Annotated in this window: 47 protein-coding genes; 22 read left to right on the top strand and 25 right to left on the bottom strand. The window is 64.5% G+C overall.

The genetic code is table 11. The annotated features are described in order from the left end of the window. Window positions 1-17: 17 nt before the first annotated feature. Window positions 18-209, bottom strand: a complete 192-nt coding sequence (locus tag QOH60_RS15135; RefSeq protein ID WP_526421697.1) for a ferredoxin — start codon at window positions 207-209, stop codon at window positions 18-20. 176 nt (window positions 210-385) lie between these two features. Here QOH60_RS15135 and QOH60_RS15130 point away from each other — a divergent pair, with 176 nt between their 5' ends. The 3 genes from QOH60_RS15130 to fadD17 are packed head-to-tail and all read left to right on the top strand — an operon-like array spanning window position 386 to window position 4217. Next, window positions 386-1567, top strand: a complete 1182-nt coding sequence (locus QOH60_RS15130) for an acyl-CoA dehydrogenase family protein (RefSeq protein WP_526421695.1) — start codon at window positions 386-388, stop codon at window positions 1565-1567. A 9-nt stretch (window positions 1568-1576) separates the two neighbouring features. After that, the gene (locus tag QOH60_RS15125) at window positions 1577-2674 is read left to right on the top strand and encodes an acyl-CoA dehydrogenase family protein (protein WP_526421693.1); all 1098 of its coding nucleotides are present in this window, start codon (window positions 1577-1579) and stop codon (window positions 2672-2674) included. A gap of 22 nt (window positions 2675-2696) precedes the next feature. Next, window positions 2697-4217 (top strand): long-chain-fatty-acid--CoA ligase FadD17, encoded by a 1521-nt coding sequence (gene fadD17 / locus QOH60_RS15120; RefSeq protein ID WP_526421691.1) that lies wholly within the window; start codon window positions 2697-2699, stop codon window positions 4215-4217. 102 nt (window positions 4218-4319) lie between these two features. Here fadD17 and QOH60_RS15115 read toward each other — a convergent pair whose 3' ends face one another. Then, window positions 4320-4547: a hypothetical protein gene (locus QOH60_RS15115; RefSeq protein ID WP_526421689.1), complete on the bottom strand. Its 228-nt coding sequence runs from the start codon at window positions 4545-4547 to the stop codon at window positions 4320-4322. Between the two features lie 384 nt (window positions 4548-4931). Between QOH60_RS15115 and QOH60_RS15110 the strand changes: the two genes are divergently transcribed. Further along, on the top strand, window positions 4932-5204 hold the full coding sequence (locus QOH60_RS15110) for a helix-turn-helix domain-containing protein (protein WP_526421709.1): 273 nt from the start codon (window positions 4932-4934) through the stop codon (window positions 5202-5204). Here QOH60_RS15110 and QOH60_RS15105 read toward each other — a convergent pair. The 4 genes from QOH60_RS15105 to fadD19 all read right to left on the bottom strand — a co-directional run bounded on the left by QOH60_RS15105 (window position 5141) and on the right by fadD19 (window position 9272). After that, window positions 5141-5536: a VOC family protein gene (locus tag QOH60_RS15105; protein ID WP_526421687.1), complete on the bottom strand. Its 396-nt coding sequence runs from the start codon at window positions 5534-5536 to the stop codon at window positions 5141-5143. The two genes, QOH60_RS15110 and QOH60_RS15105, sit on opposite strands and share 64 nt — an antisense overlap. Window positions 5537-5625: 89 nt before the next feature. Next, window positions 5626-6453 carry an amidohydrolase family protein gene (locus QOH60_RS15100; RefSeq protein WP_526421685.1) on the bottom strand — a complete coding sequence of 276 codons (828 nt, stop codon included), beginning with the start codon at window positions 6451-6453 and terminating at the stop codon, window positions 5626-5628. A gap of 25 nt (window positions 6454-6478) precedes the next feature. Beyond that, window positions 6479-7600 carry an NAD(P)H-dependent flavin oxidoreductase gene (locus tag QOH60_RS15095; RefSeq protein WP_526421683.1) on the bottom strand — a complete coding sequence of 374 codons (1122 nt, stop codon included), beginning with the start codon at window positions 7598-7600 and terminating at the stop codon, window positions 6479-6481. A 19-nt stretch (window positions 7601-7619) separates the two neighbouring features. After that, a complete protein-coding gene (gene fadD19, locus QOH60_RS15090) occupies window positions 7620-9272 on the bottom strand; it encodes a medium/long-chain-fatty-acid--CoA/3-oxocholest-4-en-26-oate--CoA ligase (RefSeq protein WP_526421681.1) in 1653 nt (550 codons plus the stop codon). A gap of 76 nt (window positions 9273-9348) precedes the next feature. Here fadD19 and QOH60_RS15085 point away from each other — a divergent pair, with 76 nt between their 5' ends. Together QOH60_RS15085 and QOH60_RS15080 are read left to right on the top strand one after the other, a co-directional pair. After that, a complete protein-coding gene (locus QOH60_RS15085) occupies window positions 9349-10149 on the top strand; it encodes a crotonase/enoyl-CoA hydratase family protein (RefSeq protein WP_526421679.1) in 801 nt (266 codons plus the stop codon). Window positions 10150-10362: 213 nt separating this feature from the next. After that, window positions 10363-11787, top strand: a complete 1425-nt coding sequence (locus QOH60_RS15080) for an MFS transporter (RefSeq protein ID WP_526421677.1) — start codon at window positions 10363-10365, stop codon at window positions 11785-11787. A gap of 10 nt (window positions 11788-11797) precedes the next feature. On the opposite strand, the gene QOH60_RS15075 is transcribed toward QOH60_RS15080, so the two are convergent. The 4 genes from QOH60_RS15075 to QOH60_RS15060 all read right to left on the bottom strand — a co-directional run bounded on the left by QOH60_RS15075 (window position 11798) and on the right by QOH60_RS15060 (window position 17808). Continuing rightward, complete coding sequence (locus QOH60_RS15075; protein ID WP_526421675.1) at window positions 11798-14566, bottom strand: TIR domain-containing protein; 2769 nt, start codon at window positions 14564-14566, stop codon at window positions 11798-11800. A 177-nt stretch (window positions 14567-14743) separates the two neighbouring features. Continuing rightward, window positions 14744-15943: a cytochrome P450 gene (locus QOH60_RS15070; protein ID WP_526421673.1), complete on the bottom strand. Its 1200-nt coding sequence runs from the start codon at window positions 15941-15943 to the stop codon at window positions 14744-14746. Next, a complete protein-coding gene (locus QOH60_RS15065) occupies window positions 15943-16698 on the bottom strand; it encodes an acetoacetate decarboxylase family protein (protein WP_526421671.1) in 756 nt (251 codons plus the stop codon). The genes QOH60_RS15070 and QOH60_RS15065 overlap by 1 nt, the downstream gene beginning before the upstream one ends. Before the next feature lie 78 nt (window positions 16699-16776). Continuing rightward, window positions 16777-17808 carry an LLM class F420-dependent oxidoreductase gene (locus tag QOH60_RS15060; protein WP_526421669.1) on the bottom strand — a complete coding sequence of 344 codons (1032 nt, stop codon included), beginning with the start codon at window positions 17806-17808 and terminating at the stop codon, window positions 16777-16779. Between the two features lie 70 nt (window positions 17809-17878). On the opposite strand from QOH60_RS15060, the gene QOH60_RS15055 reads away from it, so the two are divergent. From QOH60_RS15055 to QOH60_RS15035, 5 genes are read left to right on the top strand one after another with little or no spacing between them, the layout of a single operon-like run. Continuing rightward, window positions 17879-18871 carry a Zn-ribbon domain-containing OB-fold protein gene (locus QOH60_RS15055; RefSeq protein ID WP_526421667.1) on the top strand — a complete coding sequence of 331 codons (993 nt, stop codon included), beginning with the start codon at window positions 17879-17881 and terminating at the stop codon, window positions 18869-18871. Window positions 18872-18885: 14 nt separating this feature from the next. Then, entirely contained in the window at window positions 18886-19941 is a 1056-nt protein-coding gene (locus QOH60_RS15050) for a beta-ketoacyl-[acyl-carrier-protein] synthase family protein (RefSeq protein WP_526421665.1), read from the top strand. A 2-nt stretch (window positions 19942-19943) separates the two neighbouring features. Further along, window positions 19944-21125, top strand: coding sequence for a thiolase family protein (locus QOH60_RS15045; RefSeq protein ID WP_526421663.1), 1182 nt, complete (start codon window positions 19944-19946; stop codon window positions 21123-21125). Between the two features lie 5 nt (window positions 21126-21130). Next, window positions 21131-22009: a TIGR03619 family F420-dependent LLM class oxidoreductase gene (locus QOH60_RS15040; protein ID WP_526421707.1), complete on the top strand. Its 879-nt coding sequence runs from the start codon at window positions 21131-21133 to the stop codon at window positions 22007-22009. Beyond that, window positions 22006-22413 (top strand): nuclear transport factor 2 family protein, encoded by a 408-nt coding sequence (locus QOH60_RS15035; RefSeq protein WP_526421661.1) that lies wholly within the window; start codon window positions 22006-22008, stop codon window positions 22411-22413. Before QOH60_RS15040 ends, QOH60_RS15035 begins: the two co-directional genes overlap by 4 nt. A gap of 19 nt (window positions 22414-22432) precedes the next feature. Here the strand turns inward: QOH60_RS15035 and QOH60_RS15030 are convergent, their stop codons facing one another. Beyond that, window positions 22433-22960: a gamma carbonic anhydrase family protein gene (locus QOH60_RS15030; RefSeq protein ID WP_526421659.1), complete on the bottom strand. Its 528-nt coding sequence runs from the start codon at window positions 22958-22960 to the stop codon at window positions 22433-22435. Between the two features lie 99 nt (window positions 22961-23059). On the opposite strand from QOH60_RS15030, the gene QOH60_RS15025 reads away from it, so the two are divergent. Further along, entirely contained in the window at window positions 23060-24211 is a 1152-nt protein-coding gene (locus QOH60_RS15025) for a 3-ketosteroid-9-alpha-hydroxylase subunit A (RefSeq protein ID WP_526421705.1), read from the top strand. Window positions 24212-24248: 37 nt separating this feature from the next. Continuing rightward, window positions 24249-24701, top strand: coding sequence for a hypothetical protein (locus QOH60_RS15020; RefSeq protein ID WP_526421657.1), 453 nt, complete (start codon window positions 24249-24251; stop codon window positions 24699-24701). On the opposite strand, the gene QOH60_RS15015 is transcribed toward QOH60_RS15020, so the two are convergent. Genes QOH60_RS15015 through QOH60_RS15005 form a run of 3 tightly spaced genes read right to left on the bottom strand, consistent with a single transcriptional unit; the run spans window position 24698 to window position 27758 of the window. Next, the gene (locus QOH60_RS15015; RefSeq protein WP_526421655.1) at window positions 24698-25846 is read right to left on the bottom strand and encodes a sulfotransferase; all 1149 of its coding nucleotides are present in this window, start codon (window positions 25844-25846) and stop codon (window positions 24698-24700) included. The two genes, QOH60_RS15020 and QOH60_RS15015, sit on opposite strands and share 4 nt — an antisense overlap. After that, the gene (locus QOH60_RS15010) at window positions 25846-26628 is read right to left on the bottom strand and encodes an SDR family NAD(P)-dependent oxidoreductase (protein WP_526421703.1); all 783 of its coding nucleotides are present in this window, start codon (window positions 26626-26628) and stop codon (window positions 25846-25848) included. The genes QOH60_RS15015 and QOH60_RS15010 overlap by 1 nt, the downstream gene beginning before the upstream one ends. Window positions 26629-26630: 2 nt before the next feature. Further along, complete coding sequence (locus tag QOH60_RS15005; RefSeq protein ID WP_526421653.1) at window positions 26631-27758, bottom strand: hypothetical protein; 1128 nt, start codon at window positions 27756-27758, stop codon at window positions 26631-26633. A gap of 86 nt (window positions 27759-27844) precedes the next feature. On the opposite strand from QOH60_RS15005, the gene QOH60_RS15000 reads away from it, so the two are divergent. Both QOH60_RS15000 and QOH60_RS14995 read left to right on the top strand, forming a co-directional pair. Next, window positions 27845-28846 (top strand): IclR family transcriptional regulator, encoded by a 1002-nt coding sequence (locus QOH60_RS15000; protein ID WP_526421651.1) that lies wholly within the window; start codon window positions 27845-27847, stop codon window positions 28844-28846. A gap of 10 nt (window positions 28847-28856) precedes the next feature. Further along, window positions 28857-29591 (top strand): FkbM family methyltransferase, encoded by a 735-nt coding sequence (locus QOH60_RS14995; RefSeq protein ID WP_526421649.1) that lies wholly within the window; start codon window positions 28857-28859, stop codon window positions 29589-29591. Window positions 29592-29595: 4 nt separating this feature from the next. Here QOH60_RS14995 and QOH60_RS14990 read toward each other — a convergent pair whose 3' ends face one another. Continuing rightward, window positions 29596-29988 (bottom strand): hemophore-related protein, encoded by a 393-nt coding sequence (locus QOH60_RS14990; protein ID WP_526421647.1) that lies wholly within the window; start codon window positions 29986-29988, stop codon window positions 29596-29598. An 86-nt stretch (window positions 29989-30074) separates the two neighbouring features. Here QOH60_RS14990 and QOH60_RS14985 point away from each other — a divergent pair, with 86 nt between their 5' ends. Next, on the top strand, window positions 30075-30611 hold the full coding sequence (locus QOH60_RS14985; protein WP_526421645.1) for a hypothetical protein: 537 nt from the start codon (window positions 30075-30077) through the stop codon (window positions 30609-30611). On the opposite strand, the gene dmpG is transcribed toward QOH60_RS14985, so the two are convergent. From dmpG to QOH60_RS14970, 3 genes are read right to left on the bottom strand one after another with little or no spacing between them, the layout of a single operon-like run. Continuing rightward, entirely contained in the window at window positions 30608-31657 is a 1050-nt protein-coding gene (gene dmpG, locus QOH60_RS14980) for a 4-hydroxy-2-oxovalerate aldolase (RefSeq protein ID WP_526421643.1), read from the bottom strand. The two genes, QOH60_RS14985 and dmpG, sit on opposite strands and share 4 nt — an antisense overlap. Continuing rightward, window positions 31654-32574: an acetaldehyde dehydrogenase (acetylating) gene (locus QOH60_RS14975; protein WP_526421641.1), complete on the bottom strand. Its 921-nt coding sequence runs from the start codon at window positions 32572-32574 to the stop codon at window positions 31654-31656. The genes dmpG and QOH60_RS14975 overlap by 4 nt, the downstream gene beginning before the upstream one ends. A gap of 10 nt (window positions 32575-32584) precedes the next feature. After that, window positions 32585-33370, bottom strand: a complete 786-nt coding sequence (locus tag QOH60_RS14970; protein ID WP_526421639.1) for a 2-keto-4-pentenoate hydratase — start codon at window positions 33368-33370, stop codon at window positions 32585-32587. 74 nt (window positions 33371-33444) lie between these two features. Between QOH60_RS14970 and kstD the strand changes: the two genes are divergently transcribed. From kstD to QOH60_RS14955, 3 genes are read left to right on the top strand one after another with little or no spacing between them, the layout of a single operon-like run. Beyond that, window positions 33445-35142, top strand: coding sequence for a 3-oxosteroid 1-dehydrogenase (kstD, locus tag QOH60_RS14965; RefSeq protein WP_526421637.1), 1698 nt, complete (start codon window positions 33445-33447; stop codon window positions 35140-35142). A gap of 1 nt (window position 35143) precedes the next feature. Beyond that, the gene (chsH3, locus tag QOH60_RS14960; RefSeq protein ID WP_526421635.1) at window positions 35144-36004 is read left to right on the top strand and encodes an enoyl-CoA hydratase ChsH3; all 861 of its coding nucleotides are present in this window, start codon (window positions 35144-35146) and stop codon (window positions 36002-36004) included. 43 nt (window positions 36005-36047) lie between these two features. After that, window positions 36048-37712 (top strand): GMC oxidoreductase, encoded by a 1665-nt coding sequence (locus QOH60_RS14955; protein ID WP_526421633.1) that lies wholly within the window; start codon window positions 36048-36050, stop codon window positions 37710-37712. A gap of 61 nt (window positions 37713-37773) precedes the next feature. On the opposite strand, the gene QOH60_RS14950 is transcribed toward QOH60_RS14955, so the two are convergent. The 7 genes from QOH60_RS14950 to QOH60_RS14920 all read right to left on the bottom strand — a co-directional run bounded on the left by QOH60_RS14950 (window position 37774) and on the right by QOH60_RS14920 (window position 45676). Next, entirely contained in the window at window positions 37774-39198 is a 1425-nt protein-coding gene (locus QOH60_RS14950; RefSeq protein WP_526421631.1) for a lipopolysaccharide biosynthesis protein, read from the bottom strand. A 480-nt stretch (window positions 39199-39678) separates the two neighbouring features. Continuing rightward, window positions 39679-40845 (bottom strand): 17-hydroxy-3-oxo-4-pregnene-20-carboxyl-CoA lyase, encoded by a 1167-nt coding sequence (gene ltp2 / locus QOH60_RS14945; protein WP_526421629.1) that lies wholly within the window; start codon window positions 40843-40845, stop codon window positions 39679-39681. Continuing rightward, entirely contained in the window at window positions 40845-41279 is a 435-nt protein-coding gene (locus QOH60_RS14940; RefSeq protein ID WP_526421627.1) for a MaoC family dehydratase, read from the bottom strand. The genes ltp2 and QOH60_RS14940 overlap by 1 nt, the downstream gene beginning before the upstream one ends. Further along, a complete protein-coding gene (locus QOH60_RS14935; protein WP_526421625.1) occupies window positions 41276-42232 on the bottom strand; it encodes an OB-fold domain-containing protein in 957 nt (318 codons plus the stop codon). Before QOH60_RS14935 ends, QOH60_RS14940 begins: the two co-directional genes overlap by 4 nt. After that, entirely contained in the window at window positions 42229-43392 is a 1164-nt protein-coding gene (gene fadE29, locus QOH60_RS14930) for an acyl-CoA dehydrogenase FadE29 (RefSeq protein WP_526421622.1), read from the bottom strand. The genes QOH60_RS14935 and fadE29 overlap by 4 nt, the downstream gene beginning before the upstream one ends. Next, window positions 43377-44390: an acyl-CoA dehydrogenase family protein gene (locus tag QOH60_RS14925; protein ID WP_526421701.1), complete on the bottom strand. Its 1014-nt coding sequence runs from the start codon at window positions 44388-44390 to the stop codon at window positions 43377-43379. The genes fadE29 and QOH60_RS14925 overlap by 16 nt, the downstream gene beginning before the upstream one ends. Window positions 44391-44422: 32 nt before the next feature. After that, window positions 44423-45676, bottom strand: coding sequence for a cytochrome P450 (locus QOH60_RS14920; protein ID WP_526421620.1), 1254 nt, complete (start codon window positions 45674-45676; stop codon window positions 44423-44425). A gap of 118 nt (window positions 45677-45794) precedes the next feature. Between QOH60_RS14920 and QOH60_RS14915 the strand changes: the two genes are divergently transcribed. The 3 genes from QOH60_RS14915 to QOH60_RS14905 form a co-directional block, all read left to right on the top strand. Then, the gene (locus QOH60_RS14915; protein WP_526421618.1) at window positions 45795-46955 is read left to right on the top strand and encodes a steroid 3-ketoacyl-CoA thiolase; all 1161 of its coding nucleotides are present in this window, start codon (window positions 45795-45797) and stop codon (window positions 46953-46955) included. Beyond that, entirely contained in the window at window positions 46955-47341 is a 387-nt protein-coding gene (locus tag QOH60_RS14910) for a DUF8021 domain-containing protein (RefSeq protein WP_526421616.1), read from the top strand. Before QOH60_RS14915 ends, QOH60_RS14910 begins: the two co-directional genes overlap by 1 nt. A gap of 9 nt (window positions 47342-47350) precedes the next feature. After that, the coding region (locus QOH60_RS14905; protein WP_526421699.1) for a nitroreductase/quinone reductase family protein at window positions 47351-47527 on the top strand (177 nt) is incomplete at its 3' end.

Raw genomic sequence — 47527 nt, 5'->3', positions numbered from 1 at the left:
TCAACTTATGAATACCTCTAGTCCTTGCGAAGCAGCGCGGCGCGGGGGCATTCGGCTATCGACTGCTCGGCCAGATCCTCCTGGTCGGCAGGCACCGGATCCTCCTTCACCACCGCGTAGTCCTCGTCGTCGAGATCGAATAGGTCAGGCGCGATTCCCACGCACACGGCGTTACCTTCACACCGATCGCGGTCAACTTCAACTCGCACGACAACCTCCTAGCAGTTACCTCAGTTGGGCTGTTTCCTGAGCAGTCCCCACAATACGACCACGTCGATGGCCCGCTCGCGGTAACCGTCGCTGGATTCCAAGACTAGAACGTGTTACAACCAGGAAAGGCAGACGGGTCTGCCGTCGGGTCGATGACACACCTAAGGACGACGCAATGCGGATCGGCTATACCCCCGAGCAAGAGGAATTGCGCCGCGAGCTGCGGTCGTATTTCACCAAACTCATGACCCCTGAGCGCGCCGAGGCGCTGGCGTCCAACGACGGGGAGATGGGGCGGGGCAACGTTTACCGCGACACCGTCGCGCAGATGGGCAAGGACGGCTGGCTGACGCTGTCGTGGCCCAAGGAGTTCGGCGGCCAGGCGCGCTCACCGATGGACGGCCTGATCTTCAACGACGAGGCCGCGATCGCGAACGTTCCGGTGCCGTTCCTGACCATCAACAGCGTGGCGCCGACGATCATGGCGTTCGGCACCGACGAGCAGAAGAAATTCTTTCTGCCCAAGATCGCGTCGGGTGACCTACATTTCTCCATCGGCTATTCCGAGCCCGGCGCCGGAACGGACCTCGCGTCGCTGCGCACCACAGCCGTGCGCGACGGCGATGACTACGTCATCAACGGCCAGAAGATGTGGACCAGCCTGATCGCCTACGCGGACTACGTCTGGCTGGCCGTGCGGACCAATCAGGAAGCCAAGAAACACCGCGGCATCTCGATGCTGATTGTGCCGACGACGGCTGAGGGCTTCTCCTGGACGCCGGTGCACACGATGGCAGGCATCGACACCAGCGCCACGTACTACCAGGACGTGCGCGTGCCGGCGACCAGCCTGGTCGGCGAGGAGAATGCGGGCTGGAAGCTGGTGACCAACCAGCTCAACCACGAACGAGTGGCCCTGGTCTCGGCACAGCCGATCTTCTTGGCGCTCAACGGTGTTCGCGAATGGGCGCAGAACACCAAGGATATCCACGGGAATCGGCTGATCGATTCGGAGTGGGTGCAGCTGAACCTGGCGCGGGTGCACGCGAAGGCCGAGGTGCTCAAGCTCATCAACTGGGAGTTGGCCTCCACGGAGGACGCCGCGCCGTCGCCCGCCGACGCGTCGGCGGCCAAGGTGTTCGGCACCGAGTTGGCCACGGAGGCGTACCGGCTGCTGATGGAGGTGCTGGGTTCGGCGGCGACGCTTCGCACCGATTCCCCGGGGGCGCTGTTGCGCGGGCGGATCGAGCGGATGCATCGCTCCTGCCTGATCCTGACGTTCGGCGGCGGCACCAACGAGATTCAGCGCGACATCATCGGCATGGTCGCGCTCGGCCTGCCCCGAGTGAACCGGTAAGGACTAACAATGGATTTCACCAACACAGAGGCCGCCGACGACCTCGGCGGACTGGTGCGCACGATCACCGAGTCGGTGTGCACACCGGAGCGCCAGAAGGAGCTGGACACACTCGACGAACGCTTCGACCGCGATCTGTGGCGCAAGCTGATCGATGCGGACGTGCTCAGCACCGCGGCTCCGGAATCGTTGGGCGGTGGGGGTTTTGGCGTTCTGGAGCAGGTAGCGGTGCTCGTCGCGCTCGGTCGGCAGATGGGCGCAGTGCCCTATCTCGAATCAGCGGTCCTCGGTGCAGGCGCGATTGCGAAGTTCGGCTCGGAGGCGTTGCAGCGGGACTGGGCGACCCCGGCGATCAACGGTGAGAAGATCCTCGCCGTGGCGCTGGACGGCGATATGGGTGAGGGGCCGGTGCAGGCTACCCCAAGCGGCACCGGTTACCGGCTGACCGGAAGTCGTACGCAGGTTGGCTACGGTCCTGTCGCCGACGCTTTTCTCGTGCCGGCTGAAACCGACTCGGGGGTCAAGGTTTTCCTCGTCAGGACTGACGACGACGGGGTCACCGTCACCTCTTTGGATACCACCGGCCACGGCAGCGTCGGGCATGTCGAGCTGCAGGGCGTCGAGCTCGACGCGGACAGAATCGTTGGCGGCGACGACGTCGTCGCCTGGCTGACCACCCATGGAACACTGGGCCGCAGCGCATTTCAGCTCGGAGTGCTCGAGCGCGCGTTGGAACTCACCGCCGAGTACGCCCGCGAGCGCCAGCAGTTCGACCGGCCGATCGGAAGCTTCCAGGCGGTCTCGTCACGGCTGGCCGACGGCTACATCGACATCAAGGGGCTGCGGCTGACCCTGACCCAGGCGGCATGGCGGCTCTCGGAAGATCTTCCTGCCGACATTGACGTGAGCAGTGCGGCGTTCTGGGCGGCCGACGCGGGACATCGAGTCGCGCACACGACGGTGCACGTGCACGGCGGCGTGGGTATCGACAAGGATCATCCCGTGCATCGATACTTCCTTGCTGCCAAGCAAACGGAGTTCGCGGTCGGTGGCGCGACGGGTCAGCTGCTGCGGATCGGCCGGGAACTGGCTGACACGCCGGTGTGAATCCGCGGACGCGAGGAGCAATATGAATCCCGCGTCGGGGAGCGAGCTTCCCACCGTAACCTCGCTGATCACACCGCTCGTCGAGGCCGACGACCGCGGCGTGTTCTTTGAAGATTCGTTCACGAGCTGGCGTGACCACATTCAGCAGGGCGCTGCGGTTGCGGCCGCCCTGCGCGCACGAATGGATCCGTCGCGGCCACCGCACGTGGGTGTGCTGTTGCAGAACACGCCGTTCTTCTCGTCGCTGCTCGTCGCCGCCGGCCTGACTGGGATCGTGCCCGTAGGCCTCAACCCGATCCGGCGTGGCGCTGCGTTGGAGCGCGATATCCGGCACGCGGATTGCCAAGTGGTACTTGCTGATTCGGCCTCGGCCGTGGTCGTCGGCGACATCGACCACATCGACGTCGACTCGCCGCAGTGGGCAGCCGAGGTGCGTGAGCACGCCAACGCGCCGGTCATCGCTCGCGAGGCGAGCCCGCTGGACACGTTCATGCTGATCTACACGTCGGGAACCAGCGGTGACCCGAAGGCGGTGATCTGCAGCCACGGCAAAGTCGCGATCGCCGGCGTGATGATGACCGAGCGCTTCTCTCTGGGCCGCGACGACATCTGCTACGTGTCGATGCCGCTGTTCCACAGCAACGCCGTGTTGGTGGGGTGGGCGGTGTCGCTGGCGTGCCGGGGCTCAATGGTGTTGCGGCGCAAGTTCTCCGCGTCGCAGTTCCTGCCGGACGTTCGCCACTACGGCGCAACCTACGCCAACTACGTCGGCAAGCCGCTGTCTTACGTGCTGGCCACACCGGAGCGTCCGGACGATGCCGACAACCCGCTGCGGGCGGTCTACGGCAACGAGGGAGCGCCGGGCGACGTCGACCGGTTCGCCCGTAGATACGGCACGGTCGTCGTCGACGGATTCGGTTCTACTGAGGGCGGAGTGGCGATCGGCCGCACCCCGGACACTCCGCCCGGCTCGCTGGGGCCGCTGCCCGACGGGACCGAGATCCTCGACGTCGACACCGGTCAGCCGTGCGCGCCCGGGGTAACAGGGGAGCTGGTCAACGCCGCAGGCCCGGGCCGGTTCGAGGGCTATTACAACGACCCCGCAGCGGATGCCGAGCGAATGAGGGACGGCATGTATCACAGCGGTGACCTCGCATACCGCGACGAGAACGGCTACGCGTATTTCGCTGGGCGACTTGGCGACTGGATGCGCGTGGACGGAGAGAACCTCGGTGCCGCCCCGATCGAGCGGGTGCTGCTGCGCCACCCGGATGTCATCGAGGCCGCGGTGTACGGCATACCGGCCCCTGACGTCGGCGATCAAGTGATGGCCGCGCTGGTGCTGGCCGACGACGCCACCTTCGATGTCGAGGCGTTCCGCGAGTTTCTGGCGGCACAGTCCGACCTCGGCCGCAAGCAGTGGCCGTCGTTCGTGCGGGTCGGCGGCGATCTACCGCGCACTGAGTCGTTCAAGATCATCAAGCGCGTCCTGAAGGCGGAGGCCACCGACTGCGCCGACCCGGTGTTTCCCATCAGCCGCTGACGCCCCCACTAACTCCCGCTCCCGCCCCGCTGTCCGCCGAGACTGCTGTGAGATCGCCAATTCGGCGAAAATCGCGATCTGGCAGCAGTCTCGGCGGCGGGGTTACTGGTAGAAGGACTGGATTTGAGCGGCGTGCCGTTCGTGGAATGACGACTCAAACCACGGCACATTCGACGATGGATGCGACGACGACGTCTGAACAGGCACCGTCGGAGGGGGCCAGACGGCCGCGGCGTGGCCGGCTCCCGCGGTGCCCAGCGCGATCAACGCGGGAGCAGCGGCCAGGACGGCGCCAGCGGTCACGCGACGCATCCAGTTGTTCTTCTTCATGGTGAATTCTCCGGTCTTCGTTGGCTTTTGATTGGGGAATACGTGAGCTGGTTACATAGAAGGCGTGGGCTATCGCGAGTACCTGCCGCCCGAGCACCTGCGTCACCTCGTCGAGGGCGGGTCGACCGCGCGGGGTGTGCGATTCCGGCGGGGTGCGTTACCGCGTCTGCTGGGTATCCCGGCAGCAGAGCTGCGGAACAGCAGAACGCCACTTGGTGATGTCACGACGATCGCTGTGCCCCAAGGTGTTTCGCTTGTCGCGCTGGTGGAGACGCTGGCGTCGCGGCCCCGTCGCGCGAGGCCGCGCCTTGGTCCGTCGGCCAGCTTTCCCACGTCTCCCGCGCGCTTGCGAGCGGCGCGGCGGTCGGTGCGGTCGCCGATGACATCGGCTGGTCCAGCCGAACCTTCCACCGTCAGTGTCTGGCTGTCTACGGGTACGGCCCGTCGACACTGCGCCGCGTCCTGCGGTTTCGTCTGGCGACGCGGCTACTGGCGTGCGGCGTCGCGCCCGGCGACACCGCCGCGCGCGCAGGCTACGCCGATCAACCTCATCTGCACCGCGAGGTACGCTCTCTCGCCGGCGTGCCGCTGAATCACTTCGTCAGCGGCGCGAACAGGTCGACGGTGGTGCCGTCCGGGTCGGCGACGGTCGCGTAACGCTGACCCCACGGCGCGTCGAACGGCGCGAGCTGGCTCGGGTGACCATCGGAGGACAGGCGCTCATAGAGTTCGTCGACCTCTGGCGGTGTGGCTACCCCGAACGCGAGCGCGACGCGGCCGGCCGACGACGGCGGAGTCCAGCCGGGGTGCATGCCCGCGATGGTCTCCTCGGTGTCGAATGCGAGCCTGTTGCCACCTGGCAATTCGACCTCGACGTGCGGTCCGTCCGGTTCAGGCACGGCCAACCCGAGCAACCTGTAGAACGCCAACGAACGCGCCAGGTCTTTGGCCACGACCTCCACTACGACAGCAGTTATCTCAACACTCATGGGGCTCACGCTATGACGCGCGGGGACCTGTGTCGTGAACGAATCGGACAGAAATTGGGTCTGCCCTAACGCGGCATCTCCCGAACGGATTACCGGCTCAAGTTGAAGACGCGCTGGGCGTTGCCCTTCAGATAGTCGCCCGTGGCTTCCTCGGTCAGCCCGAGAGCGTCGAGCCCCTCGAGGGCGTGTTGGTGTCCGATCATCGGATAGTTGCTGCCGAACAAGACCTTTCGCTGACCGGTCCCAGTCCGCATGAACCGGACCAACTCGTCGGGTAGCCGCTTCGTGGTGTACGCGGAGGTGTCGATATAGACGTTCGGATGCTTGCGTGCGACGGCCACCATCTCCTCTGTCCACGGATACCCGACATGCCCGCAGACGATCACGAGTTCCGGAAAGTCCAGCGCCACCTCGTCGATGTACGGGATGGGCCTGCCGGTCTCGGAACGCCGCATCGGCCCCGTGTGGCCAACCTGGGTGCAGAACGGCACACCCAACTCGACGCACTCGGCGAACAGCGGATAGTAGCGACGGTCGGTGGGCGGCAGACCCCACAGCCACGGCATCAGCCGCAGCCCGACGAAGCCGTCATCGCGAACCCGGCTGCGCAGCTCGCGAACCGCAGTCATCGGAGTCTCGAGGTCCACGGTGGCAAGACCGGCAAACCTGTTGGGATACTTGCCCACCCACGCGGCGACGTCGTCATTGGAGACGAGGTCGAGACCGTTGGGCCCGCGCCACGCCGTCAGCAACCCGATGTCCACACCGGCGGCATCCATCGACTCCACCGTCGCCTCGGTCGGGATCTCTGCGTCCTTGTCCGGCATCGTGCCGGCGGTCCACCGCCGCAGCGGGGCCAGCATGTCGTGACGCAGAAGTCGAAGGGTGGGAGGCTGCATCCACACATCGATCGTCATATCGACCGACTGTAGACCTGAGACCTCAACCCTCGCGGATGCCGTCGAGGCGCCTCGTCGCGTCCTCGAAACCCTCGACCAACTCCGCAATGATGTCTGCGACAGGCCGGATTTCGTTCATCCGGCCTACGATCTGGCCTACCGGCATCGCAACCGCGGTGGGATCGGACGACTCGCTCATCCGTTGGTGCGCCTCGCTGACGAGGATGTTCTGCAGCGGCATCGGCAGCGGTTCGGGTGCGTCCGGCGCATCCCACGCGTCGGTCCACCTGCTCTTGAGAAGCCGCGCTGGCTTGCCGGTGTAGATCCGGCGGCGCACGGTATCGCTGGATGTGGCGCCGAGCAGCGCTTGTTGGATCACCGACGTGCCCGCCTCGGTGCGGTACCCGAGGTCGTATTCGGCCGACGTCAAGAACGCCGAACCCATCCAGACACCGGATGCGCCCAGTGCCAGTGCCGCAGCGACTTGACGTCCGGTGCCGATTCCGCCGGCGGCAAGAACCGGCGCTCTACCCTCAAGTGCGTCAACGATTTCCGGCCACAGCACCATCGAACCGATTTCACCGGTGTGACCACCGGCCTCGTGACCCTGCGCGACGACGATGTCGACGCCGTTGTCGACGTGGCGCAGCGCGTGTTTGGCGCTGCCCGCCAACGCCGCCACCAGCACACCGGCCGCGTGAACCTGGTCGATGACATCCTTGGGCGGCGACCCGAGCGCGTTGGCAATCAGCTTGATCGGATGCTTGAGCGCCACCTCGACGTGTGAACGCGCGACCGAATGCAGCCATCCCAGAACGCCTTCCGGGCGGGCCTCGCCATCGGGCAGCGGCGGCACTCCGAGATCGGCCAGTGTCTTGCTGACGAAATCCCAGTGGTCCTGAGGAATCAGCTTGTTGATGTCGACGGCCGTGCCCTCGGTCGGTATCTTCGCCGGCATCACGACGTCGACGCCGTAGGGCTTCCCGTCGGTGTTCTGGTCCATCCAACCCAGCACGGCTTCCAGATCGTCGGCGTCGTTGAACCGCACACAGCCGAGCACACCCAGGCCCCCGGCTTTGCTGACCGCGGCGGCCACCTTCTCCGACGGGGTGAAGACGAAGATCGGGTAGTCGATCCCGAACCGGTCACACAGCTGCGTGCGCATGTGCCTATCCCGTCGCCCGCTACGTCTTCGCGCTGACGTGTTTGGTGCTCACGTCGTCGGCCTTCCGCTGCTCGGTCTGCTCTTTGGCCCATCGGTAATCGGGCTTGCCGGCCGGCGAGCGCTTGACCTCGTCGACGTACCAAAGACTGCGTGGCACTTTGTATCCCGCGATCTCCGAACGCACGAACGAATCAAGGTCGGCCAGCGTCGGACGGGTGCCCTCGCGGGCGTGGACGACCGCGGCGACGTGCTGGCCGTATCGCTCGTCGGGCACCCCGACGACAAGTGCGTCGAACACGTCGGGGTGGCCCTTGAGCGCGGCTTCCACCTCTTCGGGGTAGATCTTCTCGCCGCCGCTGTTGATCGACACGGACCCGCGCCCGAGCATGGTGACACTGCCGTCGGCCTCCACCTCGGCGTAGTCACCGGGGATCGCGTAGCGGACGCCGTTGTAGGTCTTGAATGTTTCGGCGGTTTTCTTGTCGTCCTTGTAGTAGCCGACGGGGATGTTGCCTTTCTTGGCGATGACGCCGCGTACCCCCGAACCGGGCTTGACCTCATTGCCGTCGTCATCGAGAACGACTGTGCGGTGGTCGATCGCGACGCGCGGGCCGCCCATGTGGTGCTCGCCCTTCGCGACGATGCTGGTGCCCCCGAAGCCGGTCTCCGACGATCCGATCGAATCGGTGATGATCCGGTCGGGCAGTAGCTCGAGCAGCTTCTCCTTGATGCTCGTCGAGAACAATGCGGCCGTGCTGGCCAGCAGGAACAGCGACGACAGGTCGTAGTCCTCGCCTTTGGAGTGTGCGGCTTCCAGCGCGTCAAGCAGTGGCCGGGCCATCGCGTCGCCGGTGAAGAACAGCAGGTTCACCTTGTGCTCGTGGATCGCTCGCCATACCTCGTGGGCGTTGAATTCCGGTGCGAGCACAGTGGTTTGGCCGGAAAAGAGCGACATCCACGTCGCCGACTGCGTGGCGCCGTGAATCATCGGCGGGATGGGATAGCGGATCATCGGCGGATTGGCCGCGGCTGCCTTAGCGAGGTCGTGCTCGTCCTTGACGAATTCGCCTGTCGCGAAGTCGGTTCCGCCGAACAGCACGCGGTAGATGTCCTCGTGGCGCCACATCACGCCCTTCGGGAACCCAGTGGTGCCTCCCGTGTAGAGCAGGTAGATGTCGTCGGGGCTGCGTTCGCCGAAGTCCCGCTCCGGTGAGCCCTGCGCCAACGCGGAATAGAACTCAACACCGCCGTAACGCTGATAGTCGTCGTCGGAGCCATCCTCGACCACCAGGATCGTCTTGACGTTCGGGGTGTCAGGAAGGACGTTTGCGACGCGGTCGGAGTATTGGCGCTCGTGCACCAGCGCGACCATGTCGGAGTTCTCGAAGAGGTAGCGCAGCTCGCCCTCGACATAGCGGAAGTTGACGTTCACGAGGATGGCGCCGGCTTTGACGATGCCCAGCATCGCGATCACGATCTCGATGCGGTTGCGGCAGTAGAGACCGACCTTGTCGTCCTTCTTGACGCCCCGGTCGATCAGGTAGTGCGCGAGGCGGTTCGCCTTCTCCTCGAGCTCGGCGTAGGTGATCTGCTCTTCACCGCAGATCAGGGCGACGCGGTCAGGCACGGCGTCGATGGCGTGCTCGGCGAGATCTGCGATATTCAGGGCCACGGACCCCAAATTAGAACGTGTTACAGTTTTTTACAAGTTGTCACAGCTGGACAAGTCTGTAGGAAGGCGATGGTTCGTGAGCGAAGCAGACGGTAGCCCCGACGCCATCATTGAGCAGCGGGGCCACACTCTCATCCTGACGCTGAACCGGCCGGAGGCGCGCAACGCGCTGTCCACCGAGATGCTCGAGATCATGGTCGAGGCGTGGGACCGCGTCGACAACGATCCTGAGATCCGCACATGCATCTTGACCGGCGCGGGCGGTTATTTCTGCGCGGGCATGGACCTGAAGGCGGCCACCGCGAAGCCGCCGGGTGACTCCTTCAAGGACGGTAGCTACGACCCGTCGCGCATCGACGGTCTGCTGAAGGGCCGCCGGTTGACCAAACCGCTCATCGCCGCGGTGGAGGGGGCCGCGATCGCGGGGGGCACCGAGATCCTGCAGGGCACCGACATCCGGGTGGCCGGGGAAAGCGCGAAGTTCGGTGTGTCCGAGGCGAAGTGGAGCCTGTACCCGATGGGTGGCTCAGCGGTCCGCCTGCCTCGTCAGATCCCCTACACGCTGGCCGCGGACATCCTGCTCACCGGGCGGCACCTGACCGCCGCCGAGGCCAAGGACATCGGGCTGATCGGCTACGTCGTGCCCGACGGCCAGGCGCTGGAGAAGGCACTCGAGATCGCCGAGACCGTCAACAACAACGGGCCGTTGGCGGTGCAGGCGATCCTGAAGTCGATCCGCGAAACCGAGGGCATGCCGGAGAACGAGGCGTTCAAGATCGACACGCAGCTGGGCATCCAGGTGTTCCTGTCCGACGACGCCAAGGAAGGACCGCGGGCGTTCAAGGAGAAGCGCAAGCCCGAATTCAAGATGCGCTAGCTTTTTGCGCGAGCGTGCGTGTCTGCGGGCGACACGCCGGCTTCAGTACCTACATCACGCACGCTCACGACACGAACGGCATTTCGATCAAACGCGAATTCCGTCGTTCGCGCCGCCGCGAGCGTGCAGTTTCTGCCGCGAAACATCGGTGTGTCGCCGCAGACGCGCACGCTCGCAGGGTAGTGGGCGCGCCACGCCCTAGAGTGGTTTGCCATGGCCCAGGCCCCGGGGGAGGGCGCCGAAGTAACCCCGATGTCTACCAAGCAGGTCGCGTTCATGATGGCGGCGTTGCTTGTGGCCGTGATGACGACCCAACTCAGCGCGACCATGCTCGCGCCTGCGATCCGAGAGATCGAGACCAAATTGGGAACGGGCTCGTTCGCAGCAATGTCGACGTACTTCTATCTCGCGGGAGCAGTCGCCAATGTGGTGCTGATCAGATGGAGTGACTTCATCGGACGCAAACGCATGTTGGGCAGCGTGCTGGCAGTGGCGTGTGTGGGCACAGCGCTCTGCGCCGTAACCACCACTCTGTCGCTGGTGCTGGCGGGACGGTTCCTCCAGGGCGTCGTCAATGTGACGTTCGGGCTGACGTTCCTTATCCTGCGAGAACGTCTGAGCGACAAGACCTTCGGATTGTGCGCCGGCATCGTCACAGCCGTGAGCGGAGGAACCGCCGGTCTCGATGGCCTACTCGGCGGCTACATGTCCGACCACCTCGGCTACCGGTCGATCTTCATGCTGATCGGTGTGGTCGGCGTCGTGGGCGTGGTGCTCTGCGTCCTCGCGGTGCCCGCAGACGACCCCGAGCGAGTCGCGCCGGGCCGAATGGACTGGGTGGGTGGCGCGCTGATCGCGATGGGGGTCGCGGGCGTCAACCTGTTCTTCTCGTCGGGCACGCGATCGGGATGGTCGTCGCCGCTCGCGCTCGGGTTCATCGTCGCGGCGATCATCGCCCTGGTCGCGCTCGTCGTCGTCGAGAAGAGGACGGCGCGTCCGTTGGTGAACATCGGTCAGCTGGCATCGCGACAAGCGTGGCCGTTGCTTGTAGTGATCCTTCTGAACATGGGTTCTTTCATGGTCGTGCTCGGCTTCATCGTGCCGTTCATTGCGGAGGATCTGGACTCAGGCTTCGGGCACAACGGGCTGACCACGGCGCTGTTGTTTCTCACTCCTGCCGCGATCCTGCAGCTGATTACCGCGCCGTTGGCGGGGCGTATCGCTGTGCGGATCGGCTTCGTGACGCTGCTGCGCATCGGCCAGATCGGGGCATTGACCGCGACATCGCTGCTGGCGATCTTCTCGCACAACCAGGTCCTGGTCGCGGTATTCGTCGCGCTGCTAGGGCTCACGTACCTGGGGATTGCGGGGACAGCGATAAGTGTCCTGGGTGTCACACAGGCTCCTGCGGACGAACCGGGGTCGCTGCCAGGTATCGCGAACGCCTCGTTCGGGATCGGCGCCTCGCTGGGCTACACGTGGGCCGGCTTCATCGTGGGCTCCGGCACGTATTCAAGTTTTCAGTTGTCACTGTGGATTTGCGTTGGGGCGGGTGCATTCGGCTTGGCGGCGAGCCTCCTCCTGCGACCGAGGACGAAGTCCACAGCGACGAACCCGCCTGTCCCGCAGCATGGTTGACATGCCCCCGCTAGGGGAGCTTCGTACAAGGCTTCCGATATTCGATCTCGGACGACACCCAATGCTTCCATTGGTCGGGAGTCATGTTCGCGGATAGCTTTGCGCAAAGCCCGTCGGTGCTGGCCGTAGCCGGCCAACTGCGCACCATCGTATCGCTGCCTCCCGATAGGTATCGCAAGCCGTCGGGGCTGAAGCGCACGGTCGCCACCGAGCCGATGTGCCCAGGCATCGGACTCCCCATTGGTCGAAGCTCGTCATTGGCAATGCTCCACAGTCTGACCGTGCCGTCCACGCTCGCGGACACGACGTGTTTGCCGTCGGAACTTACGTCGATCGAGGTGATCATGTTTCCCTCGGGCACGGTTTCGCTGATCGAAGTGCCGTTCTTGACGTCCCACAGGTGAAGAGTGTTGTCACGGCCAGCCGAGATAAGCCGATCACCGCTGGGTGCGAAAACGAGCAAGTCGACGAACTCCTGATGACCGATCATGGGTTTGCCAATTGGGTCGCCACTCCTGACGTCCCACAATTGGATGGTCTTGCCGATAGAAGCTGCTAGCTGCTTGCTGTCAGGGCTAAATGCCACGGCATTCACCTCCCCCCGATGATCGGCTATCTCCGCGGGGTCGGGCGAATCACTGCGGTCGATTTCCCACACCTGCGCGAATTCTTGGTCGCTACAGGGCGCGGCCACAAACTTGCCGTCCGGGCTTAACGCGATAAGGCCTACCGGCCAGCATGTTTCGAGGGTCTGCGGCGCCGCCCGCGGGTCATTGCTATCCCAGATCTGCACCGTGGCGTCAGCTCTGCTCACGAGGAGGCGTCCATCAGGACCGAAGTCCGCCCCCGTTACTGGCATGCCCGGAGCTGCCAACGCCCGCATTACGGTGTTGTCGGATGCCTTCCACAACGCCACCAGGCCGTCCCAACTAGCCGACGCGAAGAGGTCGCGATCCGGGCTGAACGCGACTGAACTCACCAATTTGGAGTGATTCGCCAACGGCTGGCCCTTCACGATGTCGAGCACGCGAATGGTGTGATCGTTGCTCACCGCAACGATGTGACCGTCCGCGCCGACATTTACCGCCACCCCGCCATCCCATCCGGTCAGCGAATCGCCAAGCTGTTTCCGGTCCGCGACGTTCCACATCCTGACGGTCTTGTCGAAACTGCCGGACACCAGCCAGCGGCCGTCGGGCGTAAACAGGGTGTTGATGACGGCAGCTCGATGCCCCTCGAGTGTCCCGAGCCGCTCGCCGGTGTCGGCATTCCACAGCTGAATCGAGCCGTCCCAGGCGGCCGTCGCAATGGTGACGTTGTCAGGGCTCCACGAGACACCCAGCTGCGTGGTGAATTGCTGCGGGAAGATCCGGTCGATCATCTGCCGTTTCGCGACGTCCCAGAGCCTCAAGATCGCGTCATGACCCACAGAAGCCAGTCGTGTGCCGTTCGGATCGAACGCCAAAGCGAGCACTCCCCCGGAATGGCCTTCAAGCGTCGCGACGAGTTGGGGGCCGCTGTCATGCACTTCCCAGAGCCGGATCTTGGAATCCGCACTCGCCGACGCAAGGAGGCTGCCATCGGGGCTGAACGCAACGGCATTGACAACACCATCGTGAACTCCGGGTTCCCCAATTTGCTTACCCGTGTTGGCATTCCACAATCGAATCGTCTTGTCGGCGCTAGCCGTCGCAATCGTGCGACCGTCGGAACTCCACGCAACCGCACGCACCACATCGTCGTGTCCGGCTAATGGCGATCCGACGGGCTGTCCTGTCTCTAGGTCCCACATTCGCACCTCCTTCGTGCCGCCGCCGATGACTATTCTCTTGCGGTCCGGACTGGTCGCTCCGCCGTAAGCCGGAGCCCCGGTGTCGATGATCTTGACCACGTTGGCCTTTGCGACGACCGCGTTGTAGAGCGCGCCGTCATCAGGATGCTTGGTGATTGTGCGGGCGGCGAGTAACTGCTGAAGGGCTTGTACGTCGTTGCCCGACGTGCTGTTGCTCAGCATCGAGTTGGCCTCGGCGGTCAAACGTGCGGCAACCGCTTCATCGCGCTGCTCGACGGCAGACTGCCGCTGCACGAGCGCGATAACGCCGGCGGCGACCGCGACGATAGTGAGGATCGCTAACGCCGCGACCGCGGCGGCTCGCAGGCGGCGAAACTTACGCTGCTCTCGCAGATCGTCGCTGACCAGTTGGTCCTTGTCCTTGCCGTGCAAGGGTGCGGCCAGGGCGGTCATCTTGCCCTTGAAGGACCCTCCGGTGTGATTCCACGGAGGACCGTCGCCGCTTACGTCAAGGAAAAACGGCTCGGCGGGCAACGCGCCGGGCTGCGTCAAGAAGGGTGGCGCAGCATCGGAGGTCGCCGAGTCGAAGCACCGATTGGTTGCGTCCCAATTGAGCCGACCATCGGCAAGCACTAGTAGCGGCTGCGGTCCTTGGCGTTGCTGGAGCCAGTAGCTGATCTCGGCATTCACCCATTTCGACTGGGCCGCGGTGGGCGACAACACCACGATCATGGCGCGCGCTCCGTCCATCGCGGCGGTGATCTTGGCCCACAGGTCGGGGCTGGCTTCGAGGTTTGTGTCGTCGCGGAAAACACGCAACGCGCGCAACTGTCCGATGCGACGACCAATCCGGTGCAGTGCTTTTTGGACGCCGGCAGCTACCAAACGATCCTCGTGCGCATAGGACAAGAACGCGTCGTAATGCGCAGGCTTGTTCGAAACAGTCTGCGGCCCATAGGTTTCCACTCGCTCGGGTACCGAGTGCATGAAAGCCCCCAGATGACGCTCCGACTAATCGGCTCAGTTTGCCACATGTGCGGCCGCGACCGGTCCCGATCAGCTAATGGATCGAGCTGGCGGCCAGCGCTCGACGAGAGCGGAGTTAATGCACGCGAATCGTGAGAACCGTGCATCAAGTCTGCGCTCGGCGACAGCGCGTCCGCTCTAAGCGCCGACTGGCTTACTGGGCGTGAACCTCACCGGCATCCGCTCCAGCCCGCTGACGAAGTTCGCCGGGCGCAGCGGCAGCGCCGAGTCGGACACCAGCTGCATATCAGGCAACCGCTGCAACAGTTTCGTCTGCATGATGGACAGCTCGAGCCGTGCCAGCTGGTTTCCTAGGCAGAAGTGCGTACCGAAACCAAATGCCAAGTGGTTGTTCGGGTTTCGGTCGATACGGAAGTTCTCGGGATCGCCGAACACCGCCTCGTCGAAGTTCGCCGACTCGAACAGAAGGATGATCATCTCGTCCTTCGTCAAGTCGGTGCCGTGGAATGTCGTGTCGGCCATCACCTTGCGAGCCATGTTCTTCACCGGAGCCGTCCAGCGCAGCATCTCCTCGATCGCAGCTGGAAGAAGGCTGAGATCACCGACCAGGCGGGCATGCTGGTCCGGGTGGCGCAGCAGCTGCGCGGTGCCTCCCGACAGCGTGTGCCGCGTGGTCTCGTCACCGCCGATCAGCAGCAGCAACACTTCGGTGACGATCTCGTGGTCCGCCAGCTTCTCGCCGTCGACCTCGGCGTGCACAAGCACGCTGACCAGGTCGTCGGTCGGCTCCTTCTTCCGATCGGCCATCATGCGGCCCATGTACTCGGTGTACGCGGCGAACGCGTCCATCGAGACCTGAAAGTCTTCCTGTGACGTGGTGCTGCTCAACACGCTGACCATGTCGTCTGACCACTTGAGGAACATCTCGCGGTCTTCCGGAAGCACACCGAGCATGTCACCGATGACGGCCATCGGAAGCGGCGCGGCGAGGTCCCAGACGAAGTCGCACTCCCCCTTTTCGCACACCGCATCGATGAGCCTGTCGCATAGCGCGGTGATCGAGCCCTCCAGATCCTTCACACGCTTGCGGGTGAACCCGCTGTTGACGAGCTTGCGCCGCAACAGATGTTGGGGATCGTCCATCGCGATCATCATCGGGGGCGCATCTTGGTCCGGCCGGATACCGCCGGCGTTGGAGAACAACTCGGGCGTGCGCTCGGCGTCGATCACAGCCTGGTAACTCGCCGCCGCGGCCAAGCCGTTGCGGTCCCGAAACATCGGCTCGTTCTCGCGCATCCACTTGTAGACCGACCGTGAGTCTCCGGCGTAGAAACTGCCGTCGGTCAGATCCACATCCGGCTTCGTCGATACCGTCATCAGAGATCCCTTCCGCCCACGACCACGGCGTCACCGAACGACATTTGCACGTTGTCAATGGAACTCGACAGCATCGCACGCTTCGGGAGGCCGAGCGATGCGAGCTCCTTCGCATAGGGGTGGTCCCCGAGCCACATCCGCACTCCGCCGGGTCGATTGCGCGAGCCCGTCAACGACATCTCGAACGGGGTTTCCCGCAGCACGCCGTCCCGGTACGAGTAGCTGCGTTGCGCCTGCGTGCGCGGGGTCAGCCGCACCGGCAGGCCGGGGCGGAATTCCATGCCCACCACCAGCTGACCGTCGATGTGGAGATCGAAACCGAATTGCCGTCCATCTCGAATCGTGAAGTCCGACATCACTTTCGGATAGCCCCAGATCTTCGTCCCCGCTTCCAGCGTGAACTCCTGGTCGACGGGCAGATGATGGATGAACGCGCCGGCCGACTGCAGCGCGCGGGGCCCACTCGCCGTCGAACCCGGCGGATTGACCATCACATTGGTGCCGTACTCGTAGTACTGACCGAGATCGCCATCGACGTAGTGCATCAGCATCAAGACCACCACCGCGCGGCCGGGCAGATAGCGGCATACCTGAAGTCCGCTGTAGTCGATCATCTCCTGCGCAGCGTCGGCGTCGACGGAGAACATCGCCATGTGCTGCTCGGCCTTGCGGATGTCCACCGGCATCGTCACGACGGAGCCGGCGATCACGTGCTGTGGCGTCGATGAGCCGCTTGGGCGAAGAGCAGGAGACATGGCGCTCACTGTAGAACGTGTTCTAATTCATCGACAAGGAGCGATGAGCCGCTTGCGCGAAGAGCAGAGGGCACATGCTCAGATCAGCGCAGCGAGCTCCTGGATCTGTTCGGCATTACGCCCGTTCACCACCATCATCGTGACGCCCGCCGCCTCCCACACCTCGATCTGCTTACGCACGTAGTCGACGTCGCCCACAATCGCCGCGTCGTCGACCAGCTCGTCGGGGATCACCTTCGCGGCCTCGTCCTTGCGCTGGCTGCGGAACAGCGAGGTCACATCCTCGACGACCTCCGCATAGCCCATACGGCGGTAGACGTCGGCGTGGAAGTTGGTGTCCTCGGCGCCCATGCCGCCCATGTACAGCGCGAGGACCGGTTTCATCGCCTCAAAGGTCGCGGGGCGGTCGTCCGTGATGACGATGTTCGCCGTAGCGCAGATCTCGAAATCCTGGCGGCTGCGCCGGGCGCCCGGTCGCGCGAACCCTTCGTCGAGCCACTCGTTGTACGTGTCCGCCATCCGTGGGGTGTAGAAGATCGGCAGCCAGCCGTCACATATCTCGGCGGCCAGCGCGACGTTCTTCGGCCCCTCGGCGCCGAGCATGATCGGGATGTCCGGGCGCAGCGGGTGCGTGATCGGCTTGAGGTTCTTGCCGAGTCCGGTGGTCCCCTCGCCGGTCAACGGCAGTGGGTAGTGCGGGCCGACGCTGGCGACGGGCGCCTCGCGCGCCCACACCTGGCGCACGATGTCGATGTACTCACGCGTGCGCGCCAACGGTTTCGGGAACTTCTGGCCGTACCACCCCTCGACCACCTGCGGGCCAGACACACCGAGCCCGAGGATGTGCCGGCCGCCGCTCAGATGGTCCAGGGTCAGTGACGCCATCGCGCACGCTGTCGGCGTGCGCGCGGACAACTGAACCACCGACGTGCCCAGCCGCATCCGATGCGTCGCGGATCCCCACCACGCGAGCGGAGTGAAGGCGTCCGATCCCCACGCCTCGGCGGTGAACACCGTGTCGAAGCCCGCCTCCTCGGCTGCGCTCACCAACTCCGGCGCGTTCGTCGGCGGCTGCGCGCCCCAATATCCGAGCTGAAGGCCTAACTTCATTCCAGCCCCCTTTCCGGGACGTCGTGGACGCGCCTTGAATCCATTCTTAGAACCTGTTCTACTCGATGCCGTGACCACCAGCCAAAGCAGCCCGGTGCAGATCGACCCACATGAGTCACCTCTTTCGGCACCATTGCGGCTGTCCTTCGACTACACCCGTTCAGTCGGACCGCTCCTTGGCCAGTTCTTCACCGCACTGCGCGAACGGCGCATCCTCGGGGTGCGCGGTTCGGACGGTCGAGTGCTGGTTCCACCTGCAGAGTATGACCCCGTCACCTACGCGCCTCTGACCGAGGTCGTGCCCGTGGAGAGCGTGGGCACCGTGGTGTCGTGGACGTGGCAGGCCCACCCTCTCGAGGGCCAGCCGCTGGACCGCCCGTTCGCGTGGGCGTTGATCAAGCTCGACGGCGCCGACACCTCGCTGCTGCACGCGGTGAGCGCGGATTCACCCGAGGACGTGAGCACCGGTGCCAGGGTGCACGCCCACTGGGTCGACGAGCCGGTGGGAGCGATCACCGACATCGCCTACTTCGCGCTCGGCGACCAGGCCGAGCCTGTGCCCGACGCGGCCGGCGACCTCGAGCCCGTGACCATTCAGGTGTCCCCCAGCGCCATCGAGATCCAGCACACCGCTTCGCTTCCCGAGACCGCATACCTCAAGGCGCTCAAGGAGGGCAAGCTGCTCGGCGGGCGTACCGGCAACGGCGGCAAGCTGTATTTTCCTGCCCGCGAAGCGGATCCGGCTACAGGCAAGGTGCTCGACGAGTTCGTCGAACTGCCCGACAAAGGCACTGTCACCACCTTTGCGATCATCAACATCCCATTCGCGGGCCAGCGCATCAAGCCGCCGTACGTCGCCGCCTACGTGCTGCTCGACGGCGCCGACATCCCGTTCCTGCACCTGGTTTCGGACATCGACGCCAACGATGTGCGGATGGGGATGCGGGTGGAGGCGGTGTGGAAACCGCGCGAGCAGTGGGACTTCGGCATCGACAATATCGAGTATTTCCGGCCCACCGGCGAACCGGACGCTGACTACGACACCTACAAGCACCATCTGTAAAGGGACGCACCTAAATGACTGACATTGCTGTAGTCGGCTTCGCTCACGCGCCCCATGTGCGCCGCACCGACGGCACCACCAACGGCGTCGAAATGTTGATGCCGTGTTTCGCCTCGATCTATTCCGAACTCGGCCTGCAGCAGACCGATATCGGGTTCTGGTGCTCGGGATCGTCGGATTACCTTGCTGGACGCGCATTCTCGTTCATCTCGGCCATCGACTCGATTGGTGCCGTGCCACCGATCAACGAATCGCACGTCGAGATGGACGCAGCGTGGGCCCTCTATGAGGCGTACATCAAACTGCTGTCCGGCGAGGTCGAGACAGCTTTGGTGTACGGGTTCGGAAAATCCAGTGCGGGGACTCTGCGCCGGGTACTCGCCATGCAGACAGACCCGTACACCGTCGCGCCGCTGTGGCCGGATTCGGTGTCGATGGCGGGCCTTCAGGCCCGGCTGGGTCTGGACGCCGGCAAGTGGACGGCCGAGCAGATGGCACAGGTGGCTCTGGATTCGTTTGCGGTTGCAGAGCGCACCGATTCGGAGAAACCCGCCAAGACGATCGACGAGCTGCTGGGCCGGCCGTTCTTCGCGGATCCGTTGCGCCGTCACGACATCGCGCCGATCACCGACGGCGCATCGGCGATCGTGCTCGCTGCCGGCGACAAGGCCCGCGAACTGCGCGAAAACCCGGCCTGGATCACCGGCATCGAACACCGCATCGAGACGCCGGTACTGGGTGCCCGCGATCTGACCACGTCGCCGTCCACGGCCGCGTCGGCGCAGGCCGCCACTGGAGGGGACGCTAGCTCGATCGAGGTCGCCGAGTTGTACGCCCCGTTCAGCCATCAGCACCTGATCCTGACCGAGGCGATCGGGCTGCCGTCGACCGCAAAGGTAAACCCGTCCGGTGGGGCGCTCGCCGCCAACCCGATGTTCTCGACCGGCCTCGAGCGCATCGGTTTTGCCGCTCAACACATCTTCAACGGTGCTGCGAGCCGAGTCCTGGCGCACGCCACCAGCGGCCCTGCGCTGCAACAGAATCTGATCGCCGTGATGGAGGGCAAATAGTCATGGCTAAGCAACTCGCCGCGGTCCTGGGCACCGGGCAGACCAAGTACGTGGCCAAGCGCAAGGACGTGTCGATGAACGGCCTTGTGCGCGAGGCTATCGACCGCGCGCTGGCCGACTCGGGCTCCACGTTCGACGACATCGAAGCCGTCGTCGTCGGCAAGGCACCCGACTTCTTCGAGGGCGTCATGATGCCGGAGCTGTTCATGGCCGACGCGATGGGCGCCACGAACAAGCCTCTGATCCGCGTCCACACCGCCGGCTCCGTCGGCGGCTCCACCGCGATCGTCGCCGCCAGCCTCGTGCAGTCCGGCAAGTACCGCCGCGTGCTGACGATGGCATGGGAGAAGCAGTCGGAGTCGAATGCCATGTGGGCGTTGAGCATTCCCGTGCCGTTCACGAAGGCCGTAGGTGCCGGCGCGGGCGGATATTTCGCCCCGCACATTCGGGCCTACATTCGGCGCGCGGGTGCACCGGACCACATCGGGGCGATGGTGGCGGTCAAGGACCGTCTGAACGGCGCCAAGAACCCGCTCGCGCATCTGCACCAGCCCGACATCACGCTGGAGAAGGTGATGGAATCGCCGATGCTGTGGGACCCGATCCGCTACGACGAGACGTGCCCGTCGTCGGACGGCGCGGCGGCGATGGTAATCGGCGACGAGCAGGCTGCTGATGCCCGCGTCGCCGAAGGCCATCCTGTCGCATGGATCCACGCGACCGCGCTGCGCACCGAGCCGCTTGCGTACGCCGGCCGCGATCAAGTCAACCCGAGGGCGAGCCGCGACGCCGCGGCAGCGTTGTGGAAGTCGGCGCGCATCAAGAGCCCCATCGACGAGATCGACGTCGCCGAGGTGTACGTGCCGTTCTCCTGGTATGAGCCGATGTGGTTGGAGAGTCTCGGCTTCGCTCCGGAGGGAGAGGGCTGGAAGCTGACGGAGGCCGGCGAAACCGCGATGACGGGCAAGATCCCGTTCAACCCCTCAGGTGGTGTGCTGTCCTCGAACCCGATCGGCGCTTCGGGGATGATCCGGTTCGCCGAGTCGGCGATCCAGGTGATGGGCAAGGCTGGCGACCATCAGATTGAGGGGGCGCGAAAGGCTCTCGGCCACGCGTACGGCGGTGGCGCGCAGTACTACTCGATGTGGGTTGTCGGTTCTGACAAGCCGGAGAAGGCCGAATGACCCGCATGAAGTACACGTGCAGCATCGCGATGGGCCCGATCGACCAGCTGGTGGAGATCGCCAAGACCGCAGAGGAAGTGGGCTTCGACTCGATCGCACTGCCCGATTCGCTGTTCTACATGGAGAAGCAGTCGGCGGACTACCCGTACACCGCTGACGGTTCGCGGATGTGGAACGAGGACACGCCCTGGGTCGACCCGCTGATCGCGGCGGGTGCGATGGGCGCGGTCACCTCGACGCTCGAGTTCTACACGAATGTCATGAAGCTCGGTTCGCGCAATCCTCTGCTGCTCGCGCGGCAGGTGGGCTCGGTCGCGAATCTGACCAACAACAGGTTTGGGTTCGGCGTCGGGATCGGCTGGGCGCCTGAGGAGTTCGAGTGGTGCGGCGTTCCGTATGCGAAGCGGGGCAAGCGCGTCGATGAGATGATCGGGGTGATCAAGCTCGTACTGGACGGCGGCATGGTCGAATTCCACGGCGAGTTCTACGATTTCGACCGGCTGCAGATAAGCCCGGCTCCCAGCAAGCCGGTGCCGTTCTACGTCGGCGGGCACACCGAGGTCGCGCTGAAGCGCGCCGCGCGGATCGGCGATGGCTGGACGAGCGCGATGATGACGTGCGACCAGTTGGCCGAGACCATCCGCACCCTCAACAAGTACCGTGACGAATACGGCCGCGCCGAGAAGCCGTTCGAGTACCAGGCCGTGTGCATTGACAAGTTCGGCGTCGACGGACACCGCGAACTCGCTGCGGTCGGCGTCACCGACAACATCGTGATCCCTTGGGTTTTCGACGGGCTGGGCTTCGATGCGCCGATCGACAAGAAGAAGGACTCGATGAAGCGTTTCGCCGATACCTACATCCACTCCGGATGGCAGCAATGACGGACACGCCTGCGCATCTGGCGGGCAAGCGCTCCCGCGAGGCCGTCGCGGCCAGGGACAAGCAGGCGTGGCTCGACGTCTTCGCCGACGATGGAATCGTCGAAGATCCGATCGGCCCCTCGCATTTCGATCCGGACGGCAAAGGGCATCGCGGAAAGGAAGCGATCTCTGCGTTCTGGGACATGGCGATCGCGCCCACCGACAAGATCGAGTTCGACTTCGTGAACACCTATCAGTGCGGCAACGAAGAGGCCAACGTCGGCTCGATCCTGATCACCGCGGCCGGGTATCAGGTGACTGCGGACGGGGTGTTCACCTACCGGGTCAACGCCGACGGCAAGATGGCCGCCCTGCGGGCGTACTGGGAGGTCGACCGCGCCACCGAGAGCGCGCGCAAGCTCTGACTCTCATCCGCGGGCGGAACTAGAAGAGCGGCCGCAGACCGTCGATGTAGCGGCGGGCCAGCGCCCGGTATTCGCCCGGGTTCACGGTCACCCAAGTCTCGGCACCGGTGCCGGCGATCGGGCCTTTCACCTTCGCGGGTGCGCCGGTGACGAGGACTTCGTCGGGGATCTTGGTTCCGCCGATCACCAGTGAGTGCGCCGCGATGAGGCTCCGCTTTCCGATCACCGCTCCGTCGAGCACCGTGCAGTGATTGGCGATCAACGCTTCGGCGCCGACGTGCACGCCGTGGATGCAGCACATGTGGGCCACCGTCGCGCCAGGCCCGATGTCGGTGGGAATACCAGGCGGAGCGTGCAATACCGACCCGTCCTGCACATTGGCACCTTCGCGTACGACGATCGGTGCGTAGTCCCCCCGCAGCACCGCGTTGAACCACACCGACGCACCAGCAAGAACGGTCACATCGCCAATCAACACCGCGGTGGGCGCGACGAACGCGTCGGGATCCACCCGTGGCGACTTGCCTTCGAACTCGTAGAGGAGCATAGGTCAGATATACAGCACCCAAATCCTGCATATATTGCGGCCTGGCGTCCCAAAACTGTAACGTGTTCTAGTTAGAGGGACATGACTGGAGGCACTGACGTGACGACCGACACCGCGGGCATTCGCGAGATCGATGCCGGCGCGCTGCCCGACAGGTATGCGCGCGGCTGGCACTGCCTTGGACCCGTCCAGGATTACCTGGACGGCGAACCGCATGGGATCGAGGCGTTCGGCACCATGCTGGTGGTCTTTGCGGACTCCCATGGCGAGGTCAAGATCCTGGACGGCTACTGCCGGCACATGGGCGGCAACCTGTCACAAGGCACCGTCAAGGGCGACGAGATCGCCTGCCCCTTCCACGACTGGCGATGGGGCGGCGACGGCAAGTGCAAGCTGGTGCCGTACGCCAAGCGCACGCCGCGGCTGGCACGCACACGCGCGTGGCATACCGACATCCGCAGCGGGCTGCTGTTCGTCTGGCACGACCACGAGGGCAATGAGCCTCAGCCGGAAGTGCGGATTCCGGAAATCCCCGAGTTCGACAGCGACGACTGGACCGACTGGCGGTGGAACTCGATCCTGATCGAGAACTCCAACTGCCGCGACATCATCGACAACGTCACTGACATGGCGCACTTCTTCTACATCCACTTCGGCCTGCCGACGTACTTCAAGAACGTCTTCGAGGGCCACATCGCGACGCAGTATCTGCACAACGTGGGCAGGCCCGACGTCGGCGGCATGGGAACGGCCTACGGCGAAGCGCATCTCGATTCCGAGGCGTCCTACTTCGGCCCGTCGTTCATGATCAACTGGCTGCACAACAACTACAGCGGCTTCAAGGCCGAGTCGATCCTGATCAACTGCCACTACCCGGTCACACAAGATTCCTTTGTGCTGCAATGGGGTGTCATCGTCGAGAAGCCCAAAGGTATGGACGAGGCCACCACCGAGAAGCTGTCCAAGGGATTCACCGAGGGCGTCAGCAAAGGCTTCCTCCAGGATGTCGAGATCTGGAAGCACAAGACCCGCATCGACAACCCGCTGCTCGTCGAGGAGGACGGCGCGGTGTATCAGATGCGCCGCTGGTATCAGCAGTTCTACGTCGACGCCGCCGATGTCTCTCCGGACATGACCGACCGCTTCGAGATCGAGGTCGACACCACCAAGGCAAACGAGTTCTGGCACACCGAGGTTGAGGAGAACCTGGCGCGCCAGGAGGCCGAAAAGGCGGAGCAGACGACCGGGTGAGCCACTTCCGGGGCGAGCGAAGCGACGGGACAGGAAGATGAGCAAGGACGAGAAAGGCGTTCCCGACGTCGATCAGCTGACCCGCTCGATGTTGCTTGTGCACGGCGCGCACGACGACGACGACCACGCCCCTCGCAATGGAGACAGCGCGCTGCTCAAGCCTTCTCCCCCTGCACCAGAGCACGCTGCGGCGCTGCGGCACGCCACGCAACAAGATCGCGATCGCTACCTGAACTCCGGCCTGCAGCCTGTCGACTGCCGGTTCTGCCACGTCTCGGTGCTCGTCAAGAAACTCGGCCCCGAACACACGTCCGTGCAGTGGAATTCGGAAGCCACGCAGCGGTGCGCGTACTTTGCCGAGGTCCGGGAGTCGGGTGGCCAGCCGGCGCGGAGCAAGTCGTGTCCCCGGCTCGCCGACAGCATCGAGCACGCGATCGCCGAAGGCGTCCTCGAGCCGGCGTCGACTGCACCCTCACCCGGCGACGGCTAGGTGAGCCCCGCGAACCGCTCCCTCACCTGCTCTGCGGTAAGCCCGTAGTCCTCAAGGGAATACGTGTGCTTGGGGGCACGCGGACCCCTCTTGCTGGCTTTGTAACTCGCCTCGACGGCGGCGCGGCCGGCATCGGCGAATTCGATGCCGAAGTGCCCGTAGATGTCGTCGACCACCTTGAGCGGGTCGGCGGTGAACTCGAAGTAGTCGAGATCGTAGAACTGCGCCGGATCCCGCTTGGCGCGTTCGGTGTTGAACAGCCTCAAACCGCGCGACCAGGTCTCGAGGGAGTCCTCGCCGATCAATTCACCGGAAAAGCTGTTCGACCACCCCTCCGCCGTGTGCTGGGCAAGTGAGCACATCGACGCCATGATCGTCTCCGCAGGCCGGTGACATTGCACGACGAGCGCGTCGGGATAGGCGGCGAACAGTGCGTCCAGCGCGAACAGGTGGCTCGGATTCTTGAGCACCCAACGCTTCTCGGCGTCGTTGAGCCCGATCAGTTGGAGGTTCCTGCGGTGCCGCTGATACGACTTCGTCCAGTCCTGTTGTGCAAGCCACTGCGAGTAGGTGGGTATGTGAGCGAGCGTCTCGTACGACACTGAGTGCAGGGACTGGCGCAATAGCTGCCAGCATTCCTCGACCTCGTCAGCGGTCATGAAGTGCAGACCCGTGTAATCCGGGTTCTCAGCGTGCGCCTTGGCGAACTGCGCGTCGATCTGCGCGAAAACCGGGTTGTCGGGCCAGGTTTCGCGGGGCGGCCGCGGTTGCGGGTACTCGGCCAGCCACAGCTCGAGACCCTGGTGTGCTGGATCCGCAGTGAGCAGTCGGTGAATAAGGGTAGTGCCCGTGCGCGGCAGGCCAGTCACGAAAATGGGCCGCTGGACCGGGACATCAGCGTGCTGTGGGTATTGCTTCCACGCCGCTTCCGAGACCAGCCTCGCGACGAGGGCATTACGCACGAAGAACCGGCACATCTTGCTGCCGAACTCCGTCAGATCGGCATCACGCCGGTAGGACTCGAGCAGGGTGGCCAATGCCTCCTGGTAGTTGTCGTCAGGGGAACCGAAGTCGTCGAGGCCGCACGCCTTGGTGGCCGACGCGCGCAGCTCGTCGACCGTGCCGACATCCGTGCGCGAGGTCATTACGTCTTGTACTCCCCGCAGTTCACGTCGAGCGTCTGACCGGTGATCCCAGACGACATGTCGCTGGCCATGAAGAGGATCGCCAAGGCCACCTCGTCCTCGGTGGGCAGGCGCTTGAGGTCGGAGTTCACCGCCGCCGCCTTATAGATCTCGTCGACCGTGGTGCCGTACTTGCCGGCCTGGTGTTCGAAGTAACCCTTGAGCGTTCCGCCCCAGATATAGCCCGGCGCAACGGAGTTCACTCTGATTCCCTTCTCCCCGAGCTCGGTGGCTAGGGACTGGGACATCGCCAGCAGCGCCGACTTGGCCATCTTGTAGGCCCCGTACTTGGCTTGTGAGTGCCGGATCACCATCGAGTTGACGTTGACGACGGAGCCGCCGGCCTCGGCGAGCGCGGGCGTGAAGCCCTGGATCAGCCGCAGCGCTCCCAGGACTGTCAGCTCGATAGCGTCGCGGATGTGCTGAAACGTCGTGTCGGCCAACGGTTTCATCGACGGCACCCGGAAGGCGTTGTTGATCAATACGTCGATGCGGCCATATGCGGCCAGCGATGCCTCGACGAGGTTGTCGACCTGCGCCTCGTCGGTGATGTCCGTCTTCACCGCGACGGCGCGCCGGCCGGCGCCGGCGATCTCCTTGGCCACATCGTCGAGGCGCTCAACCGTGCGGGCCGCCAGCACGAGGTCGGCCCCGGATTCGGCGCACCGGCGCGCCAGCGTCGTGCCCAACGCCGGACCCACGCCACTGATGCAGACAACTTTTCCGTCAAGCAATCCAGCCATTGTCACCCCAGCATCCTCGAAGCGATTTCGTACTGCCGCTGGGCAATCCGCGCTCGCCAATCTTCCTCAGTGATCTTGTTCTGTTCGTAGTACGGCAATACCGACGGCACCGCGTCGAGAGCGACGACCTCGGCCGTCGGCCCGTCGGCTTCTGTCAACTCGCGCGACACCCGCTGCCACCGGAACTGAAGATAGCCCTTGCGGTGACCGAGCGTCTCCACCCAGTTGGTCACGCCGGGGTTGCTGTCCGACACCACGATTCGTATCTTTCCATCCGGATCGACCTGTGCCTGAGTGCCGTTCAGCGACGTCTGGTGGTTGATGTAGTCCAACGAGATGTACCACAGGCTGCCCAGCTGGAACCCGAGGTAGGGCGCATCGGGCTGGGGCAGTGTGATCACGAGAGCCTGCTCCGGCGTCAGGTCGAAGTGACCGACGGACGAATACTGCGTCGCGAGGCCGCCTGGGGTGAGCCGCGGCGCGACCAGGGTGTTGACCGGCAGGTTGAGGTAGAACCACTGCGGAAACTGCAACCAGGTCTTGACCCTGTTGACCAGTTGCTTTCCCGCACTGCCGTACCGCTTTTCAATCGTCTGCGCAGTGAGCGCCGGCGGCGCCGTGCCCGCCGTGTCGACGCGCTTGATCGCGATCGTGCCGCGTCTCGCCGACCAGTCGTTGTAGACCTCGCGCACGACCAGCTGCGCCGGGCCTTGAGGCGTGAACCGCCACTCGTAGCTGCCATCATCGGAGACGTCGAGTTCGCGGTCGTCGAATGCCGCCTCACTGACCGGCACGCCCTCGTCGGTGTACTCGCCGCCCAACAGCTGGAAGCTCAGGTCGGTGGTGGTCCCGCGCTTCCCGGAGACGACGTACTCGTGACCCGGTTGCACGCGCGTGCCGAAGTAGAGCGTGTCAGGGTTGTCCAAACCCATCTTCGTGAACGGGCCTGTGCCGCTGAGAAAGAACGGATGGTCCCGGTCATGGTGGAACGCCACGTGCGTGCAGTGGGCGATGCCCTGAGCCAGGTACTGCAGGCCCTCGAGAAGATCGGCTTCGGTTTCGATGTGCGGTGCGGCGGCGACCAGCTTCTCCGCCTCCGCGATCGCCTCGGTCAACGGGTCGGTGTACACGTCGTCGAGACTAGAACGTGTTCTAAAAGCGGTCAATTATCTGACCTTAACGGTTCATATTTGGAACGCGCGGTAGGATCCGCCACATGCCCGCCCCCGAGTCGGCCACCCGTGCGTCGCCGCCGACGAGCCGCGTCGTGCGGGTCCTCGACTTTCTGGCCCGACGCCCGCAGGAGCGATTCGGGGTGTCCGAGCTGGCGCGCCGGGTAGATCTCAGCAAGCCCACCTGCCTCGGCATCGTCACCACGCTCGCCGAGGCCGGCTACCTGATCCGAGACGCAGGCGACAAGTCCTATCGGCTGGGCCCGGCGCTGATCACGCTTGGGCACAAGGCCCAGGAGTCATTGCGGGTCAGCCCCGCGGCCCGCGACGAACTTCTCCGTCTGTCAACACAATTCGGCACGACGGCGGCGCTGTCCGCCGTGGTGGACGACCGCATCACGTTGCTCGAGCTCGTTGGGCCGCCGGGAGACCGGGCGGGCGTCGAGGTGGGCCAGAGCTATCCGTTCGCTCCGCCGGTGGGACTGATGTTCGTGTTGTGGGACGACGCGGCAGTGCGCAGCTGGCTGGCCAAGGAACCGACGATCCCGCTGCGCACCGACGCCCAGCGGCTGAACCGCGTGATCGCCGAGTGCCGGGCAGACGGTTACCTCGTCGAGCGGTTGACGCCCGGTGGGCAGCGGCTGTACGCGCTGTTGGCTGGCATGTCCACCCACTTGCCCGATGAGTTGCGCGCACTGCTCGGCGAGATCGTCTCCGACGTCGGCGAGCGTGTATATCTGCGCAGCGAGTCGTCGCGCGCAAGGCAGCGCCACGACATCAGCGTGATCTCGGCGCCGGTGTATGACCATCGCGGGCGGCAGGCGATGGTGGCCTCACTGCGGATCGGTCGCGCACTCACCGATGCGGAGATCACCGACCATGCCCGCGGCCTGATTTCGGCCGCCGACGCGCTTACCGCACAGCTGAGCGGCGCGACGCCGTCCGACACGCTGAGTTCCTCGGCAACAATGATGGCCGATACGCCGAGCTCCTCGGCAGCGATGATGGCCGATACGCCGAGCTCCTCGGCGGCGGCGCACGTCTAGTGTGTTCCGCGTGATAGCCGAACTTCGCAGTGCCGCGGTGGTCGCCGGCTTGAGGATGCTCGCCAGATTCACCCCATGGGCGGAGCCGGAGCTTCTCGGTCTACGCGAAGTCGTGAAGCCGGGCGACACGTGTATCGATATCGGTGCGGCCCTTGGGCACTACACGGTCACGCTGTCGCGGCTCATCGGCTCGCACGGAACCGTGCACAGTATTGAACCCCTGGTCTTCGCACATCCCACCTTGTCGTTATTGCTGCGCCCGCGTGAGGGCCGAAACATCGTGCGACATTCGGTCGCGCTCGGCACCGAGCAAGGCCGCGAAGTGATGAGCGTGCCGGTCCGCCACGGCGTGCCCGTCACAGGCCGCTCTTTCCTTACCGCCGGCAGCAAGGGTCTCGGGTCCAACGAGGAGTTCACCGACCATCTCGAGGTCTTAGTCAAAACCGACACGTTGGACCATTTCGTCGAAGCCAACGGCATCGGCCGTGTCGACTTCGTCAAGGCCGACGTCGAAGGCGCCGAGTTGCGGGTGCTGGAGGGCGGCAAGGAGACCATCGACCGCTTCAAGCCCGCGCTGCTCATCGAGATCGAGGAACGTCACGTCGAGCGCTTCGGGTACCGAGCCGCCGACGTCGTCGACTTCCTGAGCGACCGCGGGTACCGGATGAGCGTGTGGCACCGCAACACGTGGGTGACGACGACGGCAATCCACGAGGACGCACGGAACTATCTGTTCCGCGCGTGACGCTCTACAGGTCGCTCAGCGCGCCGAGGACCTGCCCGGCCGACACCTGGAAACCACACTGATCGCTGAGATCGCGCAGCGGCTGCTGCAGGTTGTGCAGGTCAGCGCCCTCGGCCGGATGGGCGTCGAAATACGACGAGAACGCCGATTGAGCCGCGAACGGTGTCTGCTTGGCGACGTCAGTGAGCGCCTGGTTGGTGTCTGGATGGGCAACTAGGTATTGGGAGATGTTCTGATTGACAGTGGCGATGGTCGTTGTCAGGTTGGCCGCGCTACACGGAGCTGGCTCCGCCTTTGCTGTCGGCAGCATGACGATGGCCAAGGACACCCCGACCAGGACGGCGGCGGCGATGGTGGCCAGCACAGCTCGGCGAACGATCGCTCTGGCAATGATCACGGATTGCGCTCCTCTGTTCGGAGATGGTGTTCCCTTTATCGACTCGTTGAACCGTTGCGTTAGCGGCATGCCTAACCTTTGCAGGGATGACTCGTTTCCCGCTCACCACCCCGGGTAGGTCCGGGTTGGCGATATCGCTGATCTCAGTGGGACTCGCGGCGGGCTGCACGCCGCAGCCCGCAGATCCCGCGACGACGCCGACAAGCGCGGCGCCGACGAGCACCGCGGCATCCGCCCCACCTCCGGCACCCACCGCCCCGGCTCCGCGCAGCGTGAAGTGGGTCGACCTCGCAGTCGGTGACTGCATGACAGACGTGCCGCAGGTCGACGTCGGCGAGCTGATGACGACGGTGGTCGACTGCGCCACGGCCCACAAAGCAGAGGTGTTCGCGCGTGCCCCGATGTGGGTCGACAGCACCGTCCCGGATGTCGCGAATCGGACGTGTGTGGCGGAATTTCCGAAGTACACGGGCCGCCCGCTGGACGGTAGTCCGTATGCGGTGAGCTATCTGGTCGATTCCGGCCAGGATCGCACCGGCAACGTTCCGGATGCGCCAGGCACCGCCATTTGCCTGCTGGCGGACGCGAACGCAGGTTCGTTGACGAAATCGGCGCGTGGCTAGGCGCTCGCCGCCTCCTGCTCGCGCTTGAGCTCCAGAGCGATGTCGATCAGCTGATCCTCCTGGCCACCGATCAGCTTGCGCTGCCCGGCGCGGTGCAGCAGCTTGTGCGCCGGCACGCCGTAGCGCTCGGACTGCCGGATCGCGTGCTTGAGGAAGCTGGAATACACCCCCGAGTAGCCCATGATCAGCGCATTGCGGTCCAGGAGGCACTCGGCCGGCATCGCGGGAGCGACGACCTCCTCGGCGGCGTCGGCGATGTCGAAGAAGTCGATGCCCGTCTTGACTCCGATCTTGTCGAACACTCCGATCAGCGCCTCTACCGGCGCATTGCCCGCGCCGGCACCGAACCGTCGGCAGCTGCCGTCGATCTGCTTGGCGCCCGCGCGCACAGCCTCCACTGAGTTCGCCACCCCGAGGCCGAGGTTCTCGTGGCCATGAAAACCAACCTGCGCGTCGTCACCCAGTTCGGCGACCAGCGCGGACACCCGGTCGGCGACACCTTCGAGCACCAGGGCGCCCGCGGAGTCGACGACGTACACGCACTGACATCCAGCGTCGGCCATGATGCGCGCCTGCTGGGCGAGTTTCTCCGGCGGGATCGTGTGGGACATCATCAGGAACCCGACGGTCTCCAGGCCGAGTTCGCGGGCGAGCCCGAAGTGCTGGATGGAGACGTCGGCTTCGGTGCAATGCGTCGCGATCCGGCAGATCGAGCCGCCGTTGTTCTGCGCCTCCTTGATGTCTTCCTTGGTGCCGACCCCCGGGAGCATCAGGAAGGCGATCTTGGATTCCTTGGCGGTCTCGGCGGCGAGCTTGATCAGCTCCTGCTCGGGGGTCTTGGAGAAGCCGTAATTGAAGCTGGACCCGCCCAGCCCGTCGCCGTGGGTGACCTCGATGACGGGCACGCCGGCGGCGTCCAGCGCCGCGACGATGGCGCCGACTTCCTCTTTGGTGAACTGGTGACGCTTGTGATGTGACCCGTCGCGCAGCGACGTGTCCGTCATCCGGATATCCCACATCGGGTTGAAGTAGATGTCGGTACTCATGCTTGGCCTCCTTGAGCGGTCGCGCTCAGGCTCTCTTTGGCGATCTCCTCGCCGACCTTCGTCGCCGCCGCGGTCATGATGTCGAGGTTGCCCGAGTACGGCGGCAGGTAATCGCCTGCGCCCTCGACTTCAACGAACGTCGTCACCAGTGCGTAGCCGCCCGAGTTGAGCGAGGGCTCGTCGAACTGAGGCTCGTTGAGCAGCCGGTAGCCGGGCACGTAGGTCTGCACCTCGGCGACGACGTCTTTGATGGACTGCGCGATCGCGTCGCGGTCGGCGTCTTCGGGGATCGCACAGAAGATGGTGTCGCGCATGATCATTGGCGGGTCGGCGGGGTTGAGGATGATGATCGCCTTGCCGCGTGTGGCTCCGCCGATCGTTTCGACGCCGCGGCTGGTGGTCTTGGTGAACTCGTCGATGTTCGCGCGCGTTCCTGGCCCGGCGGACACGGATGCCACCGACGCGACGATCTCCGCGTACGGCACTTCGACCACCCGGGACACTGCGTACACGATCGGGATCGTGGCCTGGCCGCCGCAGGTGATCATGTTCACGTTCGGCGCGTCGAGATGCTCGCGCAGGTTGGCGGGCGGAATCACGGCGGGGCCGACGGCAGCGGGCGTCAGGTCAATCGCGCGAATGCCGGCCTCGGCGTACCGCGGGGCGGCGTCACGGTGGACATAGGCTGACGTCGCCTCGAACAGCAGATCCGGCTTCTCGTCGAGTCCCAGCAGCCAGTCGGCTCCCTCGGCACTGGTCTCCAGACCGAGGTCACGGGCGCGCTTGAGGCCCTCGCTCGCCGGATCGATGCCGACCATCCAGCGCGGTTCGAGCCATTCCGAGCGCAACAGCTTGTACAGCAGGTCGGTGCTGATATTGCCGGAGCCGACGATCGCGACACTTGCTTTAGATGTCATCGGAATTCCTCTATTCGAAAGTCAACTGCACGGACCCTAGTCCGTCGAAGTCGGCGACGAAGTGGTCACCGGGCCGGGCGTCGATCGCGCGGGTGCAGGACCCCGGCAACACGATGTCACCCTTGCGCAGCCTCACACCAAAACTCTCCACCTTGCGGGCCAGCCACGCCACTGCGGTCACAGGATTACCGAGTACGGCGTCGCTGCGGCCCTTGGCGACCACCTCGCCGTTGCGGGTCAGCACCGCGTCGATCCCTTTGACATCGACGTCCTTCGGTGCGACGCGCGATTTCCCGAGCACGAATCCCGCCGACGACGCGTTGTCGGAGATGGTGTCGCAGAGCTTGATCTTCCAGTCGGTGATGCGGGTGTCGATCAGCTCGATCGACGGCGCGAACGCGGCCGTCGCCGCCAGCACGTCGTCCTCCGTGCAGTCCGCGCCGGGCAGGTCCTCGGCGAGGATGAAACCGACCTCAACTTCTACGCGCGGGTACAGATATCTGTCCGCCTTGACCGGGGTGTCCTCGAACACTTCCATCTCGTCGAGCAAATGCCCGTAGTCAGGTTCGTCGACGTTCATCATCTGCTGCATGGCTTTGCTCGACAGGCCTACTTTGTGGCCGATCACGCGGGCCCCCTCGGCGACCCGCTGGCGGATGTTGATGAGCTGGATCTCGTACGCATCAACCACGTCTATCGTGGGGTTTTCGTCTGTCAGCGGGGCGATCGGCACTCGGCTGCGTTCGGCCTCCGCCAGGTCCGCAGCAAGTTCGTCGCGCGTCTGAACGCTGAGCATCGGTGGTCGCCCCTTTGTTCTTTGCGGCGGGGTCGGTAGCGCCCGACCGGGCCAATTCTATAACGTGTTCTAGTATGACTGGACAGGAGTACGACGTCGTCGTCGTGGGCAGCGGTGCTGCGGGCATGGTAGCCGCACTGACAGCAGCTCATAAGGGTCTATCGACAGTTGTGATCGAGAAGGCCCCGCACTTCGGCGGCTCGACCGCTCGATCCGGTGGCGGGGTGTGGATCCCGAACAACGAGATCCTCAAGCGAGACGGCGTGACGGACACCGCTGACGCCGCGCGCACGTATCTGCACGGCATCATCGGCAACGTCGTCGAGCCCGAGCGCATCGATACCTATCTCGAGCGGGGGCCGGAAATGCTCTCGTTCGTGCTGAAGAAGACTCCTCTGAAAATGTGCTGGGTGCCGCGCTATTCGGATTACTACCCCGAGGCGCCGGGGGGCCGAGCCGGCGGAAGGTCGATCGAGCCGAAGCCGTTCAACGCGCACAAGCTGGGCCCCGACGAAGCCGGGCTCGAACCGGCGTACGGCAAGGTGCCACTCAATGTCGTTGTCATGCAACAGGATTACGTGCGGCTGAACATGCTCAAGCGCCACCCGCGCGGCGTGCTCCGGAGTCTGAAAGTCGGCGCGCGAACCATGTGGGCCAAGGCCACGGGGAAGAACCTTGTCGGCATGGGGCGCGCACTCATCGGGCCGCTGCGGATCGGGCTGCGTGACGCCGGCGTGCCGGTGCTGCTGAACACCGCGCTGACCGACCTGTTCGTCGAGGACCGCGTGGTGCGCGGAGTCTACGTCCGCGATACGAGCGGACCAGAATCCGCTGAGCCCCAACTGATTCGGGTACGCAAAGCGGTGATCCTCGGATCCGGCGGCTTCGAGCACAACGAGCAGATGCGGGTCAAGTACCAACGCGCGCCGATCACCACCGAGTGGACCGTCGGCGCAAAGGCCAACACTGGCGACGGGATCCTGGCCGCCGAGAAGCTCGGCGCCGGCCTCGATGTGATGGAGGACGCGTGGTGGGGACCGACCGTGCCTTTGGTCGGTGCGCCGTGGTTCGCGCTGTCCGAGCGCAATTCCCCGGGATCGATCATCGTCAATATGTCGGGTGCGCGGTTCATGAACGAATCCATGCCCTACGTCGAAGCGTGCCATCACATGTACGGCGGCCAGTGGGGGCAGGGCGCGGGCCCGGGCGAGAACGTTCCGGCGTGGCTGGTGTTCGACCAGCAATACCGGGACCGCTACATCTTTGCGGGATTGAATCCGGGACAACGCATTCCGAACAAGTGGCTGGACAGCGGAGTGATCGTCAAGGCCGACACGCTCGAGGAACTCGCGCAAAAGGCGGGCCTGCCTGCCGAACAGCTGGTGTCGACGGTCGAGCGCTTCAACAGGTTCGCGCGCTCCGGCGTCGACGACGATTACCACCGCGGCGAAAGCGCGTACGACCAGTACTACGGCGATCCAACGAACAAGCCCAACCCCAACCTCGGTGAGATCAGCCATGCCCCGTACTACGCGGCCAAGATGGTGCCCGGCGATCTCGGCACCAAGGGCGGCATCCGCACGGACGTGCACGGCCGGGCGCTACGCGACGACGGCAGCGTCATCAGTGGGTTGTACGCCGCAGGGAACGTCAGTGCCCCCGTGATGGGTCACACATATCCGGGGCCCGGCGGGACAATCGGGCCCGCCATGGTGTTTGGTTATCTGGCGGCGTTGCACATCGCCGAGAACCCGGAGACCGAAAAGAGCTGACATGCCCATCGACCCGTCTTTGGCGATTGGCGCCGAGCTCCCGGCGACTGAATTCAGTTGGAGCAGCAGCGATGTGCAGCTCTACCATCTCGGACTTGGTGCAGGCGCCGACCCGATGAACCCGCGCGAGCTGAGCTATCTGGTTGACCACACACCGCAGGTGCTGCCGACATTCGGCTGCGTGGCCGCGACGTTCAACGACACCGAGCCGCCGAAGGTCAGCTGGCCGGGCGTCGAGATCGACCTGGCGAGGATCTTGCACGCCTCTGAGCACGTGACAGTGCCAGGGCCGGTGCCGCCGTCCGGCAGCGCGCGCTCGACCAGCAGGATCGTCGAGGTCTGGGACAAGGGCAAGGCCGCGGTGGTGGTGACCGAGACGACCGTGGCGGCCACCGACGGCACACCGCTGTGGACCCAGCGCAGGTCGATCTTCGCCCGCGGTGAAGGCGGGTTCGGTGGCGAGCGCGGGCCGTCGACGTCATCGACCGTCCCCGACGGGCCCGCCGATCACGAGGTGCCGCTGCCGCTGCTTCCGCAGCAGGCTCTGCTCTACCGGCTCTGCGGTGACCGCAACCCGCTGCACTCCGACCCGGAATTCGCTGCTGCAGCGGGCTTTCCGCGACCTATCCTGCACGGCCTGTGCAGCTTCGGGATTGCCTGCAAGGCCATAGTGGACGCCTGCCTCGACAGCGACGTGAGCCGGGTTCGCAGCTACGGCGCGCGGTTCGCCGGCGTCGCATACCCCGGCGAGATGCTGCTCGCGCGGATTTGGCAGGAGGACGCGCGGATCGTCGCCGCCGTCACCGCACCAGGCCGAGAGGACGAACCGGTGCTCTCGGGAGTCGAGCTAGTCCCGGCCTGAGTTCTCTTGCCAGATAGGAAAGCTGGACCCTGAGAGGCGCGGAATGTTGATCACCCAAGGCGCGAACACGCCTGTCGTCGTTGAAACCGACATTTGCGTGATCGGCGCCGGCGCGGCGGGCATCACTTTTGCCCGTGAATTCATCGATCTCCCCGTTCGGGTGACTCTGCTCGAGAGTGGACAGTTCACGTACGACGACAGCGCCCAGCGCCTCGCTGCTGGAGAAGTCGACTCTTACTACTTCGACAAAGATGCCATTGCCGAGGGTCGGCGAAAGCAGTTCGGCGGAACCACAAACATGTGGGTGTACACAGCAGATCCGGACGACGGTCGCCGATACGCGCGGTGCCTGCCTCCCGAGGAAATCGACCTTGCTCCGTGCACCGGTCAATCAAGTGCATGCTGGCCGGTGACGTTAGAGGATCTCGATCCATTCTTTCGACGTGCGCAATCCGTCTGGAACGGTGGCCCCTTCGACTATGCCGCCAACAATTGGTCAAGCGACACCGCACAGCCCATCGATACTCCGGATGGCGTTCTTATCACCCGAATCTGCCAGCACGGGCCACGCGATGTCTTCGCAGTGCGTTACCGAGACGATCTGCTGTCGGCAGCCAATGTCGACATCTACCTTGGCTGCACCGGCCTGGCGCTGGATGCGGACAGCGCGCCGGGGCGGGCACAAAGCTTGAGTGTCGCGCGTGGGAACGGTGAGAGGTTCTCGGTCGCGGCAAAGCTCTTCGTCGTCGCCGGCGGCGGCGTCGAGAACTCCCAGCTGCTGCTCTCGTCGGCGTTGACCCGGCCCGGCGCGGTCGGCAACCGGCACGACAACGTCGGGCGTTATGTCACGAGCCATCCGGAGTTTCGGATGGGAACCATCGACCCGAGCCGGCATGAATTGTTCGACGAGATTGGGCTTTACGACCTCCACTGGGTGGGTCGGCACATGGTCAGCGGATTTCTGACGATCGCCGAGGACGTGAAGCGGTCTGAGAACCTTCTCAATATGAGCGTCGGGCTGATCCCGCGCGGCCGCACTTTCGGCACGGAAACCCACCTCGCGATGGCATCGCTGTCGGCTGCCGTACGGCGGAAGGAGAGGGAATCCAACCTCTTTGGACACCTTCGGCCGCTTCTACGGTCGCCGCGCGACGCCACGAGCGCATTCTTGGAGAGCAGGCACCGATACTACGAGGAGTGGCGCGGCGGGTGGTCGCAACAGGAGGCAGATCGACGGCGCTACGAGACCATTGAACTGTGGGCAGCTCCGGAGCAAACCGCGGAACGGGACAACAAGCTGAGCCTTTCAGACACACGGGATGCGTTGGGCCGTCAGCGGATCAAGCTCGATTGGCGGTGGTCCCAGGGTGATCGCGACAACATTGACCGCTCGATCGCCATCTTCGGTTCACAGATCGAAGCCGCGGGCATCGGACGCTTCCACCGGTGGTCGGGCTTCCTGGGGCCCAGCCGTCCGCGTCAGCCCGGGTTCCACCACCAGATGGGCGGTACCCGCATGCATGTCGATCCGGCGCTCGGTGTCTTGGACGAGAACTGCCTCGTCCACGGCCTCACCAACGTCTATCTCGCGGGAAGTTCTGTATTTCCGACCGGCCTGGGTTATGCGAATCCGACTCTGACGTTGCTCTCGCTGACATTGCGGCTCGCAGATCACGTGAAATCGAAACTCGGGGTCGCGTACTCGTGACTTCTGTAAACTGTTCTACGGCAATAAGTTGCGTGGAATCGCCGTTAGGCGAGCTGCCGCCTCACGACTCCGCCTGATAGGGATAGGACGCCCCGCGGTTGTCGGTCCTGCGCGTCATCGCCTCTCGTGGTTTCGTCGTCACCTGAGTAGTACTTGACTCGACGTCGGGGTCATTCCTTATTTCTCTCAACGCGCGGATGACGTGAAAGTGGGCGTGGGAACCCACGCCGACGACCTTGCGCGCGGTAAAGAACTGGCACAGCGACATTGACGCAATACTCAGCGAGGTTACTATCGCGAGGGCGATTGGCCCGCTCAACAACACTGCGGCCACAGCCGCCGGCACTGCGACGATGAGCAGAATCGTTGCTGTACGAGCCGCTGCACCGATGTGCCCACTGACGATCAGCAGGATGATGCTGCTCTTGCAGAAGGCTTGAAAAATACCGCCGATGGCGATCACCAGCAGCATCGCGGCCGCCGGGCGCAGGGCCGGGCCGTATGCGAGCTGTAAGGCGAACGGGCCCAGAGTGGCCAGAACCGCCACCACGACGAGGACCACGACGACGCTCAGCGTCGAGTTATTGGAGAGCATTCTGACGACCTGATCCTTCTTGCCCGCCGCCCAGAGTCGTCCGGCGGGCGCGGCGACGGAGAGTGCCGCAAGGCTCTCTAACACCGTGACCTGCATCGCAAGAGTCACGGCCGCAGCGTATTGAGTCGCGATCTCGGGGCTGAGTGTGGCAGTGGCCAGCCAGATCGTTCCTTGAAGGACGAGGAACTCCGCCAGGTCGAGGCTCGACAACTGCGCGCCCTGCCTGATTGCCAGCCGCAGTGTGGACATTCCGTCGGAGAATTTGAGCATCTTCACGTCGTGCCGAACGTGAACGACAGTGAACGCGAAATGCACGGCTGAGACAGCCAAGAAAGTGGACACGACCAGAATCAGGGAAGGCCGGCCGACAGCGAACAGGACAAGTGCCACAAAGGGCAGGACCAGCAAGCTGCGGACGTAATGCATGCTCGCGACCGAAGCGCGCACTCGACCGGCGGCGGCGAAGATGTCGCCGATGAGAAGGCGAACAGATTCGATGGCGATGAGGAAGGTGGCCATGATGAAGACCGGCAAGAAATCGTCATGCCCCAGAAGCCCGTTGCAGCCGACTAGAGCAATCAGTGGCGCACTGAGGCCCGTGAGGAGAAGGGTCGCCTGGATGTGCGTGCCCGCAATCTGACGTCGGACGATTGGATCGGGCTCCGCGGTGATCAGCCGAATGAGGTTGGGGCCCATTCCGAGACATCCAACCTTGGGTCCGAAGGACAGTGCCGCGAGAATCGCGAAAAATGTCGCGGCTTCCTGGGCGGCAAGACTGCGAACCACGACAACCGACAACAGAAACGTCGATGCCAGACCACCCACCGCGGCCAGTGATCGCCACCCGAAGCTGCGACGCAATTCACCATTCGCGCTCTGCTTCAGAGGCACCGACGACTTCGTCGTTGCCGCGGCACGATCGCCACTCGTCTGCCGGCTCGCCGGCCCATCGGATCGAGCCGAGTGTTGCGGGCTAGCGCGTAGTGATCGGGTCACCTCGTGTCACCCCGCAGGCCGAGCAGCAACTGGGCTGGCGCAGCATAATTTGTTTGCTGCAGTTCCACGGTCACCTCTCTCGTCGCCCGCGTTTCCAACCAACAGTTTGTCACATTACTGGTCAGTGACCTAGAGGTATGTTTTGCGCACCACCAGAGTACATCCATCAGAAGTTGCTTATAGACCCTAGGCATTGAATTTGCAGGTGAGCGGGCGATCATCGGGGCCGGATAGCGGACGGGTCCGCCCCATCCGCCCGCCCCCCGCCGAGCATCCTGTGTCCAGCACGCAGTTAGCCCCGGATAACTTCTGAGGTCGGTACGCCGGTGTCTAACGGTGACAAACACGTGTGCAAGATCGGCGACCGGAGCCGCGTCAGCCGAGGATCAGGCCCGACGTCGGTACGCCGGTGCCCGCGGTGACGAGCACGTGTTCGACGTCCGGAACCGGGTTCACCGACGTGCCGCGCAGCTGTCGCACGCCCTCCGCGATGCCGTTCATACCGTGGATATACGCCTCGCCCAGTTGGCCGCCGTGCGTATTGATCGGCAGCCGCCCGCCCATCTCGATCGCGCCGTCGGCGATGAAGTCCTTCGCGTCCCCCTGACCGCAGAACCCCAACTCCTCCAACTGAATCAGGGTGAACGGCGTGAAATGGTCGTAAAGGACAGCGGTCTGGATGTCAGTGGGCTTCAAACCCGACTGGGACCACAGTTGATCGCCCACCAGCCCCATCTCGGGCAAGCCGAGTTCTGGCCGGTAGTAGCTAACCATCGAGTACTGATCGGGGCTCGACCCCTGTGACGCCGCCTCGATGATCGCGGGACGGTGCTTGAGATCCTTGGCCCGCTCGGCCGACGTCACCACCAACGCGACAGCGCCGTCGGTTTCCTGGCAGCAGTCCAGCAAGCGCAGCGGCTCGGCGATCCATCGCGAGTTCTGGTGGTCCTCAATGGTGATCGGCTTTTCGTAGAAGTAGGCCTTCGGGTTGTTGGCCGCGTGCTTGCGGTCAGCCACCGACACGGCCCCGAAGTCGCGGCTCGTCGCCCCGGACAAATGCATGTAGCGCCTGGCGATCATCGCCACCTGTGCGGCCGGAGTCGACAAACCATGCGGATAGGAAAACGAGTTGTCGACGCCCGTCGAGTCGGCGTTCTCGAACAGCCGAGCCTGCACTTGCCCGAACCGCACGCCTGACCGTTCGTTGAAGGCCCGGTACGCCACAACGCAATCCGCGACGCCGGTGGCGACCGCGATCGCCGCCTGCTGAACAGTCGCGCAGGCCGCGCCGCCGCCGTGATGGATTTTCGAGAAGAACTTCAGGTCGCCGATTCCGACGGCCCGCGAAATCGCGACCTCGGTGTTGGAGTCCATCGTGAACGTCACCATGCCGTCGACGTCCGCGGGCGTCAGGCCGGCGTCGTCGAGGGCGTCGAGCACCGCCTCCGATGCGAGCCGAAGCTCACTGCGGCCGGAGTCCTTGGAGAAGTCCGTGGCGCCGATGCCGACGATCGCGGCCTTGCCGGACAGTTCACCCGGCATTACGCGTCCCCGATAGTCGTCGATGAGCGCTCGCGCGAAGAGTCGACAGCAAGCGTGGCCGTGGCGACGACGTGATCGCCAAGGCTGTTGCTGCCAACGACTTTCACCGTGACGATGCCGTCTGATACGTCGGTTACCTCGCCTCGGAAGGTCACCGTGTCGTAGGCGTACCACGGCACGCCGAGCCGCAGCCCGATCGACTTGACGATCGTCTTCGGGCCCGCCCAGTCGGTGACGTAGCGCTCCACGAGGCCGGTGTCGGTGAGGATGTTGACGAAGATGTCCTTGGATCCCTTGGCCTGCGCCTTGTCCCGGTCGTGATGCACGTCCTGGTAGTCGCGCGTGGCGATCGCGGTCGAGACGATGAACGTCGGGTCGCCGTAGATCGACAGCTCGGGCAGCTTCGTGCCTACGTCGATCGTGGGGGCACTCATGTGTTGGGCTCCCACGCGTATAGGGTCCACGCGGGACCGACGTCATTGGCAGGAAAGTCGATATACGTTGCGCGGACGGGCATTCCGATCTCCACGGTTGACGGGTCCACATTGCGGAGCTCGCCGAGCATCCGCACCCCCTCTTCGAGTTCCACGAGCGCGATGACGAACGGCAGTGTGCGACCAGGCACCTTGGGGGCGTGGTGAACGACGAAACTGAACACCGTTCCCTTGCCGCTGGCAACCTGATAGTCGATCGGGTCCAGCTTGTCCTGCCACAGGGCAGGCACAGGCGGATGCTGCAGACTGCCGTCGGCACGCTTCTGAATCCGCAGCTCGTGAGCGTTGATACCGTCCCAGAAGAACTTCGTGTCCCGTGATTGAGCCGGGCGCATCATGGCGTCGGCGTTGAGGTCGTCGGGGACCGCAGCCGAGGTGTCGTCGTCCCGCGGCTTGAACTTGAGTATGCGCCAGTTCATTTCGGCGACATCTTCGTCGCCGACCTGCCAGGTGATCTTCTGGCTGACGAAATAGCCCTCGCCGAGTGCGGTCTGCTTCGGTCCCACGACGTCGGTGAGTTCGGCGACGACGCTGACGTCCTCACCTGGCCGCAGATACCGGTGGTAGGTCTGCTCGCAGTTGGTGGCGACTACCCCGATATACCCTGCGGCGTCGAACAGCTCCATGATCGGGCCGATCGGGTCGTCGTCCGGGCGATTGCCGCCCAGTCCCATCATCGTCCACACCTGGATCATCGCCGGCGGAGCGACGATGCCGGGGTGACCGGCCTGCGTGGCCGCGGTTTCGTCGATGTAGATCGGGTTGTCATCGCCGATCGCGTCGACCCAGTGCCGAATCATTGGCTGGTTCACCGGATCTCGCCCCACTCGGGGCTTGCTGCGTCCCGCTGCCTTGATCTGATCGACGGCTGTGTGAATGTCCTCTGGTTTCACCTTGGAACCCTCGGCACCTTCAGGCCCGCCGCCGCGATCATCTCCCGCATCACCTCGTTGACACCGCCGCCGAACGTGATGACCAGATTGCGCTTGGTCTGGGAGTCCAACCAGTTCAGCAACTCTGCGGTCTCCGGCTCCGCGGGATTGCCGTACTTGCCGACGATCTCTTCGGCCAGTCGTCCGATGTACTGAATCTTCTCGGTCCCAAACACTTTCGTCGCTGCGGCGTCGGCGACGTCGATGGTCTCACCCGCCGCCGCGACCTGCCAATTGAGCAACTCGTTGATTCGCCACATGGCATAGATCTCGCCGAGCGCGCGTTTGACGTCGTCGTGGTCGATTGGCGTGACACCGTCGGCGCCTGGCTTCGAGGCCCACGCGTGCACCCGGTCGTAGACGCCGGCCGTGCGACCGGCCGGACCGAGCATGACGCGCTCGTTGTTGAGCTGGGTGGTGATCAACCTCCAGCCGCCGTTCTCCTCGCCGACGAGCATGTCGGCGGGCACGCGAACGTCGTTGTAGTAGGTGGAATTGGTGTGGTGTGCGCCGTCCGACAGGATGATCGGTGTCCAGGAATAGCCCGGATCCGTTGTGTCGACAATCAGCATCGAGATGCCTTTGTGTTTCGCGGCGTCCGGGTCGGTACGGCACGCCAGCCAGACGTAGTCGGCGTCGTGTCCGCCGGTGGTGAAGATCTTCTGGCCGTTGACGATGTACTCGTCGCCGTGCCGCACCGCGGTGGTGCGCAGCGACGCCAGGTCGGTGCCGGCTTCGGGTTCGGTGTAGCCGATGGCGAAGTGAACCTCACCGGCGAGAATCGAAGGCAGGAACTTTCTCTTCTGGAGTTCGCTGCCGAACGCCTGCAGAGTAGGCCCGACGGTCTGCAGCGTCACCGCAGGCAGCGGCACGTCGGCCCGGTGGGCTTCGTTGACGAAGATCGACTGCTCGATCGGGCCGTATCCCAGGCCGCCGAACTCCTTCGGCCATCCGACACCGAGCTTGCCGTCCGAACCCATGCGCTTGATCACCGTCCGGTACGCCTTGCCGTGCCGGTCAGCTTCCATCGCGGCCCGCTCTTCGGGGGAGATGAGGCTCGAAAAGTATTGCCGTAGCTCGGCTTGCAGCTGCCGTTGCTCCGGGGTCAGTTCGATGAACATAGCTCTCCCACCAGGTCGAGACGATGAGATGGCCCACCCAGTAGTCGGGTCAGGTCCTTGATCGTGGAGTAGTAACGATCCATAGGGTAGGTGATGTCCATTCCCATCCCGCCGTGCAGGTGGTGGCAGATCTGCATCACGGGTGGTGCCTGGGAGGTCAGCCAGTACCCAAGCACGTCGAGATCGTCGTCGGCGTCACGACCTTCTGCCAACCGCCAGACCACCGACGTCGACGCCAATGTGATTGTGCGGGAGGCGATGTAGACCTCCGCAAGCTGAGCGGCCACGGTCTGGAAGGTGGACAACGGCTTTCCGAATTGGTGCCTGCTGCCCACGTAGTCGGCGGTCAGCCGCAACGCTCCGGCCACCAGGCCCGCCGCATACGCGCCGGTCATCGCCAATGCCAGCTGGTTCACACGGTGAGCTGTAGCGCCGGCCAGCACCGTGTCGACCTCCGCATCGGAGAACGTGACGACGTACTCGTCGGAGCCGTTCGACGTCGGTGTCTTGGTCACCTGCACGCCTGCCGCCTTCGGCGACACCACCGCCACCCCGCTATCGGCAGTAACGACGATCCACTCCGCCTGCTCGGCGTACGGCACGCCAATCTTGGTGCCGGTCAAGCGATTATTGGCGAGCCTGGTGTCAGGTCGCTCGGGCAGCGGCGAACCGGGCTCGTTGAGCGCGGCCGTCAGCACCGTGCCCTTGGCCACGCCTGCGAGATAACGATCCTGCTGCTCGTCGGTGGCGAGATCAAGGAGAGGAACCACACCGAGCCCCAATGTGGCCAGCGCCGGGCTGATCAGGCCGTGCCGCCCGATCTCGGTGAGCGCGGTCGCGACTTCGGGCAGCCCGACGCCGTCGCCGCCGAGGCGCTCGGGGATCGGCAGTGCTGTCACCCCGCCTGCAACGAGAGCGTCCCAGCTGTTGTCGCGTTCGAGCGCGGAGGTGACGACGTCGGCGACGGCTTGCTGCTCGGGCTCGAGTGAGAAGTCCATCGCGGATGAGCCGCTTGCGCGAAGATCAGACATTACTGCTTCACCGGACACTTGCCGGTGTAGTCGACCTCCCAGTGCTTGATCCCGTTGAGCCAACCGGACCGCAACCGCACCGGATCGGACAGCGGAGTCAGATCGGGCATGTGGTCGGCAACTGCGTTGAAGATCAGGTCGATGGTCATCTTCGCCAGATTCGCGCCGATGCAGTAGTGCGCGCCGGTGCCGCCAAAACCGACGTGCGGGTTGGGGTCTCGCATGATGTCGAACTTTTCTGCGTCTTCGAAGACTTCTTCGTCGAAGTTCGCCGACCGGTAGAACATGACCAGTCGCTGGCCCTTCTTGATCTGCACCCCCCCGAGCTCGGTGTCCTCGAGCGCGGTGCGCTGGAAGCACGTCACCGGCGTCGCCCATCGGACGATTTCGTCGGCGGCGGTTGCCGGCCGCTCCTTTTTGTAAAGCTCCCATTGATCGGGGTGTTCGGCGAACGCGATCATGCCGTGGGTGATGGAGTTCCGTGTGGTCTCGTTGCCGGCGACGGCGAGCATGACGACGAAGAAGCCGAACTCGTCGTCGGAGAGCTTCTCGCCTTCGATGTCTGCTTCGATCAGTGTCGTCACGATGTCGTCGCCGGGGTTCTTCGACTTGATCTCGGCCATCTTCATCGCGTACATGATCAGCTCGATTGACGACGCCTTCGGGTCGACGTCTGCGTATTCGGGGTCGTCGTTGCCCGTCATCTCGTTCGACCAGCGAAACAGTTCCATGCGGTCCTCTTGCGGCACGCCGAGCAGCCCCGCGATGGCCTGCAGCGGCAACTCGCACGACACCTGCTCGACGAAGTCTCCGGCGCCACTGGAGGCCGCCGCCATGGCGATTTTCTGGGCTCGGTCGTTCAGCTCTTCACGCAGCCGCTCGACAGCCCGCGGGGTGAACCCGCGGGCGATGATCTTGCGAAGACGGGTGTGGTGCGGCGCGTCCATGTTCAGCATCACGGATCGCTGCACGTCGATGTTCTCGCGCTCGATGTCGTCGTTGAACCGGGGGATGACGCCGTTCTCGAAACTGGAGAACACGTCGCTGCGGCGGGACATCTCTTTGACGTCCTGATGCTTGGTCACCACCCAGTAGCCGCCGTCGTTGAATCCGCCGGCGCGACCGGGAGTGTTCTCGCACCACCAGATCGGCGCGGCCTTGCGCAGCTCGGCGAACTCCTCGACGGGCATGCCCTTCACGCAGATGTCGGGATCCGTAGGGTCGAAGCCGGGCGGCAGGTGGGGGCTGGGCATTGCTGGGCTCCTTATTACAACGTGTTCTAGTTCCAGTAAAACATGCCTTCACCGCAGACAAAAGGCGTCTTGGCATCGTCGCTTGTCAGAGTAATGGAACGTGTTCTAGCCTGACGGAATGGGTAACCCTGTCATCGTTGAGGCCACTCGCAGCCCGATCGGTAAGCGCAACGGATGGTTGTCCGGACTGCATGCAACCGAGCTGTTGGGTGCCGTGCAAAAGGCTCTTGTGGAGAAGGCCGGCATCAGCGCCGGCGACGTCGAGCAGCTCATCGGCGGCTGCGTCACGCAGTACGCCGAACAGTCGAACAACATCACCAGGACCGCGTGGCTCACGGCGGGTTTGCCGGAGCAGGCAGGCGCCACCACCGTCGACTGTCAGTGCGGCAGCGGCCAGCAGGCCAACCACCTGATCGCCGGGCTGATTGCCGCAGGGGCGATCGACATCGGCATCGCGTGCGGCATCGAGGCGATGAGCCGCATCGGGCTGGGCGCCAACGCCGGGCCGGACCGCAATTGGCGCGCGGAGTCGTGGGACATCGACTTGCCCGATCAATTCACGGCCGCTGAGCGGATCGCCAAGCGACGCGGCATCACCCGCGAGGACATCGACGAGTTCGGCTTAGCCTCGCAGCGGAATGCCAAGCAGGCGTGGGACGAGGGCCGGTTCGACCGTGAGGTCAGCCCCATCGAGGCTCCGGTGCTCGACGAGAACAAGCGGCCCACCTCCGAGCGCGCGCCGGTCACCCGCGACCAGGGTCTGCGGGACACCACGCTGGAAGGGCTGTCCCAGCTGAAACCTGTGCAGGACGGCGGCATTCACACTGCAGGGACGTCGTCGCAGATCAGCGACGGGGCAGCGGCGGTGCTCTGGATGGACGAAGACAAGGCGAAGGCGCTGGGGTTGACGCCGCGGGCACGGATCGTCAGCCAGGCGCTCGTCGGTGCTGAGCCGTACTACCACCTCGACGGTCCGGTGCAGTCGACGACCCGGGTGCTGGAGAAGGCGGGGATGAAGATGGGCGACATCGACATCACCGAGATCAACGAGGCGTTCGCGTCGGTGGTGCTGTCGTGGGCACGGGTCCATGAACCTGACATGGATACGGTGAACGTCAACGGCGGCGCGATCGCGTTGGGTCACCCGGTCGGCTGCACAGGTAGCCGCCTGATCACCACCGCGCTGCACGAGTTGGAGCGTTCGGACAAGAGCACCGCGTTGATCACCATGTGTGCCGGCGGGGCATTGTCCACCGGAACGATCATCGAGCGGATCTGATGCCCGACACCCGCATCTACACCGAGACCGAGCGGATCGCCGTCGCGCAGGCGTACATCGATGCGCTGACTTCGCACAATGCCGACGGCGTGGAGTTTGCCCCTGACTGCACACGAGTCGAGGTTGGCCTCAAGACCGGTTTCTCAGGAAATCACCTGCGCCGCAGCTTGAATCGTGGTCTTCAGTACAGAGTGATTGCCTCGACCACCCCGCCCGAGTACACGGTGACGGGCGACGAGGTCCGGGCTCGCTACGACCTGGTGACGAAGCCGTCACTCGCAGGACGGCGAGTGGGAGCCCACCTCGACGAGGTCTTCGTGATCCCGGAGCACGACGGGAAGATCCATCGCATCCGGGCGAGCATCCGGCCCTACATCACGCGATAGCCTCAACGAATGCCGAAGCCGCCGCCGCGACACCTGAACAAGCGGTACACGGACTTCATCATCAAGTGGATGTCACGGGCCAACGCGTTCATGTACCGCCGCAGTGGCGGACGGCTCGGCGGAGAATTCCAGAAGATTCCCGTGGCGCTGCTGACCACGATTGGCCGCAAGAGCGGCGAGCCGCGC

This window comes from Mycobacterium sp., assembly GCF_032159765.1.
Taxonomy (GTDB): domain Bacteria; phylum Actinomycetota; class Actinomycetes; order Mycobacteriales; family Mycobacteriaceae; genus Mycobacterium.
This window is presented reverse-complemented; position numbering and strand designations above follow the sequence as displayed.

What these genes read in the sequence shown, in the direction of transcription:
- dmpG (WP_526421643.1), bottom strand. Translation starts at nt 31,657, where the DNA reads ATGAGTACCGACATCTACTTCAACCCGATGTGGGATATCCGGATGACG.
- QOH60_RS14925 (WP_526421701.1), bottom strand. Translation starts at nt 44,390, where the DNA reads ATGGACTTCTCACTCGAGCCCGAGCAGCAAGCCGTCGCCGACGTCGTC.
- QOH60_RS15010 (WP_526421703.1), bottom strand. Translation starts at nt 26,628, where the DNA reads ATGGCTGGATTGCTTGACGGAAAAGTTGTCTGCATCAGTGGCGTGGGT.
- chsH3 (WP_526421635.1), top strand. Translation starts at nt 35,144, where the DNA reads ATGCCCATCGACCCGTCTTTGGCGATTGGCGCCGAGCTCCCGGCGACT.
- QOH60_RS14970 (WP_526421639.1), bottom strand. Translation starts at nt 33,370, where the DNA reads ATGCTCAGCGTTCAGACGCGCGACGAACTTGCTGCGGACCTGGCGGAG.
- QOH60_RS15045 (WP_526421663.1), top strand. Translation starts at nt 19,944, where the DNA reads ATGGCTAAGCAACTCGCCGCGGTCCTGGGCACCGGGCAGACCAAGTAC.
- QOH60_RS15080 (WP_526421677.1), top strand. Translation starts at nt 10,363, where the DNA reads ATGGCCCAGGCCCCGGGGGAGGGCGCCGAAGTAACCCCGATGTCTACC.
- QOH60_RS14955 (WP_526421633.1), top strand. Translation starts at nt 36,048, where the DNA reads ATGTTGATCACCCAAGGCGCGAACACGCCTGTCGTCGTTGAAACCGAC.
- QOH60_RS15065 (WP_526421671.1), bottom strand. Translation starts at nt 16,698, where the DNA reads ATGTCTCCTGCTCTTCGCCCAAGCGGCTCATCGACGCCACAGCACGTG.
- QOH60_RS15095 (WP_526421683.1), bottom strand. Translation starts at nt 7,600, where the DNA reads ATGCGCACGCAGCTGTGTGACCGGTTCGGGATCGACTACCCGATCTTC.
- QOH60_RS15075 (WP_526421675.1), bottom strand. Translation starts at nt 14,566, where the DNA reads ATGCACTCGGTACCCGAGCGAGTGGAAACCTATGGGCCGCAGACTGTT.
- QOH60_RS15105 (WP_526421687.1), bottom strand. Translation starts at nt 5,536, where the DNA reads ATGAGTGTTGAGATAACTGCTGTCGTAGTGGAGGTCGTGGCCAAAGAC.
- QOH60_RS15060 (WP_526421669.1), bottom strand. Translation starts at nt 17,808, where the DNA reads ATGAAGTTAGGCCTTCAGCTCGGATATTGGGGCGCGCAGCCGCCGACG.
- ltp2 (WP_526421629.1), bottom strand. Translation starts at nt 40,845, where the DNA reads ATGCCGGGTGAACTGTCCGGCAAGGCCGCGATCGTCGGCATCGGCGCC.
- QOH60_RS14940 (WP_526421627.1), bottom strand. Translation starts at nt 41,279, where the DNA reads ATGAGTGCCCCCACGATCGACGTAGGCACGAAGCTGCCCGAGCTGTCG.
- QOH60_RS15030 (WP_526421659.1), bottom strand. Translation starts at nt 22,960, where the DNA reads ATGCTCCTCTACGAGTTCGAAGGCAAGTCGCCACGGGTGGATCCCGAC.
- QOH60_RS14910 (WP_526421616.1), top strand. Translation starts at nt 46,955, where the DNA reads ATGCCCGACACCCGCATCTACACCGAGACCGAGCGGATCGCCGTCGCG.
- fadD17 (WP_526421691.1), top strand. Translation starts at nt 2,697, where the DNA reads ATGAATCCCGCGTCGGGGAGCGAGCTTCCCACCGTAACCTCGCTGATC.
- QOH60_RS15130 (WP_526421695.1), top strand. Translation starts at nt 386, where the DNA reads ATGCGGATCGGCTATACCCCCGAGCAAGAGGAATTGCGCCGCGAGCTG.
- QOH60_RS15020 (WP_526421657.1), top strand. Translation starts at nt 24,249, where the DNA reads ATGAGCAAGGACGAGAAAGGCGTTCCCGACGTCGATCAGCTGACCCGC.
- QOH60_RS15100 (WP_526421685.1), bottom strand. Translation starts at nt 6,453, where the DNA reads ATGACGATCGATGTGTGGATGCAGCCTCCCACCCTTCGACTTCTGCGT.
- QOH60_RS15015 (WP_526421655.1), bottom strand. Translation starts at nt 25,846, where the DNA reads ATGACCTCGCGCACGGATGTCGGCACGGTCGACGAGCTGCGCGCGTCG.
- QOH60_RS14975 (WP_526421641.1), bottom strand. Translation starts at nt 32,574, where the DNA reads ATGACATCTAAAGCAAGTGTCGCGATCGTCGGCTCCGGCAATATCAGC.
- fadE29 (WP_526421622.1), bottom strand. Translation starts at nt 43,392, where the DNA reads ATGTTCATCGAACTGACCCCGGAGCAACGGCAGCTGCAAGCCGAGCTA.
- QOH60_RS15040 (WP_526421707.1), top strand. Translation starts at nt 21,131, where the DNA reads ATGAAGTACACGTGCAGCATCGCGATGGGCCCGATCGACCAGCTGGTG.
- QOH60_RS15070 (WP_526421673.1), bottom strand. Translation starts at nt 15,943, where the DNA reads ATGACGGTATCGACGAAGCCGGATGTGGATCTGACCGACGGCAGTTTC.
- QOH60_RS15035 (WP_526421661.1), top strand. Translation starts at nt 22,006, where the DNA reads ATGACGGACACGCCTGCGCATCTGGCGGGCAAGCGCTCCCGCGAGGCC.
- QOH60_RS14920 (WP_526421620.1), bottom strand. Translation starts at nt 45,676, where the DNA reads ATGCCCAGCCCCCACCTGCCGCCCGGCTTCGACCCTACGGATCCCGAC.
- QOH60_RS15125 (WP_526421693.1), top strand. Translation starts at nt 1,577, where the DNA reads ATGGATTTCACCAACACAGAGGCCGCCGACGACCTCGGCGGACTGGTG.
- QOH60_RS15050 (WP_526421665.1), top strand. Translation starts at nt 18,886, where the DNA reads ATGACTGACATTGCTGTAGTCGGCTTCGCTCACGCGCCCCATGTGCGC.
- kstD (WP_526421637.1), top strand. Translation starts at nt 33,445, where the DNA reads ATGACTGGACAGGAGTACGACGTCGTCGTCGTGGGCAGCGGTGCTGCG.
- QOH60_RS15000 (WP_526421651.1), top strand. Translation starts at nt 27,845, where the DNA reads ATGCCCGCCCCCGAGTCGGCCACCCGTGCGTCGCCGCCGACGAGCCGC.
- QOH60_RS14915 (WP_526421618.1), top strand. Translation starts at nt 45,795, where the DNA reads ATGGGTAACCCTGTCATCGTTGAGGCCACTCGCAGCCCGATCGGTAAG.
- QOH60_RS14985 (WP_526421645.1), top strand. Translation starts at nt 30,075, where the DNA reads ATGACTCGTTTCCCGCTCACCACCCCGGGTAGGTCCGGGTTGGCGATA.
- QOH60_RS15115 (WP_526421689.1), bottom strand. Translation starts at nt 4,547, where the DNA reads ATGAAGAAGAACAACTGGATGCGTCGCGTGACCGCTGGCGCCGTCCTG.